At 36.4% G+C, this 57671-nt stretch carries 55 protein-coding genes, 1 pseudogene, 3 riboswitches and 1 other annotated feature (2 of these 60 cut by a window edge); of the genes and pseudogenes, 15 read left to right on the top strand and 41 right to left on the bottom strand.

The window, feature by feature from the left end; all coding sequences use genetic code 11:
- Positions 1 to 186, top strand: partial view of a DUF3924 family protein gene (locus tag LRP84_RS04430; protein WP_230573973.1) — the 3' portion only. The gene continues 6 nt to the left of window position 1, outside the view; the window shows 186 of its 192 coding nt (coding positions 7-192); its start codon lies beyond the left edge, outside the window; its stop codon occupies positions 184 to 186.
- A gap of 146 nt (positions 187 to 332) precedes the next feature.
- Here LRP84_RS04430 and LRP84_RS04425 read toward each other — a convergent pair whose 3' ends face one another.
- From LRP84_RS04425 to LRP84_RS04415, 3 genes are all read right to left on the bottom strand, one after another.
- Entirely contained in the window at positions 333 to 2291 is a 1959-nt protein-coding gene (locus LRP84_RS04425) for a beta-propeller fold lactonase family protein (protein ID WP_230573972.1), read from the bottom strand.
- Positions 2292 to 2432: 141 nt separating this feature from the next.
- Entirely contained in the window at positions 2433 to 4496 is a 2064-nt protein-coding gene (locus LRP84_RS04420; protein WP_230573971.1) for a hypothetical protein, read from the bottom strand.
- A gap of 531 nt (positions 4497 to 5027) precedes the next feature.
- Positions 5028 to 5873, bottom strand: coding sequence for a DUF72 domain-containing protein (locus LRP84_RS04415; protein WP_230573970.1), 846 nt, complete (start codon positions 5871 to 5873; stop codon positions 5028 to 5030).
- A gap of 368 nt (positions 5874 to 6241) precedes the next feature.
- Here LRP84_RS04415 and LRP84_RS04410 point away from each other — a divergent pair, with 368 nt between their 5' ends.
- Together LRP84_RS04410 and LRP84_RS04405 are read left to right on the top strand one after the other, a co-directional pair.
- Positions 6242 to 6697 (top strand): hypothetical protein, encoded by a 456-nt coding sequence (locus LRP84_RS04410; RefSeq protein ID WP_230573969.1) that lies wholly within the window; start codon positions 6242 to 6244, stop codon positions 6695 to 6697.
- A 141-nt stretch (positions 6698 to 6838) separates the two neighbouring features.
- Positions 6839 to 7468, top strand: coding sequence for a hypothetical protein (locus LRP84_RS04405; RefSeq protein ID WP_230573968.1), 630 nt, complete (start codon positions 6839 to 6841; stop codon positions 7466 to 7468).
- Positions 7469 to 7548: 80 nt separating this feature from the next.
- Here LRP84_RS04405 and LRP84_RS04400 read toward each other — a convergent pair whose 3' ends face one another.
- Complete coding sequence (locus LRP84_RS04400) at positions 7549 to 9588, bottom strand: transglycosylase domain-containing protein (RefSeq protein ID WP_230573967.1); 2040 nt, start codon at positions 9586 to 9588, stop codon at positions 7549 to 7551.
- Positions 9589 to 9894: 306 nt separating this feature from the next.
- Between LRP84_RS04400 and LRP84_RS04395 the strand changes: the two genes are divergently transcribed.
- The 3 genes from LRP84_RS04395 to LRP84_RS04385 all read left to right on the top strand — a co-directional run bounded on the left by LRP84_RS04395 (position 9895) and on the right by LRP84_RS04385 (position 12438).
- Entirely contained in the window at positions 9895 to 10515 is a 621-nt protein-coding gene (locus tag LRP84_RS04395; RefSeq protein ID WP_230573966.1) for a DUF47 domain-containing protein, read from the top strand.
- Positions 10516 to 10526: 11 nt separating this feature from the next.
- Complete coding sequence (locus LRP84_RS04390) at positions 10527 to 11525, top strand: inorganic phosphate transporter (protein ID WP_230573965.1); 999 nt, start codon at positions 10527 to 10529, stop codon at positions 11523 to 11525.
- A gap of 112 nt (positions 11526 to 11637) precedes the next feature.
- On the top strand, positions 11638 to 12438 hold the full coding sequence (locus LRP84_RS04385; RefSeq protein WP_230573964.1) for a sulfite exporter TauE/SafE family protein: 801 nt from the start codon (positions 11638 to 11640) through the stop codon (positions 12436 to 12438).
- A 499-nt stretch (positions 12439 to 12937) separates the two neighbouring features.
- Here LRP84_RS04385 and LRP84_RS04380 read toward each other — a convergent pair whose 3' ends face one another.
- Positions 12938 to 13162 carry a hypothetical protein gene (locus LRP84_RS04380; protein WP_230573963.1) on the bottom strand — a complete coding sequence of 75 codons (225 nt, stop codon included), beginning with the start codon at positions 13160 to 13162 and terminating at the stop codon, positions 12938 to 12940.
- Between the two features lie 434 nt (positions 13163 to 13596).
- On the opposite strand from LRP84_RS04380, the gene LRP84_RS04375 reads away from it, so the two are divergent.
- On the top strand, positions 13597 to 14109 hold the full coding sequence (locus tag LRP84_RS04375; protein WP_230573962.1) for a Crp/Fnr family transcriptional regulator: 513 nt from the start codon (positions 13597 to 13599) through the stop codon (positions 14107 to 14109).
- Between the two features lie 18 nt (positions 14110 to 14127).
- Here the strand turns inward: LRP84_RS04375 and hmpA are convergent, their stop codons facing one another.
- The 3 genes and pseudogenes from hmpA to LRP84_RS04360 form a co-directional block, all read right to left on the bottom strand.
- Positions 14128 to 15336 (bottom strand): NO-inducible flavohemoprotein, encoded by a 1209-nt coding sequence (gene hmpA, locus LRP84_RS04370; RefSeq protein WP_230573961.1) that lies wholly within the window; start codon positions 15334 to 15336, stop codon positions 14128 to 14130.
- Positions 15337 to 15577: 241 nt separating this feature from the next.
- Positions 15578 to 16096 carry a hypothetical protein gene (locus tag LRP84_RS04365; protein ID WP_230573960.1) on the bottom strand — a complete coding sequence of 173 codons (519 nt, stop codon included), beginning with the start codon at positions 16094 to 16096 and terminating at the stop codon, positions 15578 to 15580.
- Between the two features lie 228 nt (positions 16097 to 16324).
- Positions 16325 to 16447: pseudogene (locus LRP84_RS04360) on the bottom strand (site-2 protease family protein); the annotation flags it as partial.
- Between the two features lie 151 nt (positions 16448 to 16598).
- Between LRP84_RS04360 and LRP84_RS04355 the strand changes: the two are divergent.
- On the top strand, positions 16599 to 16796 hold the full coding sequence (locus LRP84_RS04355) for a hypothetical protein (RefSeq protein WP_230573959.1): 198 nt from the start codon (positions 16599 to 16601) through the stop codon (positions 16794 to 16796).
- A gap of 57 nt (positions 16797 to 16853) precedes the next feature.
- On the opposite strand, the gene LRP84_RS04350 is transcribed toward LRP84_RS04355, so the two are convergent.
- Positions 16854 to 17720 (bottom strand): YhfM domain-containing protein, encoded by an 867-nt coding sequence (locus LRP84_RS04350; RefSeq protein ID WP_230573958.1) that lies wholly within the window; start codon positions 17718 to 17720, stop codon positions 16854 to 16856.
- 111 nt (positions 17721 to 17831) lie between these two features.
- On the opposite strand from LRP84_RS04350, the gene LRP84_RS04345 reads away from it, so the two are divergent.
- On the top strand, positions 17832 to 18608 hold the full coding sequence (locus LRP84_RS04345) for a class I SAM-dependent methyltransferase (protein WP_230573957.1): 777 nt from the start codon (positions 17832 to 17834) through the stop codon (positions 18606 to 18608).
- A 33-nt stretch (positions 18609 to 18641) separates the two neighbouring features.
- Here LRP84_RS04345 and LRP84_RS04340 read toward each other — a convergent pair whose 3' ends face one another.
- Positions 18642 to 18851, bottom strand: a complete 210-nt coding sequence (locus LRP84_RS04340) for a hypothetical protein (protein ID WP_230573956.1) — start codon at positions 18849 to 18851, stop codon at positions 18642 to 18644.
- A 302-nt stretch (positions 18852 to 19153) separates the two neighbouring features.
- Here LRP84_RS04340 and LRP84_RS04335 point away from each other — a divergent pair, with 302 nt between their 5' ends.
- The gene (locus LRP84_RS04335) at positions 19154 to 20695 is read left to right on the top strand and encodes a bifunctional metallophosphatase/5'-nucleotidase (RefSeq protein WP_230573955.1); all 1542 of its coding nucleotides are present in this window, start codon (positions 19154 to 19156) and stop codon (positions 20693 to 20695) included.
- Between the two features lie 160 nt (positions 20696 to 20855).
- Here the strand turns inward: LRP84_RS04335 and LRP84_RS04330 are convergent, their stop codons facing one another.
- The 7 genes from LRP84_RS04330 to gltP all read right to left on the bottom strand — a co-directional run bounded on the left by LRP84_RS04330 (position 20856) and on the right by gltP (position 27765).
- Entirely contained in the window at positions 20856 to 21488 is a 633-nt protein-coding gene (locus LRP84_RS04330) for a response regulator (protein WP_230573954.1), read from the bottom strand.
- Entirely contained in the window at positions 21481 to 22542 is a 1062-nt protein-coding gene (locus LRP84_RS04325) for a sensor histidine kinase (protein WP_230573953.1), read from the bottom strand. Before LRP84_RS04325 ends, LRP84_RS04330 begins: the two co-directional genes overlap by 8 nt.
- Positions 22542 to 23282, bottom strand: coding sequence for a cell wall-active antibiotics response protein LiaF (gene liaF / locus LRP84_RS04320; protein WP_230573952.1), 741 nt, complete (start codon positions 23280 to 23282; stop codon positions 22542 to 22544). Before liaF ends, LRP84_RS04325 begins: the two co-directional genes overlap by 1 nt.
- Positions 23283 to 23540: 258 nt before the next feature.
- Positions 23541 to 24203 (bottom strand): PspA/IM30 family protein, encoded by a 663-nt coding sequence (locus tag LRP84_RS04315; RefSeq protein ID WP_230573951.1) that lies wholly within the window; start codon positions 24201 to 24203, stop codon positions 23541 to 23543.
- Positions 24204 to 24248: 45 nt separating this feature from the next.
- Entirely contained in the window at positions 24249 to 24605 is a 357-nt protein-coding gene (locus LRP84_RS04310; protein ID WP_230573950.1) for a lmo0954 family membrane protein, read from the bottom strand.
- A gap of 193 nt (positions 24606 to 24798) precedes the next feature.
- Complete coding sequence (locus LRP84_RS04305) at positions 24799 to 26109, bottom strand: Na+/H+ antiporter NhaC family protein (RefSeq protein WP_230573949.1); 1311 nt, start codon at positions 26107 to 26109, stop codon at positions 24799 to 24801.
- 97 nt (positions 26110 to 26206) lie between these two features.
- Positions 26207 to 26311: riboswitch (SAM riboswitch) on the bottom strand.
- A 182-nt stretch (positions 26312 to 26493) separates the two neighbouring features.
- Positions 26494 to 27765, bottom strand: a complete 1272-nt coding sequence (gltP, locus tag LRP84_RS04300) for a glutamate/aspartate:proton symporter GltP (protein WP_230573948.1) — start codon at positions 27763 to 27765, stop codon at positions 26494 to 26496.
- A 429-nt stretch (positions 27766 to 28194) separates the two neighbouring features.
- Between gltP and LRP84_RS04295 the strand changes: the two genes are divergently transcribed.
- Positions 28195 to 29520, top strand: a complete 1326-nt coding sequence (locus tag LRP84_RS04295; protein WP_230573947.1) for a murein hydrolase activator EnvC family protein — start codon at positions 28195 to 28197, stop codon at positions 29518 to 29520.
- A gap of 150 nt (positions 29521 to 29670) precedes the next feature.
- Complete coding sequence (locus LRP84_RS04290) at positions 29671 to 29838, top strand: hypothetical protein (protein WP_230573946.1); 168 nt, start codon at positions 29671 to 29673, stop codon at positions 29836 to 29838.
- A gap of 176 nt (positions 29839 to 30014) precedes the next feature.
- On the opposite strand, the gene LRP84_RS04285 is transcribed toward LRP84_RS04290, so the two are convergent.
- The 13 genes from LRP84_RS04285 to LRP84_RS04225 all read right to left on the bottom strand — a co-directional run bounded on the left by LRP84_RS04285 (position 30015) and on the right by LRP84_RS04225 (position 41818).
- Positions 30015 to 31358 carry a sodium-dependent transporter gene (locus LRP84_RS04285; protein ID WP_230573945.1) on the bottom strand — a complete coding sequence of 448 codons (1344 nt, stop codon included), beginning with the start codon at positions 31356 to 31358 and terminating at the stop codon, positions 30015 to 30017.
- 111 nt (positions 31359 to 31469) lie between these two features.
- Positions 31470 to 31715 (bottom strand) — a binding site (T-box leader).
- A 54-nt stretch (positions 31716 to 31769) separates the two neighbouring features.
- Positions 31770 to 32234, bottom strand: a complete 465-nt coding sequence (locus tag LRP84_RS04280) for an NUDIX domain-containing protein (protein WP_230573944.1) — start codon at positions 32232 to 32234, stop codon at positions 31770 to 31772.
- A 75-nt stretch (positions 32235 to 32309) separates the two neighbouring features.
- Positions 32310 to 32921, bottom strand: a complete 612-nt coding sequence (locus LRP84_RS04275) for an NAD(P)-binding protein (protein WP_230573943.1) — start codon at positions 32919 to 32921, stop codon at positions 32310 to 32312.
- Positions 32890 to 33648, bottom strand: a complete 759-nt coding sequence (locus tag LRP84_RS04270; RefSeq protein WP_230573942.1) for a sirohydrochlorin chelatase — start codon at positions 33646 to 33648, stop codon at positions 32890 to 32892. Before LRP84_RS04270 ends, LRP84_RS04275 begins: the two co-directional genes overlap by 32 nt.
- 1 nt (position 33649) lies before the next feature.
- A complete protein-coding gene (gene cobA, locus LRP84_RS04265) occupies positions 33650 to 34426 on the bottom strand; it encodes a uroporphyrinogen-III C-methyltransferase (RefSeq protein WP_230573941.1) in 777 nt (258 codons plus the stop codon).
- A gap of 192 nt (positions 34427 to 34618) precedes the next feature.
- A complete protein-coding gene (locus LRP84_RS04260; RefSeq protein ID WP_098309491.1) occupies positions 34619 to 34831 on the bottom strand; it encodes a DUF3906 family protein in 213 nt (70 codons plus the stop codon).
- Positions 34832 to 34843: 12 nt separating this feature from the next.
- Entirely contained in the window at positions 34844 to 36466 is a 1623-nt protein-coding gene (locus LRP84_RS04255; protein WP_230573940.1) for a nitrite/sulfite reductase, read from the bottom strand.
- A gap of 56 nt (positions 36467 to 36522) precedes the next feature.
- Positions 36523 to 37122, bottom strand: a complete 600-nt coding sequence (gene cysC / locus LRP84_RS04250; protein ID WP_230573939.1) for an adenylyl-sulfate kinase — start codon at positions 37120 to 37122, stop codon at positions 36523 to 36525.
- A gap of 12 nt (positions 37123 to 37134) precedes the next feature.
- Positions 37135 to 38271: a sulfate adenylyltransferase gene (gene sat, locus LRP84_RS04245; protein WP_230573938.1), complete on the bottom strand. Its 1137-nt coding sequence runs from the start codon at positions 38269 to 38271 to the stop codon at positions 37135 to 37137.
- 135 nt (positions 38272 to 38406) lie between these two features.
- Positions 38407 to 39111, bottom strand: coding sequence for a phosphoadenylyl-sulfate reductase (locus tag LRP84_RS04240; protein ID WP_230573937.1), 705 nt, complete (start codon positions 39109 to 39111; stop codon positions 38407 to 38409).
- 91 nt (positions 39112 to 39202) lie between these two features.
- Positions 39203 to 39346, bottom strand: a complete 144-nt coding sequence (locus tag LRP84_RS04235) for a YezD family protein (protein ID WP_098309583.1) — start codon at positions 39344 to 39346, stop codon at positions 39203 to 39205.
- Positions 39347 to 39415: 69 nt separating this feature from the next.
- Positions 39416 to 39524: riboswitch (SAM riboswitch) on the bottom strand.
- Positions 39525 to 39651: 127 nt separating this feature from the next.
- Positions 39652 to 40968, bottom strand: a complete 1317-nt coding sequence (lysA, locus tag LRP84_RS04230; RefSeq protein WP_230573936.1) for a diaminopimelate decarboxylase — start codon at positions 40966 to 40968, stop codon at positions 39652 to 39654.
- 181 nt (positions 40969 to 41149) lie between these two features.
- A riboswitch (Lysine riboswitch) is annotated at positions 41150 to 41332 on the bottom strand.
- A 90-nt stretch (positions 41333 to 41422) separates the two neighbouring features.
- On the bottom strand, positions 41423 to 41818 hold the full coding sequence (locus tag LRP84_RS04225; RefSeq protein ID WP_230573935.1) for a DUF3888 domain-containing protein: 396 nt from the start codon (positions 41816 to 41818) through the stop codon (positions 41423 to 41425).
- Between the two features lie 192 nt (positions 41819 to 42010).
- Here LRP84_RS04225 and LRP84_RS04220 point away from each other — a divergent pair, with 192 nt between their 5' ends.
- Both LRP84_RS04220 and pssA read left to right on the top strand, forming a co-directional pair.
- Entirely contained in the window at positions 42011 to 43897 is a 1887-nt protein-coding gene (locus LRP84_RS04220; protein ID WP_230573934.1) for an LTA synthase family protein, read from the top strand.
- Between the two features lie 474 nt (positions 43898 to 44371).
- On the top strand, positions 44372 to 45073 hold the full coding sequence (gene pssA, locus LRP84_RS04215) for a CDP-diacylglycerol--serine O-phosphatidyltransferase (RefSeq protein ID WP_230573933.1): 702 nt from the start codon (positions 44372 to 44374) through the stop codon (positions 45071 to 45073).
- 342 nt (positions 45074 to 45415) lie between these two features.
- Here the strand turns inward: pssA and LRP84_RS04210 are convergent, their stop codons facing one another.
- The 5 genes from LRP84_RS04210 to LRP84_RS04190 all read right to left on the bottom strand — a co-directional run bounded on the left by LRP84_RS04210 (position 45416) and on the right by LRP84_RS04190 (position 51963).
- Complete coding sequence (locus tag LRP84_RS04210) at positions 45416 to 45913, bottom strand: discoidin domain-containing protein (protein WP_230573932.1); 498 nt, start codon at positions 45911 to 45913, stop codon at positions 45416 to 45418.
- A gap of 209 nt (positions 45914 to 46122) precedes the next feature.
- Positions 46123 to 47220, bottom strand: coding sequence for a HupE/UreJ family protein (locus LRP84_RS04205; protein ID WP_230573931.1), 1098 nt, complete (start codon positions 47218 to 47220; stop codon positions 46123 to 46125).
- A gap of 97 nt (positions 47221 to 47317) precedes the next feature.
- Positions 47318 to 47692 carry an S-layer homology domain-containing protein gene (locus tag LRP84_RS04200; protein ID WP_230573930.1) on the bottom strand — a complete coding sequence of 125 codons (375 nt, stop codon included), beginning with the start codon at positions 47690 to 47692 and terminating at the stop codon, positions 47318 to 47320.
- Between the two features lie 502 nt (positions 47693 to 48194).
- Positions 48195 to 48704, bottom strand: coding sequence for an Ig-like domain-containing protein (locus LRP84_RS04195; RefSeq protein WP_230573929.1), 510 nt, complete (start codon positions 48702 to 48704; stop codon positions 48195 to 48197).
- 109 nt (positions 48705 to 48813) lie between these two features.
- Entirely contained in the window at positions 48814 to 51963 is a 3150-nt protein-coding gene (locus LRP84_RS04190) for a carbohydrate-binding protein (RefSeq protein WP_230573928.1), read from the bottom strand.
- A gap of 934 nt (positions 51964 to 52897) precedes the next feature.
- Between LRP84_RS04190 and LRP84_RS04185 the strand changes: the two genes are divergently transcribed.
- On the top strand, positions 52898 to 53407 hold the full coding sequence (locus LRP84_RS04185) for a GrpB family protein (protein ID WP_230573927.1): 510 nt from the start codon (positions 52898 to 52900) through the stop codon (positions 53405 to 53407).
- Between the two features lie 239 nt (positions 53408 to 53646).
- On the opposite strand, the gene LRP84_RS04180 is transcribed toward LRP84_RS04185, so the two are convergent.
- The 6 genes from LRP84_RS04180 to hisF all read right to left on the bottom strand — a co-directional run.
- Entirely contained in the window at positions 53647 to 54618 is a 972-nt protein-coding gene (locus LRP84_RS04180; protein WP_230573926.1) for a 2-hydroxyacid dehydrogenase family protein, read from the bottom strand.
- 341 nt (positions 54619 to 54959) lie between these two features.
- Positions 54960 to 55118: a DUF4025 domain-containing protein gene (locus LRP84_RS04175; protein WP_230573925.1), complete on the bottom strand. Its 159-nt coding sequence runs from the start codon at positions 55116 to 55118 to the stop codon at positions 54960 to 54962.
- A gap of 161 nt (positions 55119 to 55279) precedes the next feature.
- Positions 55280 to 56299 (bottom strand): histidinol phosphate phosphatase domain-containing protein, encoded by a 1020-nt coding sequence (locus LRP84_RS04170; protein WP_230573924.1) that lies wholly within the window; start codon positions 56297 to 56299, stop codon positions 55280 to 55282.
- Positions 56300 to 56311: 12 nt separating this feature from the next.
- Positions 56312 to 56635, bottom strand: coding sequence for a phosphoribosyl-ATP diphosphatase (gene hisE / locus LRP84_RS04165; RefSeq protein WP_230573923.1), 324 nt, complete (start codon positions 56633 to 56635; stop codon positions 56312 to 56314).
- A 12-nt stretch (positions 56636 to 56647) separates the two neighbouring features.
- The gene (hisI, locus tag LRP84_RS04160) at positions 56648 to 56953 is read right to left on the bottom strand and encodes a phosphoribosyl-AMP cyclohydrolase (protein WP_098309504.1); all 306 of its coding nucleotides are present in this window, start codon (positions 56951 to 56953) and stop codon (positions 56648 to 56650) included.
- Positions 56950 to 57671, bottom strand: the 3' portion of a protein-coding gene (hisF, locus tag LRP84_RS04155) for an imidazole glycerol phosphate synthase subunit HisF (RefSeq protein WP_230573922.1). Its footprint extends 37 nt past the window's final position; 722 of the gene's 759 nt are visible here — the last part of the coding sequence; its start codon lies beyond the right edge, outside the window; it ends in the stop codon at positions 56950 to 56952. Before hisF ends, hisI begins: the two co-directional genes overlap by 4 nt.

Genomic DNA, 57671 nt, shown 5'->3' with positions numbered 1-57671 from the left:
ACATTAACAATTGAATTACCTAAAGAAACATTGGAAAAACTGCAATTATTACAACAAGCTCACAAACAGAAAACAGGTGCTGTCGTTACCGAAAGCACACTCATTCAATCTCTTATATCAAGAGAATTTATTCAAGAAATTACACCGTTTGATTTACAGAAATATGTACAACAAAAAGAACAGTGATAAAGTTCAACTTTGATTAGTAAGCGTTTTCTCCACTGATTATTAGTTGAATCAAACTTGCCATTATAGGCAGTAAGACTCCCACCTCTCTTCTTGATGGTGGGAGTCTTACTGTTCGAAAATAGCGGGATAAACACCGCTATTTTCTATTGAATTGACTTTACATATTCCGCAATTGCATGAACTTCCTGCTTTGATAGCTGTGGCTTTTCTTCATATTGATGCTTTTCTACTGCCTCTTCAACGTTTTTCGCACTACCATCATGTAAGTACGGTGCTGTCGCCCATACACCGCGAAGTGTTGGAGGATCAAAGTATCCTTTTTGCCTTTTATTTTGGAAAGCACCACGTGCATCCCCATCATAACCTGTATCCGTTTCATTGGCAGTTCCGATGTTATAAAGAAAGTTTGTATTGTTCGTCGTTAATTTACCATTTTCATCAACAGCTTTTGTGCTATTTGTGAAATTATCACCGCCATGACACGTTAAACAATTTGCCTTTCCTTTAAATAATTTCTCTCCGTCTTTCGCAGTAGGTGTTAATTCCCCATTTCCTTGACGATACGGACTTTTTGGAATAGGGTACGAATTCGGATCATCTAAAAAGGCTTGCAAAGCATCATACATATGTTGCACATCTTTTGGAAGTTCTTTTCCAGGATCTAGTTCCATCATACCGCCCATTTCACCTTGTACGGTATGGATATAATCTGTAAAATCATCACGTGACCCATCCCACATAAATAAACCTGTTTTTGTTGTTAAAACGTTACTTGGTACATTTCGCTTCCCTTTTGGTGTCATTAATGATAAACCATTAATTTCTCCATCACTATGACACGTTGCACAGCTCATCCAGTTGTTTCCTGTAATCCCTGCTGCATATTTATCGCTATTTGCACTGTAGAAAATTTCTTTTCCTTCACGCACAAGTTTTGATAAGGAATCTTTTTCAATTAATTTAACTGTCTTCTTATCAGCTTTCACTTTTGCATATGAATCATCTCCCCCTGTTTCTAGGAAAGCAAGATCATGACTCATCGCATTATGAACCACTAATGTATTTTCTTTTGGAAGCAACGTAATACCGCGTGGGTTACTTCCTGGAATGCGCCTTACAATTTGCGTTGCATTTCCTCCACGTGTTAAATCAAACATCATAAGATCTTCACTACCAGACATAACTACAAATGCCTTTGTGCCTTTTTCATTAAAAACTACGTCATATGGATTTGATACAATCATCGTTTGATTTTTTGTATCTTTCACATTCATCGCTTCGAATAATTGTTTCCGCTGCTCTATAATTTCCTCATCTTTTTCTAAATCAATAATCGACACAGCTGGGAAAACTGTTTCTTCAAACTGAATAGGTGTATCTACATTTGTAAGCAAATGTGGAACCCAAGCTGTTTTTCCATCTGGTGCAATAACAAATTGCTCTAATGTATTTGGAATTCCTTGACTCTTTTTACGGTCTTCTTTATCCGGTGAAGATGCAAGTGTAATCACTTTCTTCACTTTATTACTCTCTGTATCTACAACACTAATTTTCCCCTCTAAATAGTGCGGTACATACAATTTCTTTCCGTCTTTTGTCATTGCAAGCGTACGTGGGCGATCACCAATTTCAATCTTTTGCACTGTTTTCTTCTTCTCAAGATCAATAACTGATACATTACCGGAGCGAAAATTCGATACATATAACTTCGTTCCATTTGGATTTGTAACAACACCAAATGGTTCAATTTCAGTTGGAATTCGATCAATGACTTTCTTCTTATCAAGTGAAACAACATCAACTTTATTATCGTACATACAAGAAACATATAATTTCGTTCCATCCGGACTGATTGTTAATTGTCTCGGTTCTTTACCAACTGGAATCTCTGACACTACTTTTCTACTTTTTGCATCCATAACTGTTACTGTATTAATATCAATATTTGCTGTATAAATCCATTTCCCATCAGCACTCGTTACAATGTTATTACTATGAACAGCAGTATTGCGCTTCTCTTCTTTTCCTAATGTTTTTACCCCACAACTAGCAAAAATCCCTATACATAGGAGTAATACAACCGCCATAAACAATCGCTTCATTATCTAACCCTTCTTTCTCACTCATCCGAGCATTCCATGTTATCTATATCTTCTACTGATGGAAAATTGACTTTGTTACACCCTTTTTTCACAAAAACCGAACAAGTTTATCAACTTGTTCGGTTTATTAATATCATAAACTTATTTTTCTTTCTTCACTTCAACATTTACGAGAACTGGCGCAATACCATACTTACCATGACCTGATTGAATTTGCGGTACATTATCCTTATCTGCATTTCCAAGCTTCCCTTTTATATAAACATCGCCTGTATCCCAGAACTCACTTGTTTGCATCCCTTCTTTTAATGAAGGCCCATTGATTACTTGATCATAAAAATCAACATAACGAGAAGTAATCGTTTTTTGTTCTAATGAATCATATTTCGTTTTATCCGCATCTGTATTACTTAAATTTTGCAATGCAACACGCAACACTGCTGATACACTTCCAGCTGTATAAGGCGTATATTTCATTTCACCTTTTTTCGTTTCATATGCATGTGCTTCTTTGTTCCACATTTTACGATCTACTAAATCATATAGTTTACGCGCTTCTTCGCGATACGTTTCATCTTTCGTTGCTAAAAAGGCCGCTGTTAATCCTCGGATTGCTCCAAGCTGTGCTTCTAATGTCACAGGTTCAGTATCTTGCCCTTTTCCAATTGTATAGCTATTTGCCATAAAACCATCTTTTGTTTTCATATTCTTTAATAAGAAATCTGCTTGCGTTTTAATCATATTAAGAGCACGTTTTCCTTCTTCTGTTTGTAAGCCTTGTGCCTCTGCCCCGCTTGCATATCCAACCGGCATACCATCAATGGCACGCTGGAATATACGAAGTGCTTCTACCATATAACCTGCATCAAACGTATCAATACGTTTGCCTTGTTCTGTTCCGCTATGCTCTGTAACAAATGCACCTGTTTCTTTATTATAATGCATTGCTTCAATATTTTTAAAGACTTGTAACATGACATCACGATTTAAAGAGTAAGGGTCGTCTGCTTTTACATCATTCGCTGCATCAGAGTCTGTATTTTCTGCTACTGCTTTTGCAAAAGGCGCACCGTCAAATGTTGCTTGGAACGCTGGATTCACATTTTTATTATCTGGACGCTGATCTGTCATTCCGAAAAATTCAGCAGTTGGCCATAACATCATCCATTGATCGCGAAGCATACTACGTGCATCTTTTACTTCTAATTGACCAGCTTTAGCAATGCCATTCTTTTCATCTTCATTTACTTTAATCTCATGAGGTAAGTAAACAAGACCACTCTCAGGACTATACTTGCTTCCTGCCCCATTCGTTAATTGTTTTGTATTTGCATCATAGAATAGACCATCGCGAATATATGAAAGTTTATTCCAAATTTCTTCTGTTAAAATAACACCTTGCATACCATCAGCACTACTTACTCCAAGGCGAATATTCGGATCTTGATCTTGCGTATTTGATGTAGCTTCTAATTCTTCGTCCTTATCTACTGTATGGAAACCACCTAAAAAATCTCCCGCCCATAATGCTTGCTTTAAGAATGCTGAACCATATGCGGCTGGTGTTAACGTTTTATTCATTTTCGAACGATCCCAGCGCAATGTTTTAAAATCCATTTGGAAGGCTGGTACATACGTCTTATCATCATTTTCTGCATATATAGACGTATCTACTTTTTGCGTATAATGAGGATCACCGCCGGCATATTCCATAAATGTCGGATACATATTTGCAAAAATTTCTTTATGTGGATATCCTACACTATCTGCTAGTGTATAAAATCGCTCTTCTAGCCAAGACGGCGCTTCTTTATTTGTTTCTTTTGTCATCTTCTGTACAATTGGTGCATGAAGTAAATGGAAGCCAAGTCCTGATTTTTCTACTACCTCATACATTCCTTCTTCTGAGTACTCATAAGACTCGATTCCAGCCATATAATCAAATTTCGTTGGTTTATTTTGTTTTTGTGCATCTAAAAGATCTAAATCTAATCCTAAGCTTTCTGCTAACGGTTCCCCAGCTAATTCAAATTCTGCATATGCAAACATGTTTGCAGCTGTATCAAATGTATAGTCCGTTACTGGTACAACATATGTACTTTTTTCTTTTGCCGTCGTCTCTTCCTTTTTACCTGTACACCCTACTGAAAGTAACAGTGAGGAAACAACAGCAACTGTTGTCATCACTTTCCATGGCTTTTTCATCTATTCCCGCCCCTTTTAACGATACTGATAATTATTATCATGTAAACGCTGTTATTATATTATTAAATCACTCTTTTGTAAACTTTAATTTTTTTAAAATAAAAAATACAAAAACTATTGACAATGATAATGATAACCATTATCATTTATTACGAAGCCAACAATTGATGAATCAACCAAACGCTCAGTAACATTGTTACCCCTCTTTTTTCATAAAGAAAAACACTGTACATTCCCCCCTGTTTGTACAGTGTTTTTCTTTTTATCCCAATTCATGAGGATTTCAATCAATTGAAGATGAAGCCCCCTGATGGAAATGTCACTTTATCTTATTATAAATCCATTTTGATTTTTCAACATATAAGTCGCTGCTATGCAGAAAAAAGGAACCTACACTCACTTTCTCTCTTTGTTTTAACTTCGCATGTAGCAGAAAAAGGCCCTGACCGCTTCTATGCCTGGCCAGCTGCTCTCTCTTACCTAAAAAATGGTTTTATGTCGGTTTTTCAATTTGTATTTATATATTTCACGTCATTCAAATAAATTTAGTTGTTCAGGCCTAGGTTCCCCATACGTAATACCAAGCATATCCATCATTTGTTTTGCATTATCTGCCGCATCTCCGCCAGAGTTATTGTTAAATAAAAGGTAAATTTCCTTTGTTTTTGATTTTAATTCTTGTAATCTCTCTATCCATTCTTCTAATTCCTGTTTGTTATAGCGATATAAACAGCGAACTGCCCTCCAATTCTCTCCCGTATTCAGCCACCCATGTACATTGCGCCCGTGAAATCGAACTAAGGTCATCTGTTCATGCGTTGCTTCTAGTACAATTGGAATAGAACCAATTCCTGCTTGTGGTTCATCACAAATAGTATGAATCCAACCTTCTTGTTTCATAAATTGCAATGTTTGATTACGAAATTGTGGATAAAACCAAGTTTGATTACGAAACTCTAATGAACATGGTATATCTCTCATCTTTTCTTTCGTATAGCGTAATAGATCCACATTTTTCTTTTGACAGTCGAACCAAGGTGGGTACTGGAATAAAACCATTTTTAACTTATTTGCTTTTTGGAGAGGAACTATCGACTCTTTAAATGCCTGAAACATATCTTCCATATTTGCAAAAGGTGTCTCTTCGCGCATATGCCCTGTCATTCCTTGATAAGCTTTCACAATAAATGAAAAATTTGGCGGTGTTTCTAAAACCCATTTCTCATAATTTCTTGCAGGCTGCATGGCATAAAAAGAACTATCTACTTCTACGATTGGAAAATACTCACTATATGTTTGTAGTTTATGCTTCATTTCATATGCATCCTTATATAAAGCGTTATGATCTCCCCATCCTGTTAACCCAATAGAAATCATCCGAACACCATCTCCTATCCACCTCTAAATCTCAAAAACATATTATGATATATGGAAAAAATCCAAATTACAGATTCATTTAATTGTCTCACATTAACGGGCAGTCCCACACACATACTGATGTAAGTTTCACTTTATAAATAATTCATCACACAGTTACAATCTTAACAATTTCTATTCCATTGTTATCCTATGGCTTCTTAATCTACTATAACAAACCGAAAAAAAGTTTTGCTATACAAAAAACTCTCTTTCTTTACTTTTCTTTACTTTTCTTTACTTTTCTTTACCTCAGCTTAACGTTAATTTAACGCTTATTTTGTATAATTCATAGTGAAAGAACTTATACGAAACGAGGGTGAATGCAGATGAAAGTATTATCATCTATCCGCTTTTGGATTATTTTCATGTCATGTATAACGTTATGTTTTGCACTCTTTGTAATTGGAGAATACAATAAACCAAAAGCAGCCTCAAACGAAGGTACCATACCCTATGACATCCTATATACAAAACAAAATCATATACCCCTGGTGCATGATGCGCAAAAAGAAAAGGTTGTTCTGAAGGGGATGGTGATAACCGACGCTACTTCGTATAAACAATTAGAAATAATTGCTAAACAAATCAAAGAAAAATATGCACATGCAAAACTCGATTCAATTGAACTTACAATCCATAATAAAAATAATGGCCAATATTATGATGATCTTGCTTATGAACCAACCGCTAAAGGAAACATTGTCATCTCCTATACACCGGTAACTAAAACCGCGCACAGTATGAATACAAATATAAATATTCAACTCAACAAGCACCCTTAATCTAAAAGGGTGCTTGTTTCTATGTATACGCACATTTTTTATAAATTAGTCAAGTATCCTAGGTCTTGTCCTGCAAAGATGAATATCATATATCGACAAATGATTTAAAAAGAGAGAACTTACATTAAGGAGGAATTATGTATGATGTATCCATACAATCAGTCGTATTATTCTGCTCAAAATGCTAGAAGAAATTTCAAAAATTTAATTGGCACAAACGTTCAGGTTAATTTAGGGGGCCCAGAAAAAGCAGAGGGAACATTATTAAAAGTTCAAAGTGATTTTTGTGTCGTACAATCTGACGATAGTGTTGTTTACTATCCGTTACATCATATTAATGGCTTTGCTGAGCAATATGAAGATGATTCCCAAGAATCAGATGATAATGAACAAAACAACAATCAAAACAACAATCAAAATAACCAAAATGAAGACCCTATCATTGTAAGCGGAACACGTTTTGCAAGTGTTATTAACCGTCTAAAAGGAGAAACTATTCAATTAAACCAAGGTCCGAAAAAAATAGAAGGAACTGTTGTAGGCCGTACTAGAGATCATATTCTACTTGAGGTTGATGGTCAGGTTACGTATGTACCAACGTACCATGTTCAAAGTATGCGTTGGAACTATAATAACGACAATAATAATGATAACAATGATAATGATAATAACAATAACGATAACAACAATAATAACAATGAAGATAACGAAACACGTAATAACGCTAACAGCGAAAAAAAGAAATGCAAACGTTGCAAAAAACGCCGTTAAGACGATAACGGCTCATGTACTAGAAAATAAAAACATAAGTAAATCCCAGATTACTCATTTCATAATCTGGGATTTACTTCTTAAAAGAATGGAATCCATTCTTTTATTTTATTCATCCAATTTTCTTGCTGTTCTTTTCTCTGCTTTTCTTCCTCTTGTCGTTTTTTCTCTTCTTCTTTTCGCTTTTTTTCCTCTTCAATGGTTTGTAAATGTTTTGTATACTCAGCTTCTGGTATAAGCGACAAATCAAAGTTTTTTTGACTTGGCTGCCCAACTGCTTTTTTCATAATATCTTGAAACATCGTTGTCGTTATTTGACTACCACCAGGAACAAAATGTTCGCTATCTGTTTTATCGTAGCCAACCCAAATGGATGCAACCAATTCTGGTGTATAGCCAACAAACCATGAATCTTTTGCACCGCTGCTCGGTCCATCTACAAGTTGTGTTGTACCTGTTTTCCCAGCAGTCTCTACAGATTTAAGTTTTGCTTTTTCTCCCGTTCCTTTCTCTACAACCCCTTGTAATAAATACGTCATCTTTTGTGCCGTTTTTTCATCCGTAACACGAGTTTCTTTTTTATACCATTTCCCTACTATATTCCCTTCACTATCTTGCAGTTCCCGAATCGCATGTGCTTCCATTTGTACACCATCATTCGCAAAGGTCGCATACGCTTGTGCCATGACAAGTGGAGACGTTCCTTCACTCATCCCTCCTAGCGCTAACGCATAAGATTGATCATTATCTTGAAGCGGAATACCAAAACGTTCTAAAGACTTCAAACCCTTTTCCAGACCAATTTGCTCCAGTAGCCAAACGGCTGATACATTATAGGAATTAGCAAGTGCTTCATACATCGTTACATCACCATGGTATACATTCCCGCTATTTTTCGGTGTATATCCATTAATGTCTAGTGGTTCATCTTTTAATACATCATATACCTCATATCCTTGTTCTAATGCTGGTGTATACACTGCTAATGGTTTTAATGTTGAACCTGGCTGGCGTTTTAATTGCGATGCATGATTAAACTGTAAAAATTGATACGGCCCTCTTCCTCCTACAAGAGCCGGAACACCACCCGTTTTGGGATTCATGAGTACAACACCTGTTTGCATAATTTGATCAGAAGTAGGCTTTGGAAAATAATGATCATTATTCACAACATCTTCTACCGCTTGTTGCATCTTTGGATCTAATTCTGTGTAAATATGATAACCACCTGATAAAATTTCATTTTGTGTCAAGTCGTATTTATTCATTGCCTCACGAACAACATAATCAACATAGTAAGGATATTTCCCCTCATATTGATTTTCGACACCATGGTGAAGTGAAAGCCCTTCATCTTTCGCTATTTGAAATTGTTTGTCTGTAATATAGCCTTGTTCCTTCATTAAAGAAAGAACAACATTTCTTCTTGTGATCGATTTATTAAAGTCTTTAAACGGTGAATACGTAGAAGGCGCTTTAATTAATCCAGCTAAAGTGGCAGCTTCAGGAATCGTCAGTTCTTTGACTTCTTTATCAAAATACGTCTTTGCAGCATTTTTAATTCCCCAAGCTCCTTCACCAAAATAAATTTGATTCAAATACATTTCTATAATTTCATCTTTTGTATATGTGCGTTCAATTTTCTTTGTAATAAAATACTCTTTGAATTTTCTTGTAAACGTACGATCTTGTGTTAAAAATACGTTTTTAGCAAGCTGTTGTGTAATTGTACTTCCCCCGGCAACAACTTCTCCTGCTGTTATATTTTTAATGATAGCATTAAAAATTCCACTATAAGATATGCCGCGATGCTCATAAAATTTTTGGTCTTCTACTGCAACAACAGCTTGAATCATAACGTCTGGAATATCTTTACGCTTAATTCCCTCTATTTTCGAAGAAGACAATTTTGCTACTACCTGCTTATTTGCATCGTAAATCACTGTTGGCTGAGGTACTGCATGTTTTAATGCCGATATATCTTGGATTGTAATCATAATGTTCACAAAGATAAACAAAGATAAGCCAAAACCTCCTAAAATTAACAAAAACATCCGCAATTTTTTTCTTGTTTTGAACCACTCTCTTATACTTTGTAATTGAGTGCTGTTCCACTTCATTCATTCACTTCCTCTACCTTACTTTCAAATGTATATATATGGGTAACATCTTTATCTTTACAAATTTTCTATGATATCGTTATAATTCGTCAAGTCTAAGCTACCTTTTTCATACTTTTTGTATGAAAAGGACATTCTATAAGTACGAGTATTACTAAAAAATTGTTAACATTACTAATTTTTCAACTTGTCTAATGTTAAGTTTTTGTAAACTTTTCGATAAAATGTTTTAAAAACCGACAGCTTTTTGGTAGAATGAACTAGCCAATATGCTTTACATAACTATTTTTTGGTGGGGGTAACAATATGGTTTTCAAATCGAAGAAAGATAAATTTTCAGAAATGCTAACGAATATTTCTGAAAATTTAAAAGAAGGCGCACAATTTTTTGTGGAGTATAAAATTAAAAACGCAAGTGATTTAAAAGAATTCTCCATGCGCATGAAAGAATATGAGTCAAAGGGTGATTCATTTATTCACGAAATCATTATGGAATTAAACAAAGCATTTATCACTCCAATTGAACGTGAAGACATTTTGCAACTTGCAATGAGTATGGATGATGTATTAGACGGATTAGATCATAGTGCTGGTCTATTTGAAATGTATTCTATTACAGAAGCAGACGAATACATGATTAAATTCGTTGATGCAATTAATCAGTGTGCGATTGAAATTGCGTCGTCTATTGAATTGATGTCCAATAAAAAGCTACTCGATATTCGTACAAATGCAATCAAAATTAAAGACTACGAATCAAAATGTGATGATATTCGTAGACATGCTATTAAGCATCTATTCTCTCGTGAGAAAGATCCTATTAAGATTATTCAATACAAAGAAATTTACGAAGAATTAGAAGAAGTTGCTGACAGCTGTCAAAGCGTAGCAAATGTTTTAGAAACAATTATTATGAAGAACGCATAAGGAGTTTGATCATGGATACACTCTTGATTTTAACCGTTTTAGTTGTCATTTGTGCTTTAGCTTTCGACTTTATTAACGGATTCCATGATACAGCAAATGCTATCGCAACAGCTGTTTCAACAAAGGCTTTAAAGCCAAGACAAGCCATTCTTTTGGCATCTATTATGAACTTTTTAGGTGCAATGACATTTACGGGTGTGGCACAAACTATTACAAAAGATATTGTCGATCCATTTACATTACCAAATGGTAGTGTCGTTATTTTAGCAGCGCTGCTTGCTGCTATCGCATGGAACTTAATTACTTGGTACTATGCAATTCCAAGTAGTTCATCTCATGCAATTATCGGTGCTATTGCTGGGGCAGCTATCGCTGCTGCTGGGGTACATTCATTAAATTATAAAGGCTTCATTAAAATTCTTGAAGCTTTAGTTATTTCACCGATTATCGCTTTCGTCATTGGTTTTATCGTATATAGTATTTTTAAAATTGCCTTTAAAAATTTTAATCTGACGAAAACAAATAAAAATTTCCGTTTATTCCAAGTGTTCACAGCTGCATTGCAATCTTATACACATGGCACAAACGATGCTCAAAAAGCGATGGGTATTATCACAATGGCCCTTATCGCAAATAATTATCATACTTCAACAGATATCCCTTTTTGGGTACAATTGGCGTGTGCAACCGCAATGGGTCTTGGTACTTCTATCGGTGGATGGAAAATTATCAAAACCGTCGGTGGACAAATTATGAAAATCCGTCCTGTAAATGGTGTAGCTGCTGATTTATCATCATCAATTGTTATTTTCGGTGCAACTTTCATTCATTTACCAGTAAGTACAACACACGTTATTTCATCTTCTATTTTAGGTGTTGGTGCTTCACATCGCGTAAAAGGAGTAAAGTGGGGAACAGCAAAACGCATGTTAATTACATGGGTTATCACACTCCCTATTTCAGCTTCATTAGCTGCTTTATGCTATTACGTATTAGATCTTATTCTCTAAAGAAAAGTCGTCTTCTTATGTAGAAGACGACTTTTTTGTGAACACACATCATTCTGATTCAAAACATTGTATAATAAATGATGTATTTGTTACAAAAGAGGAGATGTTACAGTTGGAATATATTATGCTATTACTTGTTGGATTATTAGCAGGTACAATTGGAAGTCTAGTTGGTCTTGGCGGGGGAATCATTATCGTTCCGTTACTGATTAACTTACATAGCCTTTCTCCCCAATTGGCTGTTGGTACTTCAATTGTTACTGTCGTATTTACAGGTTTAGCTTCTACCCTCACATACATGAAGCATAAGCGGATTGATTACAAAAGTGGCCTTATTTTATTTATTGGGAGTGGTCCTGGAGGAATTATCGGATCGTGGGCAAATAAATTTTTAAATCAAGATTCTTTCTCTTTATATTTCGGGGTTTTTCTCATTTTGGTATCCATTTTACTCATGATACGAAATAAAATGAAACCTCTATCGCTTTCGACCGGTTCTATTATTAAACGTTCCTTTACAACTTCTGAAGGAGAAATAATAACCTATCAGTTCTCACCTTTTCTTGCTATCATTATTTCATTTGGTGTAGGTTTTATTTCTGGTTTATTCGGAATTGGCGGGGGTGTCTTATTAGTTCCAGCAATGATGATTCTTTTCGCTTTTCCAGCACAAATCGCTGTCGCTACATCAATGTTTATCGTTTTTTTATCCGCAATTGTAAATTCAGCAACTCATATTTCACTTGGTAATGTAAGCTGGCTCTATGCCCTTGTTTTAATCCCCGGAGCATGGATTGGCGGGAAAATTGGAGCTTATATTAATACAAAACTAAGTAGTAACGCTATGATCAATGTATTACGCATTACTTTAATTATTCTCGGTACACGTATGATTATTAGTTCTATTTTGTAACGCATTCTTTTAGAATGCGTTACTTTATATACACGTGTAAAAAAATACTCCTAAAATAATACATAATAATGAGCAGATACATAATAAGAGAAGGTTTGAAATATGGAAATTCCTCAAGATAATCACTCCTATGTTTATTACATTTTTGGTATTTCATTCTACTCTTACTTGTAGTAAGGCTTTCCTAAATTCAATAGGTAAACATAAGACTTCCATAAGAGCTTACTTGGTTCAACTAATCATCTGTAGAAGATGAAGAATTCCCATTGACTTTATCATACCGAAAAAAAGCAACATATACATTTACAATGCCCTAACAATATAAAATTGAGTGTTACAAATCATATGTAATTATTACATTATATATACAATCTTTATCCCGCATTAACAGGCAGTAAGCCCACACTGATGGAAGTTTCACTTTATAAACAAAAAACAAGCCGAGAAATACTTCTCTTTATTTAAGAGAGGAGCATTTCTCGGCTTGTTAAGCTTTCCATTAGTGTACAAGCGACCATCCCATAAAATCTTCATGGACTTGTCTTGCCCGTTTATCGTTTCTATCATATAATTCTGCATAACTATCTGTTTCTTCATCATAAGCCATCGTATAAATGATTTTTCCATCTATTTCGACCGATAGAACAACTCCGCCCTTCATTTCTTCCACATGTATCACTGCATCTGCTGAAATCTTCACATCAGTCATTTTTTCATCTAACATGGTATGCCTCCTAAAAAATATTCCTTTCTAGCACCGTCCTTACACATACACACTAAACAGTATACTACTGTAATATGATATATTTCGTCAATAAAATTGATGAACTTTATGTAAAGTGTACACCTTTTATATAAAGTGAAACTTCCCTCAGTGGGGGTTCTTCATCCCCCACCTATCTTCTTGGCTTCTCTCAATCTTGAGGTGGGGGTCTTACTGCCCGCTAATGCGGGATAAAGTGAAACTTACATTAACATGATTTTCGTCCTCATCTATCTTCTTTATTTCCTCTGAATCTTGAGATAGCAATCTTTAGCAGGAGATTACTAAATTGCAGAATACATCCATAAGGTTTCTTCTGCATTTCACAAGTATAGTCTTATGCAAACAATTCCTCTATAATAAAATGAGAAGCAATATATAAAGAGGTGCTTACATTGATTTTACATAAAGGAGAAATACTATTTCGTCAAGGAGAGGAAGGCCCTCTATATTTTGTAAAAAGCGGTCTATTAAAAGTAGTTCGCCTCCAAGAGGACGGCACGTCTTTTTTATTTAATATTATTGTTCCAGGTGAAACGATTCCTCACCACTCTTTAATCTCTCCAAAAGAATATCATGGAACTGCAATCGCTTTAATTAAGACAGAAGTAGAGCCAATTTTATGCAACGCATGGTATGAACAATTACATGCAAATCCCGAATCTTATGCCGATATCGCCCTTCAGCTGCAAACAAAATTACGAATGATGCAAGAGCGTATTGATCAGCTTACAACCGTTTCTCCAAAAGAGAGGCTACTTCGTTTACAAAAATGGTTTACAACATATTTAGGAGACATTCCGATCTATGAAATTTTAAACCAAACAGAAATTGGTCAACTCATTGGTATCCGCCGTGAAACTGTAAATCGTCTACTTCGAGAACAAACAAAAAACGAGGTGAGTTAACACCTCGTTTTTTTTTAATTATTGTAAGCTAGCTGCTGGCCCAAAGAATTCAAAATGAATATTCTCTGGTGTCACGCCCCATTCTGTCAAAGATGCATGAATATGCTTCATAAATGGTATCGGTCCACAGAAGTAGAAATCCGCTTCACTGGAAGGAATAATAGTCTGTAACCACGCTAAATCAATGAAGCCTTCTTTATCATAATTTTTTACTTTCATATCTTGCTCAGTTGGATTAGAGTAGCAAGTATATACTTCTACTTGTTCATGCTCTTTTGCTACATTTGTAACATAGTCTTTCATTGCGTGTACATCACTGTTTAACGCGCCGTGAATAAAGTATACATTACGGTTTGGCGATAGCTCAATTAATGTATTTAACATACTCATCATTGGTGTAATTCCTACACCACCACTAATCAATACAACCGGTAACTGTGAATCCATATTCAGCACAAAATCTCCTGCTGGTGCGCTTAACGGTAAAATATCTCCTTCATTTACATGATCATGTAAATAATTCGATACCATTCCATCTAGACCTTCTGCATTTTTCTCGCGTTTTACACTAATGCGATAGTAATCCTTTCCAGGTGCATCTGATAAACTATACTGACGATTATGTGTATATGTTTCTCCTTCAATATTTAACTGTACACTTACATATTGTCCTGGTAAGAATGAAGATAGCGCTCCCCCATCTTCTGGTTTTAAATAAAAGGATGTAATCACATCACTCTCTTTTTCTTTTTTCACAACGATAAAATTACGGAAATCTTTCCAGCCACCCGTTTTTACTGCAGCTTCTTCATACATCTCTGCTTCTATACTAATAAATGCATCAGCTATCACACCATAAGCTTCTCCCCAAGCATCTAATACTTCTTGCGGAGCATGAGCTACTTCTTTAATAGCTTGCAACAAGCATTTACCAACAATCGGGTAATGTTCTGCTTTAATACCTAAGCTACGATGTTTGTGTCCAATTTGTTTCACAACTGGAATGATCACCGCTAAGTTATCAATATAATTAGCAGCTGCGTATACTGCATTTGCTAATGCTTGTTGCTGTCTTCCTTGTTTTTGATTTGTATGGTTAAAAATATTTAATAGTTCCGGATGCTCAGAAAACATAATTTGATAAAAACGTGTTGTAATCTCCACACCTTTTTCTTGTAATAACGGTACAGTTGATTTTACAATTTCAATTGTTTTTGGACTTAACATACTATCCACTCCTCTATTTCCTTAGCTATTTCCTTAACTATTTTCATTGTATACGATATCAAAGATATAAGTTGTGATTTTAATCACTATAAACATGATGGTTTTGTGAAAAACGTCATTAAGTGAAACTTTAATCAGTGTCCCCCTATCTTCGTTAAGAAATTTCTCGTGAGATCGAGAAGAATGTTACTGTATATTAAAGTAACATCAATAATAAAAAGACATACTAAGTATGCCTTTTTTACTGTGCTTGTAATGCCTGTTCTATTACTTTTACATCTTTCCCATTTCCAAACTCTGTATACCCCCAAATATTCGTTTCACCTGTATATTTGTTTATAAGAATATCAAGGTCATGATATACACGATGTGCATAAATGATATATTCAATATTACGATCTGCTATCCCTTTTTTCAAAATTTCATAACTTCGTTTCACATCTCGTTTTATTTGCTTGTTTTTTACTTTTGTCTCAAAATCTTTTAAAGATTGCTCCTGCTCTTGAGACCATTTAATTAAATGATTCCAATCTCCATCTGTATATTTTTCTGCTTTTCCATAATTTAAAAAGCCGTTATAGCTTTCGTGTGTCGTACGAATAAATTGTAACACTTCTTTCGTCTCATCGACCTCTTCTACTTTCGGCATTGTTGCTACACCAACTGGCTTACTCGCATAGTGTACAAAAAACTTGGTTAAGCCGTAACTCATGATTCCCATCACAAAAAGAATTCCAAGTATACTCCACATCTTTTTCATACACCCTACTCCTTTTCCTTATGTAAATATTACATTCATTTCTATAAAGTGTAATATTTGTAATTTTCTATAAAGAAGTAAGGATTCCTGTATAAATTGTTCTTACCATTTCGACAACATTTTTCTACAAATTACGTGTCGGAGGTTGCTCTTGCAAGATAGTATTGCCTTGATATGTAGCATATCCGAGTACTGCAAGTAATAACACATACAAAATTAACATATCTATATCACTGCATAAGTACCGAGAGATAGCAACATACTAAATACAGTAGAAAATTTTGCTAGTTTCACAATAGCAAATACCCACTTTAATTTAGACAGCAGAAAAACACCAACTGCTGCAAGTATTCTCCATAATCATTTTGTATTTTGTTTCATATTCCTCTCATTACCAATAATCTTTTTCTTTTTATTATGCCATATATTTTAAGTTTATTGGAAATCACTGTTTAATTGATCCATTTTTGGCCAATACTATACATGCAAGGAGGTGAAAACGGTGACATTACAATCTGTTATGATCGGTGCCTTATCTTTTCTAGCTTCTATGCTTATTTTTTATACTGTTGGATACGTATTACTATTAGATTGGCTGCCAAACAATATTTTCATTAGCTCCATTATCCTTTCTGCACTTATTATCGCTTATTTTATTACGCGAAAATCTATGAGTGAACCGTCAACAAAAACAAAATAAAAGAGTGATGATATCTTATCCATCACTCTTTTTCTCATTTCCTAGAAGAAAGCCTCTTCATCTTTCTAACTCCATCTTTTCTCCATATTCTTTCACTATTTGAATAATATTTTGAAACGCACCAATCTCTTCTTTTTTATGATTAAACATTTTTAAATCATATTGATCATAATACGCTTCTAACATTTTTAGTTGAGACGATGATAAATTGTTAGCCGGAACAAAAAAGTTCACTTCATATTGTTTATATCCTTCTTTCACTATTTCACCTTGAATTGGATCACTTTTTTCTTTATTTATTATCTTTTGTACTTTCGGAGGAAAATGTAATTGAAAATAATAATTTTTTTCTTTTTCTAACTTTTTATATAATGCATCTGAAATCGTGTAATACACCGTATAATGAACTGTATTTTCCTTTGTTTTAATGTGAAAACGCGTAATTTGTAAATCCTTTTTCGTAATTTCAGTTATAGTTGATTGTTGTTCATCCTCATTTTGTGTTGAGGGTGCTGTTGGAAACAAAGAAAGCAGCTTTTCTGTATCCGCCTTTGATATAAGGTAGAAATTTTTTGTATCGGTTTCTTTTTGTAACCAACCTGTTCTCGCTTCTGTACGAAGCCAAGCTTTATACTTTTCTTCTTGTCCATTTTTCTTAATTTTAATTACATATTCCGGTTCACCTAATTCACCTATTACGTTTTGTTTCTCCGCTTTATTTATAATATTTGCAACAATTTTTGCTTTCTCGTCCTTCAATATTTTTTCCTCTTGTCCTGTTTGGGATACAATTATTTGTATGCTCTCTTCCATAACACTCCCCGCTTCTTTTGCTGATTTCTCACCTTGTTCTATTTTCTTATCCATTTGGTTACATGCAACTAATAAGAAAAGAACAAACATGAATAACCATTTTTTTCGCATAGCTCCCATCCTCATTTCTCAAAATAAGAAAAGCTTATTGTTCTCAAAAGAAAACAAAATCAACCTAACAAACAAAATCGGATATTATATACATGAAAGGGGGTTTACAGCATGCCAATAGATTTTCACAGTCCAAACAATAAATATACGTATACAAATCGTCAAGCAACAGATTCATGGACATTTATGATTCAAAATATTATAAACGTCAAAGAAAAGAGAGTGATTGATATTGGATGTGGTGGTGGTATTTATACAAAACAACTCGCTATGATGGGGGCAGCTGAAGCAGTTGGTTTTGATTTTTCAAATGAGATGCTCGAAGCTGCCAAGGAAAATTGCGCTCACATACAACACGTTTCATTTGTACAAGGTGACGCTCATAATCTTCCTTTTGCAGATGCAACCTTTGATATCGTTATATCACGAGCTGTTATTCATCATCTAGAACATATTCCACAATTTTCACAAGAAGCATATCGCATTTTAAAGCGAAACGGTATACTTATTCTCCAAGATCGAACAATTGAAGATTGCACGATTCCAGGAAGTTCAGAACATATTCGCGGCTATTTCTTTTCTTGCTATCCAAAATTACTCCATACAGAAGCTAAACGAAGACCTAAAACAAATCAAATACTACATTGGTTACACAACAGCGGCTTCCATACAAATCCTATTGAAACTCTTTGGGAAGTTCGTAAAGTCCATCCTTCAATTGAAAATTTACTTCAAGATTTATCACCTCGGACAGGTCGTTCTATTTTACATGAATTATCGGACGATGAGCTCTCTCAATTATTAGAGCATATTCACTCTAAACTTCATAACAAATCTCCTATTATAGAACAGGATCGTTGGACTATTTGGACAGCCGTGAAAGAGTAGCAAGCCTCACAATGTGTGAGGCTTGCTACTCTTTCATAACCTTGTTCGGCAACACTCTTGATATCCACCGCTTCTTGCTTGTGCTCTACCACACTTCGAACATACTAAAAATCTGGATTGATTTCCAAACAAACTACCTTTATCAAAAAGTAACACTCCTGCTTGTTTAAACGAACGAGAATAATATAACCATATAAAACCACAAATTGCAGTAATACATATCAATACACCCATTACAAGCATCTTCGTCACCTCTACTTTGTTGTTCTTTCCAGCAAGTGGATGATTACATTATTCTCTACACTACACAATAAATCCTTCTTTTTCTCATGAAAACTCCCGACACTTACCTCCCTCTAATCTTACAGTGAAAGATTTTCTCCTATTTTGATAAAGTGAAACTTCCCTCAGTGGGGGTCTTACTGCCCATTAATGCGGGATAAAAAATCTTACAATTCCCACAAAAAATTTACGATTTTTTAATAAAATAAAAAGTTGTCCTTCTATTACAATAAAAATACCAGTATATGTAAAGGAGTGACAACATGATTAACTTTATTTTATGTATCCCTTTTCTCATTTCTATAACTCTTTCTTCATTTTTTCCTACTTCAGAACCTTCCGAACTACAGGTGCAAATAATCGGATTAAATGATTTGCACGGACAAATCAATACAACTACAATGCTACACGGCCAACCTGCTGGCCGCGCTGACTATATAGCCACCTATATCAAATCATATAGAGAAAAATTTCCCCATACCTTACTTGTTCATGCCGGTGATATGATTGGTGGAAGTCCTCCCATTTCTGCTCTCTTTCAAGATGAGCCAACAATAGAATTTTTAAATATGCTGAAATTTGATGTCGGAACAGTTGGTAATCATGAATTTGACGAAGGTATAGACGAACTAAAGCGACTAATTGATGGTGGTTTTCATCCAAAAACAGGTATGTTTCCAGGTAGCTCTTTTCCTTATGTTTGTGCAAATGTAGTAGCTACTAACACAAATGAACCTCTATTTCCACCATATGCGATTAAGTGGATCAATGGTATTCCGATTGCTTTTATTGGCATCGTTACAAAAGATACACCTTTTCTTACTATGCACAATGATGTTTCAGCGGTCACTTTTTTAGATGAAGCTACTGCTGTTCAAACATACGTACGAGAATTACAGCAAAAAGGCATCCATGCAATTATCGTTCTTGCTCATCTAGCTGGTAAGACAACAGGCGGAATTACCTACGGGCCACTTGCTGATTTAGCAAGCAAACTTGACGATGATGTAGATGTATTATTTGGTGGGCATAATCATTCTTATATGAATGGGTATGTCAATGGAAAACTACTCGTTGAAGCGTATTCTTACGGAAGGGCTCTTGCAAATGTGCAGCTCACAATCGATCGCAAAACGAAAGATATTACAAAAAAAACAGCAAAGATTATTCCTACTTATCATAATCAAATACAACCTAATCCAATCATCCAAGCATGGCTACAAAGATATCAAACAAAGATAGCTCCATTAACTGAGCAAATACTTGGAAAAAGTGTACACGAGCTGACACGAGATCAAAATAGAAATGGGGAAAGCGACCTTGGTGCTCTTCTTGCTGCATCTCAACGTCAAGCTATGCAGGCTGACATTGCATTCGTCAATCCAGGTAGTATCCGCCATGATTTACCAGCTGGTTCCATTACATGGGAAAATACCTTTCTCATCCAACCTTTTGAAAATAAACTCATTAAAATGGATCTAACGGGTAGAGAAATTCGAAGTGCACTGTATGAACAATGGACTGATGAAATACGTATGTTACAAGTATCTGGAATTCGTTACACATGGAAAGAAAATAAGTTAATATCAATTACACTAGAAAATGGTGAACTACTCGAAGATGATGCAACATACTCTGTCGTAGTAAATTCTTTTCTGGCAAACGGAGGAGATAAATTTACAATTTTCCAAAAGGGACGAAATCGCGTTGAAGGCCCGACAGATCAAGAAGCATTCGCAAATTTCATTCGTTCTACTCCATCTTTAGAAAGCATCCAAGCCAATCATATTCAAAAATTGGATTAACATCATGAAAAACATGTTAAAAATATTTACCTTTATATACAGAAAGAATCGAATGACCTTTACCATATATCGGATATTCTTTTTACAGAACTACAACCTTTTAAACAAGTAAACATAACACAAAACAATGCAAAATAAAAAGGCGTTTTTACGGCCTTTTTTATTTTGTAAGCTGGTGGCGAAACGCATAAATAACCGCTTGCGTACGATCACTTACATTTAACTTATTTAAAATATTACTTACATGCGTCTTTACTGTTTTTAAAGCAATGAATAGCTCATCTGCAATTTCTTGATTACTCTTTCCTTGTGCAATTAATAATAAGATTTCAAACTCTCTCTCTGTTAATTCTTCGTGTAGCGGCTGTTCTTTCTTTTGACGCATACGTGACATCATTTTCCCAGTAACTTTCGGTTCAAGCACTGTTTCTCCATCGTACGTTGCCCGCACTGCATCTGCTATATCACTTGCTCTTGATGTTTTTAATAAATAACTAGTTGCACCGGCTTCAATGACTGGATACAGTTTTTCATCGTCTAAAAAACTTGTTACAACAACAATTTTCGCTTCCGGCCATTCTTGAATAATCGCACGCGTTGCCTCGACACCATCCATTTCATCCATAACAAGATCCATTAAAATAATATCTGGTTTTAATGATAATGCTAATTCCGAACCTTTTCTTCCGTTTTCTGCTTCTCCTACAACTTCAATGTCCGGCTGAGTTGATAAATAAGCAGATACACCCATACGAACCATTTCATGATCATCAACGAGCAATACTTTAATCATGCTGTTCCTCCTCTCTATCTATAAGAATCGGCACTTTCACCTCAATTTGCGTTCCTTTATTCGGGAAGCTTAATACCTTTAAAGTTCCGCCAATTTCATGGACACGTTCTTGCATGGAACGAAGACCGTATGATCCAGCTTTATTGACGCCTACTTCAAAACCTACGCCGTCATCAATAATTTTTAAAATTGCATATTCATCAATTTGACGCAGCCTTACTTCTGTTTTCTTTGCTTGTGCATGTCGCAATGTATTTGACAACGCTTCTTGTACAATACGGAATAAGTGATCTTCTACACCTTTTTTCAATTGAATTGGCTCAATCCACCATTCAATCTTCATATGTTGTTTTCTTGAAAGCTCCGTTAATAATTCTTCAATACCTTCTGTTAATTTTTTACCTTCTAATTGAACAGGACGTAAATGAAGAAGCAATGCTCTCATTTCTGATTGTGCATTTACAACCATATTTTCAACAAGTTGTAATTGTTTTTGAGTAGCTTCTGATATATTAGCGGTTTGCTCGTTAATTGCCGCTATCATCATCGACATAGCAAAGAGTTGTTGACTTACAGAATCATGAAGCTCCCTAGCTAAACGATGCCTCTCTTCTGAAATAACTTTTTGTCTCATTTCTTCATTCCAATGCGCCCGTTCATTCGTTACTTTTTGAAATAATCCCGCTTGCTCCTCTAATCTCCTAGCAAGTGCAATTACTTTTCGCTCTACTTCATGAAATTCATCTTCTGCAGTAAACGAAGCATCCTTTGGAAAATTTCCTCGTTCTACTTCAAATAAAAAAGTCGTTAAACCTTGAATACGCTGCTGCATATAATAACCAATTGCATACCCAACAACTCCACCAATGAGAAGACTCGTACAGATAAGAAACAATCCAATTGGAACAGAAGCAATGGATTCTTTCCATAATAAATCATATACAGATTGCCCACTTTTCCATACATATACAATGGTACAAATGAATGCAATACTACTAGAAGATAACATAGAGTAGCGAATATACATCCATGAAATATTCTTTTGCCTTTTCATTATATTTTCCTCACTTCCGTATCGCCTACGATAAGCGAAGAAATAATTTTAATACGCCTAGGAGCTTCTTTATAGTGTTCTGTTTTGAATGTTACATTGCGATTAAAACCTGTTTCTTCATGATTAGGAAGCAAAACTTTTCCAATAACAACAGAATGATTTAAAGATAGTTCAATATCGTATGGAACATACAAACGGATATTACCAATAACACCACGAATAACAATGACGGTTTCTCCTTCTGGAATCATAGCTGTTGTTAAATCAATTTCAATATCACCGATTCCATACTGGACATTAATATCTTCTAACTCATAAATATGATCCATTATTCGTACGTTACCAACCATTATATTCTTAAGATACGGTTCTGTTCGATAGATTTGTTTTTCTTCATTTATATATCCTTTTTCCTTAATTTCGACCTGTACCATTTTTGACTTCTGCTGACCTTGTATAAGCTGATAACCAACGAAAGCTAAACAAGCAAATAGAACGAGCACGAAGGCTGCTGATGAAAACAGGAATAATACAAAAATGAGCCCTCCGACAAATAAAAACAAATTCCCTCTCACATACCGATTCTTTTTTCGATAATGCCTTCCAAACATAATCATAATAAAAGCAAAAATAAGGGCACCCGGTTCAAAATGTCCGAGAATCATATCAAGAACAAGACCAAATCCAAATATAATGAGGAGCATTCCTACAAATTGTGTTTTCGAAAATTGTTTCTTCATCTCAGCTCCCCTTTCTTTGTCGTATATAAAGTGAAACTTCTATCAGTGGGGGTTTTTTTCATCCCCCACTGATAGTTAGTTGAACCAATCGGGCTTTTACGGGCAGTTATCCCCCACCTATCTTCCTCGTCTCTCTTTGAATCTTGGAGTGGGGGTTTACTGCCCGTTAATACGGGATAAACAGAAGAAAAAGGTATTGCATTCCAACACCTTTTCTTCTATCACTATATCATAAGCTTGTTTTATAATGTACTACAATTATTTTGCTGATTCTTTTGTTAAAGATACTTCATCCTTTTCCTTCATTTCACGCTCAAGTTTAGCGATTTTCAGATCAAATGTATCCCGAGCATATTCATCATTGATGTGCAGCTCTAAATTACGAATATGATCTTCAATTTCTTCAAATCGTAAAAACGGATTATTTTCCTCCATCTTATGAAGCGCGGAATTCATACGACGGTTTGCATGTGCCATATTTTCACGCGCCATTAATTCCATACGCTTTGCATGCATTTCTTTTAATTTATTTTTCATTTGAGATAGACGCTGTTCTAATTCATCAATTTGTTCTACAACTCCCGCATACATTTCTTCTAAGCGAGCAACTTGCCCCTCATAATATGCTACTTCTTCTAAAGCACGTTCGTGCAACTCTAGGACGCCTGCTTCTTTTGCAATTTCCGCTTGTTTTGCTCTTTTATTTACGAGATAACGAGCCCCTTCAAGTTCACGAGAAAAATTAGATTTTAATGTTTTATGACGCTCAATTAACTTTTCAATTTTTGTTACTTCACGCTCACTATCACGTAAATATTGATTTAACATCGCAATTGGATTTTTTCTTTCCTTTTCGTCTAAAACATTATGAAAATCTGCAAGTATTGCCTCGCGTACACGTCCGAATAATGATTGTTTCATTTTAAATCTTCCTCTCTTCTACTTTATTACTTTAATTGTTTAATATTAGTTATTTTTCATTAACTTGTTCCATTCATCTTCAAAATTGCTATATGGTTTAGAACCTTCTGAAGCAGACTCTACTACAGCTTTTTCTTTTTTCCATTCGCGGTATCCATAATATAGAACAACTAATGCTACGATACCGATTAATGCTGGTGAATTAGAAAGGCCAATTGACAAGCCGACTAAACCGACAATACCCCAAGCTAGCTTTCCAAAAAATGATCGTGCTCGCACAAATGATTTATAGCTCCAACACACAATCCCTGCTCCAATTGCTAATCCTACAATACCAGCAAGACTTCCAAGAGCAATTAAAGCCAAAATACCAGCTGCGATAAACGCTAAAAACTGTTTCATCTTGTGCTTGCCTCCCTTCGATTTGATACTCTTATCTTAACTATTTTTTCATTTTTCTATAACGAGCTTAAGAACCGTTTTCTTCTCAGACTTAAGTCCTATTCATCATCAGACCTATATTTAAAGTGATCTGAAATTAGTCGTTATACCCAAAACAAAAGAGGATGCCTTCTACAAGACATCCTCTTTTTCATTATGCTGTTTTTTCATATTTCTTTTTCTTAGGCGAAAGACGCGGAAAATTAATTACAATTGAAACAATACCGCAAACCGCAACTAACATTGGATAAAATGAATACGGTAATAACTCAACTGGTGAAAGTGAAGCAAATCCTGCTGCTGTTAACATTTGCGCACCGTATGGGATTAGTCCTTGTACGCTACAAGAAAATAAATCTAACAAGCTCGCAGATTTTTTCGGATCAATATTGTATTGATCTGCAATATTCTTTGCGAGTGGACCTGTGAAAATAATAGAAATCGTATTATTTGCTGTGCACATATTTGTCATACTTACAAGACCAGCAATTCCAAATTCAGCACCTTTTTTCGAGCGAATATTACGCGTTAGTACATTCATTAAATAATGAATGCCGCCGTTATATTGAATAATTTCAACCATTCCACCGATTAAAATCGCTAATAATACCATCTCCATCATACCATTAATTCCTACTGTGACACTTTTAAAGAAACTTGCTAATGTGTAGCTTCCATCTAACATGCCAATGATACCAGATAACACTGTTCCTCCAGTTAATACAACTAGTACGTTACATCCGAGCAGCGCTGTAATTAACACCCCTGCATACGGTAAAATTTTCACCCAGTTAAACGCATGTGCTGTCATATTTGTATGAGTTCCTAACGTAAGAACGATTAAAAGTATACTCGTAATAATAGCAGCTGGTAATACAATCAAGAAGTTTGTTTTAAATTTATCTTTCATTTCCGTTCCTTGTGTACGCACCGCAGCAATCGTCGTATCTGAAATAAAAGATAAATTGTCACCAAACATCGCTCCACCAACAACTGTCGCCATAGCAAGTGCCATAGAAATATCCGTTTGTCCACTAATTCCTACTGCAATTGGCGCCAATGCTGCAATTGTACCCATTGACGTTCCCATCGCTAATGAAATAAATGCACCTATAATAAACAGTCCAGCAATTAAGAAACCTGGTGGCAAAATAGAAAGGGCTAAGTTTACCGTTGCTTCAACAGCGCCCATACCTTTTGCTGTTTCAGAAAATGCACCTGCTAATACAAAGATTAATACCATAATCATGATATCTGGATTGCCAGCCCCTTTAGCAAAACGTTCAACCTTTGTCGTAAAGTTTTCTTTTCTGTTCATTACTAATGCAACAGCAACTGCAATTAAAATAGCAACTACGATTGGTAACTTATAAAAATCTCCTGTAATCACACCAGAACCAATAAATAGTGCTAAAAATATACCAAGTGGCAATAATGCCCATCCATTTCCTTTTGTTTGTTCCAAAGTAATATCCTCTCCTATTTCTAAACCTTTCCTTCACAAGAGCGAAAAAGACCTCTTCTAAAGAGAAGAGGTCTTATATATCATATAAGAAACACTCTTCTCATCTACCAAGCATGTCGCTTGCTGGATTTGGCACAGCACTCTAAATGAGTCCGCTGCCGAGGCATCGTAGGGCCAGTCCCTCCGCCTCTCTTGATAAGAAGGTTTCATATTATATTTTGCTTGAATCAATCTCTTCTTACTTTACTCACTGCAGAAGAAAATGTCAAACATTATTTCTATCAAAATAGTTGGTATTTTTTTGATATTTATACAAAATTACGAATGAATTACTCCTTTCATACAGAAAAACCCTCACGTATAACGTGAGGGTTTTGTTAGAATTTAAGCTGCTTGCTTCTCTGAAATCTCTTTCAAATAAGCTTGTCCTTTTTCTGCGTCGTACTGTCCTTCCCATTTAGACATAACAACTGCAGCTAATGAGTTACCTACTACGTTTACTGCTGTACGTGCCATATCTAAAATACGGTCAATACCAGCGATAAACGCTAAACCTTCAGCCGGAATACCTACTGTATGAAGCGTTGCTAATAATACAACGAATGATACGCCTGGTACACCTGCAATACCTTTTGAAGTAACCATTAATACGAGAAGCAATGTAATTTGCTCTGAAATTGATAAATGAATACCATACATTTGCGCTAAGAAAAGAGCGGCAATTGCTTGATATAATGTTGAACCATCTAAGTTAAATGAATAACCTGTCGGAATAACAAAAGATGTAATGGCTTTCGGGCAACCAAAACGCTCCATCTTTTCCATAATCTTTGGTAGAACCGTCTCTGAGCTCGCTGTAGAATAAGCTAAAATAAGCTCGTCTTTTAAAATCTTAAAGAACTGAAAAATATTAATTCCAAATATTTTTGCCGTAAGACCTAATACAACAACAACGAAGAAAATCATTGCTCCATAAACAACAATAACTAACTTACCTAGCGGAATTAATGATGCTACACCAAACTTAGAAACCGTTACGCCAATTAACGCAAATACACCAAACGGCGCAAATTTCATTACTTGATTTGTCACCCAAAACATTGCATCTGCTACACCTTGGAAGAAATTCAGAACTGGCTTCCCTCTTTCTCCAATTGCAGCTACTCCTAAACCAAATAATACAGAGAAGAAAATAATTGGAAGCATATCACCTTTTGCTAACGAGTCCATAATATTCGTTGGAACGATATTTACAAATGTGTCTGCAAATGAGTGGTGCTGTACTTGCTCTGTTGTAGCTGTATACTTAGAAATATCTGTTTTTTGTAATTCTGACATATCCACGCCTTTTCCTGGCTGGAATATATTTGCTACTAATAAACCAACAATAATCGCAATTGTTGTAATGATTTCAAAATAAAGGATTGTTTTCCCGCCTAATCGGCCAAGCTTTTTGATATCACCAACGCCTGCCACCCCAATAATAAGACTGGCAACAACGATCGGTACGACGATCATTTTAATTAAGCGGATAAAAATATCACCAATCGGTTGTAAAATCTTACCAACCATCGGATCACCATAAAAAATTGCTCCTACGGCAATACCGAGAGCAAGACCTATTAAAATTTGCCATGCAAGTCCAATTCTTTTCATACTTGCTGCAACCCCCTTCTTAGATGTTCCTAATTTTTTATATTCTATTTTTCTACTAAAATATAAAAATCGCAGTATTAAATATTATGAGACTATTCAATACTTTCGCCCCTATTAAAATGATAAGGCAAAAATAGAAATCTGACAACTAAATAAATTTTCCTCTGTGCAAATATTTTTCTTGACAAAAATAAACCTGATGTCAGAAGACCTCACATGAGAACGATTCCTTCTTCTCTTATTTCTCGATATATGTTAGTTCGTAACATCAATAAATTTTCATAGTAGAGACGAACAATTTATACATGATTTTCTTGTAATTTCCGACATTTAATAACAATTACTTAAATATTTTTTTACATTATCATTACAACATAGACATTTTTCTCCTTTCTGTGATTATATAGAATAGGGAAAGGGGATAGACAGATGAACAAAAAAATAACAGCGTTTAGTTTACTGACAGCCGGCTCTATTTTCGTTTCTCCATTGCTTTCACCAGTATATGCGGAGACGAGTCAAGATAAATTATCTAATATCCAATCACAATTAGAAGGTAAACAACAAGAAATACATACGAAATCAGCTGAAAAACAACAAATCGAAAAAGAAATACAAGATTTACAGAAAAAAATCGATGAATTAACTGCTTCTATTAATAAAAATGAAGCAGATTTAAACGCAACAAAAGCTGAAATCGAAAAAACACAAAACAGTATTGATGAGAAAAAGAAACATATTGAAGAACTACAGAAAAAAATTGATACACGTCAAGAAGTAATTAAGCAGAGATTACAGTCCATGCAAGAGCAGCCACGTACAAATTTAATTACAGAAGTATTAATTAACACGAACAATATCGCTGAACTAATAGAAAATATGTATTCTGTAAGTGTAATTTTAAATAATGATACAGATATCGTAAAACAGCAAACACAAGATCAAGAAACTGTTAAAAAAGAAAAAGAAGCGATTGAGAAAAAGGAATCACAACTTAAGGAATCTGAACAAACATTACAGAAACAACAGCAAGAACTACAAGCAAATCAGCAACAACAGCAAGCATTAATTACCGATTTACACAAAAAAGCTTCAAAGATAGATTCTGAGATGGAAAGTTTAGATGAATCAAAGACTATTTTAGAAAACCAACGTCAAGCTGTTCAAAATGCAGTTGAAGAGGAAAAACGTGCAGCAGAAGCAAAAAAAGCTGAAGAAGCAAAAAGAGCTCAGGAACAAAAACAATCTCAAGAACAAAAACAATCTCAAGAACAAAAACAATCTCAAGAACAAAAACAATCTCAGCAAGCCGCTCCTTCAGCGCAAGCGCAAGCCCAACCTACATCTCAAGTGAAAAATACTGGCGGTTTTATTAAACCAGCAGCTGGTAGATTTTCTTCTGGATTTAATGATCCATCACGTGATCGTCATAAAGGACTTGATATTGCAGCTCCTGGAACCGTACCAATTGTCGCTGCAGCCGATGGAGTTGTTATTCGCTCCGATTTCTCTAGTAGCTACGGAAATGTTGTATACTTATCGCACCGTATGAACGGTCAAACATATACAACTGTTTATGCTCATATGAGTAGCCGCTCTGTTTCAGTTGGACAAAAAGTAACACAAGGCCAACAACTCGGTTTTATGGGAAATACAGGTGATTCAGAAGGACAACACTTGCACTTCGAACTGCACATCGGCGAGTGGAATCAAGCAAAATCAAATGCTGTAGATCCAGCTCCTTATATTAAATAAAAAAACTCGGCAATTGCCGAGTTTTTTTATTTATGGAAAACAAGTGAATCCCATCTTTCACATGTACTTCTTATATATATTTTATGATTTTTAACACCTTCTAGGCATTACACATATAATAACATAAAAGCTTTTTGAGGAGGTCTACACATGAATCAAGAATCACAAGCAATTGCAGAATTACAAGAAGCCAAAGAGACATTTATAGGCCGATTATTTTCATTAGTTGGATCCGGTATCTTTTTTATTGGTGCCTTCATCGCAGCCGTTGTAGGTTTTAAAACATATACTCGTCTATTACAAACTTCTACATCATAATAAAGTGAAACTTCCATCAGTGACGCTTTTCTCACTGATGGTTAGTTGAGCCAATCGGGCTTTTACGGGCAGTTATCCCCCACCTATCTTCTTTGTTTTTTCTGAATCTTGAGGTGGGGTCTTACTGCCCGTTAATGCGGGATAAAAAACGGAGAATATTCTCCGTTTTTTATTAACTAAAGTACACCAATAACGTTTAAAAAGACAAGAAGAACCGTAATCGGAATAACGTAACGAAGCAAGAAAAACCATACGTTAAATAATATCTTCCCTCTTGTGTCTTTGACTTCTAATTCTTGTATTAACAACTCTTTCTTCATTTTATTTGGTACAAAAAGCGAAATTGCTAGTACACCAAGTGGAAGTAATACGTTACTCACCGAAAAATCCAATAAATCAAAAACTGTCTTTCCGAATAATTTCACATCGCTCATGATTCCAAATGATAATGCTGCTGGAATTCCAACTACGAAAATAAGTAATCCAATTAAGAGCGATGCTGATGGACGCTTCTTTTCATCCTCTTTCGCTACGGAAGCAACAACAATTTCGAGCATAGAAATTGCCGATGTAAGCGTTGCAAAGAAAAATAGAATTAAGAATAAAATAAAGAAAAAATGCCCGAAAGGAATTGTTCCAAACACAGCGGGAAGAACGACAAATAGTAACCCTGGCCCTTCTGTTGGACTAACACCTAACGCAAAAATCGCTGGAAAAATCGCTAGCCCTGCAAGTACAGTAATAAAAACCGTTAAGCTTGTAATCGATATTGCTGATTTTGCTAAATGTTCTTCTTTTTTCAAATAAGAACTATATGTGACCATAACAGACGCTCCAACTGTTAATGAAAAGAACGATTGCCCCATCGCATATAAAATTGTTTTTGCTGTCAATTTCGAGAAATCCGGTTTTAAGAAAAATTTAACGCCTTCCCACGCTCCGTCTAATGTAAGAGAACGAACAATAATTGCAAGAAACAGAACAAATAATAGCGGCATCATATACTTACTTGCTTTTTCAATTCCTTTTTCTACACCTTTACTTACTATAAAAATTGTGCAAAGCATGAAAAGGAATTGTGCGCCAATTGCACTTACTGGATTTGAGATTGTTTCTCCAAACAACTTTGCGTAATCAACAGCATCCCCCCATAATCCACCCGTTACACTATAAAACAAATAAAGTAAAATCCAGCCTCCAACAACACTATAAAATGCTAAAACACAAAAACATGTTACAACTCCCATGCGGCCAATCCATGGATATAATTTATTATTTGGTACTAATACTTTATATGCTGTCACTGCTTCTTTTTGCGTACTACGACCGATAACAAATTCCGCCACTAAAAGCGGCAGACCGATAAATACTGTCATGAATAAAAAGACAAGGAAAAAGGCTCCTCCTCCACTATTTCCGGCAACATACGGAAACTTCCAAATTGCCCCAAGTCCAACTGCTGCCCCGGCTGCTGCGAGTACAAAACCAATTTTCGACGTCCATTGCTGTGTTTCTTTCATTTTCACTTCTCCTGATCTGAATATTTCCATTTTTTTCATTCATATACTTTCAGTTCATACTCGCCCACCTCCTTTAGAAAATAAAAAAGTCCCCTACACGCTATGATGCATGTAGAGGACGATATATGTAATATAATACCGTGGTACCACCTCAATTGGATATAATTATCCCACTTTTCAGGTACAGGAATGCTTCCGATACCTTATCCTTGTAACGGCGGAACCCGGGTTGCCTACTATTAGTTCAACATACCTCTCGCAAGCCCATTCTGTATATTTTATCGTACCGGGCTCGCACCTTCTCCCAGCTCTCTGAACGCTTCAAATATACGTACTCTTCTTGCTCATTGATTTCATGTATTGAAGTTCATTGTGATTATAGAGGAGATTATTGCATTTGTAAAGAACAAATTAATTTACATCTCCTAAATATACTTCTGTCTTTTCATGATGAATAAAATGTCGTTGCAAGTAGACACGTAGTGTTTGCGGATATAAGCGATACTGCTCAATGTTACGTAACGGCAACCACTCTACTCCAATTTGATCTGTATCTAGCTCTGTTGCGCGTTCTATATTCGGTTCACTAAGAAGTGTACATGAGAACATATATTCAATTTGATGAACATCAAAATCAAACGCAGCATGTTCATGATTTTTACCAATATATTCTCTAATAAATAATAGCTCATTCGGTTTCACTGCTGCACCAATTTCTTCTAAACACTCTCGTTTTACCGTCTCTATAAATGTTTCTCCTGGTTCTTGACCACCGCCAGCCAGTGTATAGTACTCCCCATCTTGGTCACGCTTTTTAATTGCTAAAAAATGATCATCCCGTACAATTAATGCTTTTACTGAATTTCTGATTTTCATATCTCTTCTCCCCCTTTTCAGCAATGCATTCTTTATTTTATTAAAAGGAGGAGAATATTACAAACTATCAAAATACTAAGTTTTGTTTTCATTTAATGAATACAAAAATTTTTCTCGTTGCTGTGCATTTTGTACATAAACAGACTTAAGCACTTCCTGTAACACAACATTCTGCGTCTTCTTATCTACTTGTAACTGCTTCACTTTCATACGTACATCATATAAGAAATTTACATATTCCTCATAACTATCATCATATTTACCTGCAATTTCATCACGAATTTTTTTCGCAAGCTTTGGGCTTGCCCCGCCAGTAGATACAGCAATATTCAATTTCCCGCGATGAATAGCTGCCGGAAAATGAACATTACCGCTCTCAGGATTTGTAATTACATTTACAAGTTGATTCGGTGCTGCGTCATTTGCAATTCTCTCATTTAACAGTGCATCACTCGTTGCAGCTACGACTAAAAACGCACCTTCAAGATCACTTGTTTCATATTCTTTTTGAAACCAGCGAATTTTCTCTTCTTCTACAAGCTGAACTAAACTTTTATCAAGTTTTCTACTAATCACAATAATACTAGCTTCTTTTTGCAATAAAGGTGCAATCTTAAATGCCGCGACTCGTCCGCCGCCAATGAAAACAACACGTTTATTCTTTATTCGCACTGTTAATGGGTACATATACATCCTCCCTTATCATTTCTTCTGTACATTTTATTAGCATGTCTTGAAAAGCCTGGTTTTTGCTTAAATACGGACATAATACAATGTGAGAATGGTTGTTTTTCCGAACTGCTTTTTCAATTCTCTTCATTAACAATCCTGTGAACAAAAGATACGGAAGGATAACAATAGGGGCGTTCGTTGTTTGGACAAGTTCATGTAACTTCTCTTCAAATTGTGGCTTGGCCGCTGCTAAATAACATACTTCTACCTCTGCTACTTCATCCGCTGTTTCAAACAATGTCGCAATGTCCCTGACATCTCTTAACGTTTCTTCATCACTACTCCCCCTTGCTACAAGTAAAAGGGTAACTCGTTTGCCAATCGTTTTAATTCCGCTACCATCTAGAACTGCAGTAACAAGTTCGCGAGAAACACCAAATGGATTTCCATATAAAAATGACACATGAGGATACTGACTTTGTAACCGCTCTAACTCCTCAGGAATATCCTTTTTGACATGAACTGCCGCTAATAAAAAGACAGGGACAATCACAATTTCAGTTGCTCCCTTTTGGATACAAGTTGTAACCCCCTCGGCAATCGAGGGGGACGCTAATTCTAAAAAGGATACTTCTTGAATAGGAGCTGAGATACGCTCCATACAAGATGTAACAAAAGCAGCTGCTTCTTCACATGCTTTCTGTAAACGACTGCCATGACAAATATATAATACTGCTTTCATATTAAAGTGCTCCGCTAAGTGGATGCGAATGTTCAAACGTTTGTTCAAACCAATGAATTTTCTCACGGAAGCGTACGACTTCACCAATTACAATCATACTTGGATTTTGAATTTGTTCATTTTCTGCCACAGATACAATTGTTCCTAATGTTCCTGTAATTGTACGTTGAGATACTGTTGTTCCCCACTCTATCATTGCCACCGGCGTATGTTCACTTTTTCCATGTTTTAAAAGCTGTTCACATATATAAGAAAGGTTACTTACACCCATATAAACAGCAAGCGTATCCACACCTTTCGCTAAGTTTTCCCACTTCACCTCTTCTTCTGCACCTTCTTTCCGGTGCCCTGTTACAACCGCAAAACTTGTACTAGCTTCTCGGTGTGTAACAGGAATTCCCGCATACGCAGAAGCTGCAATACCAGCTGTAATGCCTGGAACAACTTCAAACGGAATACCATGTTTCACCAATGCTTCCGCTTCTTCTCCGCCTCTTCCAAACACAAAAGGATCTCCGCCTTTTAGACGCGTCACAATCTTGCCTTTCTTTGCATATTTCACTAGAAAAGCATGAATCGTTTCTTGCTTCATTGTGTGGTAGTTTGGAAGTTTCCCGCAGTAAATTAAATCCGCTTCTGGCTTTGCATAAGAAAGTAATTCTTTATTCACAAGACGATCATATAAAATGACATCTGCTCGTTGAATACATTTTACTCCTTTAACAGAAATTAAATCTGGGTCGCCAGGTCCCGCACCAACAATGTACACTTTCCCCATACTTTCTCCCCATTTCTTTTATAAAGTGAAACTCCCATCTTTCATTAACCGGACCAATCAGGCTCTTGTGAGCATTTTTTCTTTATGACACACTTAACATCAACCAAGTAATAAAGTGAAACTTCCATTTGTAGAATTTTTTCTACAAATGGAAGTTCACAAATCCTTATCTTACTGCCTGTTAGCATCGTATTAAGTCGTTTCCTGTTCATGCAGAACAAAAGCTGCACCCTTTCGAATTTTCTTTTTCTCATATAAAGAAATCTCTTTCACTTCCGGTAAAGGCAAAAAATATTTTTCAAGTTCTATTTCAACGAGACGAAATGCCTGCTCTTCACTTTGTGCAACAACGACTACAGGAACAACACCATTTGCTAAAACAGCTTCAAAACGATATAAGTCCATATTATTCCCCTCCTAAGATGCAATCACTTCTTCTAAAATCGTATTTAATGCTGCTTGTAAATCCGTTATTCCAACACGACCAACAAACTCATAAAATGTTTCACTAGGAAGTTTATTTTCTTTAAAATATGTTAAAAACGCAACGAGAACATGCGGCAAATCTTCACCATCAATTTTCCCTTTTAGCTTTTCATTATAAGCACCGCCGTCTAGTAACGTCCCACCTACATAAATTTCAAAAGCTTCAACAATCCCTTTTTCTTTCGTTTTCATTTTGACACCTTGTAAACCGATATCCGCAATTTGTCTTTGTCCGCAAGAATTTGGACAACCGACCATATGAATACGAACTGGCACATCTAATACAAGCTGTGTATCCAAATAATGCGCAATATTGCGTAATCTTTCTTTTGTCTCCACTAATGCCAAGTTACAATATTCAATACCTGTGCAAGAAACTGCATAGCCGATAAATGACTTTGGTTTTGCAGAGATTGCTTCCAATAGTGGTTCTTGCAATAGGACATCAATATTTTCTTGTGGTACATTCGGAATAATAAAGTTTTGTGAATTACATGTACGAATTTCACCGTTTCCATACTGTTTTGTAATTCTAGCAATCTCATACATTTCTTCTGCATGCAGGCGACCAACTGGTACATTAAAACCAACATAGTATAAATCATCTTGCTTTTGCTTATGAACACCGTAAAAATAACCAGCATTCCAACCCTTTAGAGCACTTTCTCCTCTATCATGTAAAGCTCCTGTGTATTGTAATAACTGTTCTTTAAATTTTTCTGGTCCCCAATCTGCAACAAGAAATTTTAGACGAGCAAGATGACGCTTTTCACGATATCCAAAATCACGGAAAGTGGTTGCGACGGCAATTGCTACATCTTTCACTTGCTCTGGTAAAATAAATACATCTAGTTCTTCTGCTAAATATGGACGCGCTGATAAACCGCCACCTACTTTTAGATGAAAACCAATGACTGCTTCTCCGTTAATTTCTTTCGTTGCAGGTGTAAATGCCACGCAGTTAATCTCAGCATTTGCTGAATTGTACACATTCGAACTAATCGACATTTTAAATTTGCGAGGTAAATTTGAAAACTCTTCATTATGCTGAAAATATTCATATACTTCCTGCACAATTACTTGTGTATCAAACAATTCATTTTCATCAATTCCAGCAAGCGGATTCCCTGTAATATTACGTGTAATATCACCGCATGCACCGGCTGTGGATAACCCTACTTTCTCTAGCCGCTGCAGAATATCTGGAATTTGCTCAATTTGCAGCCAATGAAACTGAATCGCTTGACGCGTTGTAATATCAAGCACATCACGGCCGTAATCTTCAGCGATAGAAGCAAGAGTTTCCACCTGTTCGTTTGTTATAATTCCAGATGGTATATTTACACGCATCATGAAATATCCCGCCTCTTTTGGGCGCTGCAAATATAAACCTGCCCACTTAAAAGAATCCCATTCTTCTTTCGGAATAGACGCAAATCCATGCTCAGCATAATACGGAATATCTTTAAAAATTTCTAAACCGTCTTTTTCTAATTTCTTTTTTTCTGTTGCATTTAACTTTTCATTGTTTGCCCATACTTTTTCATAACTCATCATGTATCTCCTCCTAGATAAAGTGAAACTTCCATCAGTGGTGGTCTTACTGTCCGTTAATGCGGGATAAAGCTTCTTTCTTGCAAATAAGCAATAATTTGCTCCGCACACTGTTCAATAGAATAGCGATGCGTTTCCACAATAACTTCAGCTTGAATTGGCTCTTCATAAGGAGAATCAATTCCCGTAAATTGCTTAATCTCCCCGCTTCTTGCTTTTTTATAAAGTCCTTTCGGATCACGTTTTTCACATTCTTCAATTGGACACTTTACAAATACTTCAATAAACTCCCCTTGTTCTAATATGTCACGTACTTGCTGACGATCTTCACGAAACGGTGAAATAAACGCTGTTAATACAATTGTTCCGTTATCAACAAATAATTTCGCTACTTCACCAATGCGACGAATATTTTCTGTACGATCCTCTTCTGAAAATCCTAAATCTTTATTTAAACTGTGACGAATATTATCTCCGTCTAACACATAATTACCAATATTCTTATCAAATAACTTGCGAGCTACTGCGTTTGCCACCGTTGATTTACCAGAAGCTGACAACCCTGTAAACCAAAGAACAAAGCTATAATTTTTGTTTTGCTTTCGGCGTTCTTCCTTTGAAACAGATGCTGTATGCCAAGTAATATTTGTCCCCATCTTTTTCTCTCCTTACTTTGTCACAACTTCTTTTTGCAAGCCGCGAATTAAAACTTCTACGACTTCTTTACGGCTAAATGTACTTGGTGGCAGTTCTCCATTTCGTAAGAGCTCTCTTACCTTTGTACCTGATAAAATGACATGATCTTCTTTTCCGTGCGGACATGTTTTCGTTGATGCCATTCCCTCACATTTCGCACAATAAAAACTATGTTCAAAAAAGAGGGGTGTAATTCCTAATTCTTCTATTGTAAAGTTCGTAAAAATTTCCTGCGCTTCATACGTACCATAATAATTTCCAACACCAGCGTGATCACGGCCAACAATAAAATGCGTACACCCAAAGTTTCTTCTTACAAGTGCATGGAAAATCGCTTCACGCGGCCCAGCATATCGCATCGCTGCTGGAAATACTGCTAAAAAGACACGATCTTTTGGATAGTAGTTTTCTAGAAGTACTTCGTAACTTTCCATTCGAACATCAGCTGGAATATCATCTGACTTCGTTTCTCCAACAAGCGGGTTTAAAAACAGGCCGTCAACAATTTCAAGCGCTGCTTTTTGAATATATTCATGTGCGCGATGAACTGGATTTCTTGTTTGAAAACCAACGATTGTTTTCCAATCACGCCGTGCAAACTCTGCTCGCGTTTCATTTGGATCTAAATGATAAGCGGCAAATTTTTCTTTTCCAATCCGTTTCACAAGCGTAATTGGTCCTCCCACATATATATCCGGACGATCGTATAATTTCTTAACACCCGGATGTGCTTCTTCTACCGTTTTATAGACAAGTAACGCCTCCTTTTCTTTATCAGGCGCATAAATCTCTTGAACTTGAATCACACCGTAAGTTACACCTTCTTTTACAAGCCGAACTTCTTCTCCTACTTCTAATTCCTTCGCTTTTTCTTCTGATATAGGTAATGTAATTGGAATGCTCCATACATCTCCATCTGCTAATCGCATTGTTTCTACTACTGACACATAATCATTCTTTCCTAAAAAGCCAGTAAGTGGGCTATATCCACCGATCGCAATGAGTTCTAAATCACTTAATGCGATTCCATCTAACTCAATTTCTTTTACAATATGTGCTGTTTCATATGTTTCATCAATTCGATTGACTAATATTTTTGTATCACTCATTTTCTTTTTCTCCTTCTTTATCAAGTATTAACGAATAATAGTCTTCACCCCGTACTAACGTGCAGTAAGAGCCCGATTGGTGAGAGATTCCATCAGTGGACGATAATGAAAAACCACACTGATGGAAGTTTCACTTTATTGATAATGAAGACCACACTCTGTTTTCAGCTTTCCGACCCAGCGTCCCTCTCTCGAATCTCCACCCTCTTGCACCTGCACGGTACATGTTTCACATCCGATGCTCGGATACCCAATATCATGGAGTGGGTTGTATGGCAAATTATACTTGTATACGTAGCGCCACACTTCTTTCCAAGTCCAATGAATAAGCGGACAGATTTTAACAGATTGAAAGCGCTGATCTCGATTGACAAACTGCGTATGCTTTCGCGTTTCAGACTGTTCTCTTCTTAAACCTGATATCCATGCTTTCCTACCTGTTAGCGCTTCTTCTAACGGCTTAATTTTCCTTAATTGACAACAAAGATTTGGATTATGTTCCCATAATTGATCACCATGCTCTTTGGCTTGTTCCTCAAGTGTAAGTGCCGGCTGCTTTTCAATAATATTCAACTTAGGAAATCGTTCTCGAACTTTTTTGATCAAATCATATGTTTCTTGAAAATGAACATTTGTATCTAAAAATACAACCTTTGCAGATGGATTTACTTGGTTAATTACGTGCAATAAAACCATTCCTTCTACCCCAAAGCTGCATGCATAAACAATATCGTCCTCATAATGTTCATACGCCCAGCGTACTGCTGCCAAAGCGCCTTTCGTTTCGTCGTCTTCCTGAAATGAAACAAAATTATCTTGCCAAGTTTCATACGTTAACATCGTTTTCTCCCTTCACGACGCCCATACAAAAAGGCGGCCTTAACCTATAGAAATAGATTTAGGCCGCCTCTAGTTTTTCTAGTCAGCGTGCTTATTTTAAGCGTACTTTTTCACTTTTTTCAAGTTGAATCACTTTACCATCTTGCACAACAATTGTAATAGAACCATATTTCATATCAGCAAGCATAGATTGAATCTTACTTGCTACTTCTTCAAATTGTCCGCGTACTCCCACGAACAGCCCCCCTTTTTTTCATAAAAAAAATCTTTCCCATTTCGAAAAGACTGTTCCGGTAACGTATCTACCTTATCTTCCAAAATGGATACCATTTTGCTGGAAGTAGCACCTTACTCCTATAAAGTAGGTTGCCGGGCTTCTTCGGGCCAGTTCCCTCCGCCACTCTTGATAAGAATTATATTTGTATTTTATCACAATTCTGATTTTTTTCAATCCTAGTTTTCCGATAAATTTTATGTTTTTTTGACAAAGAAGGAGTTGTTCACCTAAACAACTCCCACTTCAGCTAAGTAAGAACGTAGTCATACAAGTTCCTTTACACGTATGCGATCGTTCTCAATAATATTTTCATACGATTCTCTCTCTACAACAACTTGTGATTTTCCGTTTTTTGCAAACACAACTGCTGGACGACGAATACGGTTATAATTATTTGCCATCGAATAACCATATGCCCCTGTACAAGAAATAGCTAAGAGATCACAAGAAACAACTTTTGGAAGCTCTACATCCCAAATGAGCATATCCCCACTTTCACAACATTTGCCTGCAATTGACACAATCTCTTCAGCAGATTCATTTGCTCGATTTGCTAGCAATGCTTCATAACGAGCTCCATAAAGTGCTGGGCGAAGATTATCTGTCATACCTCCATCAACCGATACATATTTACGGATACCTGGAATATCTTTAATCGCTCCAACTGTATACAGCGTTGTTCCTGCATCCCCAACAATGCTACGGCCTGGTTCTACCCAAATTTCTGGAAGGGGGTATTCGCATACTGTAAACTGCTCACGCACCGCATCTGTCACAGCTTTCACATATTCACCAAGGGCAAGAGGTGTATCCCCTTCCGTATAGCGAATTCCAAAACCGCCTCCTACATTTAATACTGGAGTTACATAGTTCATTTCTTTTCTCACTGTTTCCAAGAAGTTGCGAAGCACTTCAATTGCACGAACAAATCCTGCCGTCTCAAAAATTTGCGATCCGATATGAGAATGAATTCCTAATACACGATAGTTTGATTTTTCTAATGCACTTTTTATCGCTTGTGATGCATGCCCTGTTGAAATACCAAAACCAAACTTAGAATCATCTTGACCTGTTGTAATATATTCATGTGTATGCGCTTCTACTCCCGGCGTCACACGCAGCAAGATATTCACAACTTGCCCGTATTCTTTCGCTAAATCATGCAATACCTCTAGTTCAAAAAAATTATCTACAACAAAGCAGCCAATGTTAGCTTCTAATGCCATTCTTATTTCTTCTTCTGTTTTATTATTACCATGAAAATGGATGCGCTCTGCTGGAAATCCCGCTTGCAACGCCGTATATAGTTCTCCGCTAGACACAACATCTAGCGACATATTTTCTTCGGCAGCTAACCTGCACATTTCCATGCACAAGAACGCTTTGCTTGCATATGCTACTTGATAAGAGAACCCACTTTCCCTAAAAGCACGATGAAATGCACGACATTTCTCACGAATTGCTGCTTCATCGTAAACATAAAGTGGTGTCCCATATGTTCTTGTAAGTTCAGTAGCATCGCATCCTCCAATTTCTAAGTGTCCTTGCTCATTAATGCGGCTTGTGCCGTGTAAATACATGTGAATTCCTCCCTTGTTTTCGCAAAACCCTCTATTACATTTCTTATTTATTACTATTATTCCTAATTTAGATATACAAAAAACGCGCGGAACAATGTTCACACGCGTTTCTTATTGGAAGAATATATGCCGAAAAAATAAACGTATTGTTATTTTCTCAAATAAGAAACCGCATCAAACATCTCCTAATAGCTCTCCATAAGCAAAATACTTATGACAGTACTACATTTATTCAATGCAGTCCCAATATATGAATGAAGTGGTCATTCATATATTTCGGCGATAACCCCTTTCAACCTATGATCACGAATACCACTTTTTTTCCCATAGTTTACTTTTGATTACCGCAGCCTCTACCTTCGAGTGTAGATGAGGTAAGTCTATTTAATTTTCAAGCATCTTTTTGTTGCTATTAACAATAGCAAATGACTGATTTATTTGTCAAACACTTTTTTCAAATCGGTTTACGACAATTAATTTTCGTATCATCTGGTAAGCGCTTTACATCTATATTTTTCACAGTCCATTCACCACTATCATTTTCAAATGTAATCGTTACTTTTTCAAATGGCGGAAGCTTTTTCCCACCTGTTCCTGGCTCATATTTAATCATTTCGATAGATGACCGAAACAAATATGTACCGCTGTACATTTTTTTCATACTAACAATTTTAGGGCACTCATACGGCTTTTGTTTTCCATAATGTTTTTGAATTGCTTCATTTATTCTCGGAAACAGCACGGAATAAAGTGCATCTTCTAGTAATAATGGCTCATGCTCAGCAGAGAAAGAAGCTGGATTTCCAAGTAAAATGAAACAACTTAATATAAAACAACATATTTTCTTCATAGTACTCCTCCATCTTTCAATCAATGCCTTTATTTTATCCTTCTCTTCTTTTTCTATCCAATTGTTAGAAAATCATCCACAATTTCACTATGTTTTTATATAATAGTACACATAGTAAAAAATCATATAGATCTGTAGCCGGTCATATACATAAAAAAGGCGGTTACTTGTAGGTACTAGGAGGAGCCCGTTATGATACAACGTTTGTTTCCAAAAGTACGATTTGCTCTCGTAGCTGTCGTCTTATTATGGATCAAAACATATATTGTATACAAATTAGCTTTTGATATGAAAATTGATAACGCTTTCGAACAAATTATGTTGTTCTTTAATCCATTAGCTTCATTATTATTATTTTTCGGTTTCGCTTTATTAGCAACAAAACATCGAAACCGAATCATTATCAGTATTAGTATCGTGCTATCCTTTATTTTATTTGGCAATGCTATGTTTTACGGATTTTATGATGATTTTGTAACATTCCCTGTATTATTTCAAACAAATAACATGGCTGATTTAGGGACAAGTATTAAAGAACTATTTACATATAAAACACTTCTTTTATTTGCTGATGTAATTATTTTAGCCATTTTATCTCGTAAATTCCCTAATTTTTGTGATACTACTCCTCTATCTCGGCAAGAGAAACGAACGTTTTTTAGCGGTGTAACAGCAGCATTAGCTTTGCAAATGGTTGTTTCAGTTATTTATAAACCACAACTTTTTTCACATTCATTTGATCGCCAAACGGTTGTGAAAAATCTTGGTTTGTATACTTATCATGTTTATGATATTGCACTGCAATCGAAATCTTCTGCTCAACGTGTTTTTGCAAGCGGAGATAGCTTTTCTGAAATTGATAACTACGTGAAAACAAAAGATAGACAAGAAAACAAAGAATTGTTCGGCGTGGCAAAAGGTAAAAATGTTATTTTAATTTCAATGGAGTCCACACAAAGTTTTGTCATCAATCAAAAAATAAATGGAAAAGAAATTACACCATTTTTAAATGACTTCATTAAAGACAGCTATTATTTCGATAACTTTTATCATCAAACTGGACAAGGGAAAACATCGGATGCCGAGTTTATTATTGAAAACTCCTTATACCCGCTTGATCGTGGCTCTGTTTTCTTTACACATGCTAATAATGAATATACAGCCACACCAGAGCAACTCAAAAAATATGGATATTACTCTGCTGTATTTCATTCAAATGATAAAACATTTTGGAATCGTGATTTGATGTATCCTGCACTCGGATATGATCGTTATTTTAATTTACAAGACTATACAGGTACAGAACAAATGTCTGTTGGTTGGGGATTAAAAGATAAAGAATTCTTTGAACAATCTATTTCAAAATTAAAATCTTTACCACAGCCGTTCTATACGAAATTCATTACATTAACAAATCATTTTCCTTTTTTGCTACAACCGGAGGATCAATCCATTGATGAATACAATTCAGAAAGCGGCGTTGTAAATCGTTATTTTCCAACTGTACGTTATACAGATGAAGCACTGAAACATTTTATTGAACAATTAAAAAAAGAAGGCTTATACGACAGTTCTATTATCATTATCTACGGAGATCATTATGGTATTTCTGAAAATCATAATGCTGCTATGGCACAATTTGTTGGAAAAGAAACACTTACTCCTTTTGATACGATGCAGCTGCAAAGGGTACCGCTCATCATACATATTCCTGGTCAGAAAGGAAAAATCATTTCAAAAGTTTCTGGACAAATTGATGTAAAACCGACGCTTCTTCATTTACTTGGTATAAAAACAAACAATTCTATTGAATTTGGCACAGATTTATTTGAAACAAACGATGAGCCACTTGTGGTTATGCGTGACGGTAGTTTCGTAACAAATGATTATATGTATACAAAAAATGTATGCTATAACAAAAAAACTGGTGAGCCAACTGATATTAACATTTGTCAACCATATATCGAAAAGGCAAAAACAGAATTGAATTACTCTGATAAACTCATTTACGGTGATTTATTACGATTTGATCCGCATAATAAATATAAAACTGGTACGATGATAACGAAGTTTGAATAAGGTGAAATTTTAATCAGATAGGGGTTTTCCATCCTCCACCTAGTTTCTTTGTTTTCTCTAAATATTGATGTGGTTGTAGGTCTTACTTCCTATTGATACAGAATAACGAACTAACCTCGAATTGTGACGATTCGGGGTTTATTTTTAACGTAATATGTCCTTTATTTCTCCAAAAAGCAGGTTGTATTATATACTTTATTCATTCCAACAACATAATGGATTTCCTTCATTACAACATACGAAATCTTTTACATTTTTAGGAGAAGGCGCTTGATATAACGCTTACTTAGCAGAAATAAATTGAAGACCGATTACAGTTACCGCTTTCAAATTTACAACAAATGAAAATCCGATGAAATCTTTCCCAAAACGAAGAATTTTTTCATACTAGCACAGGAAATTTATGTTATGATAAAAAGGATAAACTTCCATAAACTAATCAAGAATCTATAAAAGAAAGCAAGGGATCAGATTTTGTACAGAGCAGCCATTCCAAACTTATTTACGCTCGGAAATTTATATAGTGGATTTCTATCCATCGGCTACGCTTCATTAGGATACTACAAATCAGCGGCAATTTTAGTTTTAATCGGAATGATGCTAGATAGCCTTGATGGAAGAATCGCACGCTTACTTCGTGTCGATTCACAACTCGGAAAAGAACTTGATTCATTAGCAGACGTAGTTACATTTGGTGCTGCACCCGCTGTATTGATGTATTACACATCCTTCTCTAATTACGGTATTATCGGATTATACATAGCAGGACTTTTCCCTCTATTTGGAGCATACAGATTAGCTCGCTTCAATGTCACACCATCATCAACATCAATGAAATACTTTACTGGTGTACCAATTACAGCTGCAGGTGGTATCGTTGCTTTCTTAACGTTATTTTCACATGTGATTCCAAAAATCGTACTTATTACAGTATTCGTGGCATTTGCATTTCTTATGGTTAGTCGTATTCGTATTCCAAGCATGAAAGATGTACCAATTCCAAAATATAGTATTATCGTAACACTCTTTTTAATTGGGATTATTTATACGATGTATAAAACGAGCTTTGGTAATATTTCAATTTTTCTATTCATTGCTATTCCACTCTATATTTTGTTTATGCTGTCACAATTTCTTAGACAACGACCGGCACAAAAGAAGCGGTCAAACAAATAGTAAAAAAGAATCCTTCCTGTATGATAGGAAGGATTCTTTTTTATCCCGTATTAGCAGCTGTAAGAGCTCGATTTGATTGGGCGGGCTGTACACAAATAATAAAGTTGTTATAAAAATTATCAAGACCTAAATCGGAAAAAGTCATAAAAAATAAGGGGCAATACATATTATACATGACTAATATGTATCATCCCTTTTACTTTTTGTTTCATAATCGCGCCCTTTAATTGAATAACTAATAAGTTTTTTATAAGCTAAAATCGGAAAATTTTGTTTATTAATCCTCATCAATCACATCTTCAAATTCAGAATTCAATACAATAAATTCTTTTAAGTTAGAAGCTACTTCTTTACAGTTTCTGTTTCAAGGACGCTAATTTCCGCAACCGATGCCCAGCCGTTAACACCCGCCGTTGCTTCGAGCTTGACATATGATGCATCTGTCGGATCAAAAGTTGCTACTTTCTCCGCATTGTCGTTTGCCCAAGTTCCGCTTGCAACTTTAGTAAAGGTCACTCCATCTGTACTTACATAAACGTTATATCCTGTAATATTTCCGTTGCTGCCTGATGGCCTTGGTAAATACGCGGCCTTATCGATTGGATAAGTTCCTCCAAGATTTAATGTAATCGATTGAGGAAGTACATCAGATTTATCCCACTTTGTATGCCAAAAAGTTTGTGAATTTCCGTCAATCGCCATAGATGCTGAATTATTTTCACCAACCGTTTCCTGACTTGTCGCCGTTGCCGTCATTTGAGACTGAGGAATCTTATTAATCGTTACTTTAATGCTTGTTGTCAAAGGGACGTTATTGGGATTTTCCACCCCATTTGGCAAAGTTACAGTTCCATTTACAGTAAAGGTCTGTACAGTCTTTACCGTAGGATCATAGTCTTCACGAGCTGCTTGTCAGCTACGAGGCGACTAGGCTCTTACCTCGACCGGACTATACCAGCTAGTTGTGCCTGACTTGGTTAGACACGCAATAATAAAAAAGAGCTAGCAAAAATACCGCTAACTCTCGTATTGATCAATAAATAGCCTAATTACAATCTTTGAATCAACCAATAAAATGCCAGCACAAAAATAAGGCAAGACGTTGAGATCATCATTTTACGATACCATGGGAACCTTCGCAGCCATATCAAGAGGGGCAGTACTAGGCATAAAATCAATAGTTGGCCTGTTTCCACACCTAAATTAAACATCAGGAGTGAGCCAATCAGATTTTCTTTTGGAAGTCCTGTTTCAGCTAAAGCCCCGGCGAAGCCCATACCGTGAATCAGGCCAAATATGGCTGTCAATATCCACCTCCATTTCGCCTTTTGAACAAACATATTTTCCACTGCCACATAACAGATCGTCAGGGCAATCAAGGCTTCGACCCAATGCGAACTGACCTGAATACGGTCGGTGGCCACCAAGAATAGTGTTATGCTGTGGGCGATTGTAAAAGCAGTAACAATTTTCAACGCATCCTTGAAGCGAGATGCGATTAATACTAAGGATAACAAAAACAACAAATGATCATAACCTGTCAAAATGTGTTCGATTCCAAGCTTAAAGTATTTCCACAAAACAGCGCCAATCTTAGGCTGGGGAACGTCGCTCAGATTATCACTTTTAGTGCTATCAATATGGGGAAGGTTAATCAGAATATCTCTATTAGTGCTATCAATCATATCCTGCTGAAAATATTCCCCTGCATGGACCATAAGTACACTCGTATGAGCAGGCGCATCGTCAAACACCAGATCGTAATGAAGATTAAATTGTTTGATTTCTTCATCGGCGATAAACTTTAGTTGAAATTCCACGCCTCTTGCGGCACCCTTTTGCGCCATGTTCATCGAAACCAATTCCATCGTTAAGGGCTTCGAATCTGCATCTATGCGAAGACCTTTCTGTAGATAGGATTCGATTTTTTGCGAGGCCAGTTCATCGTTCACCAGATTATCCAAGTCAGTACCGAATTGTGGAAACAAGTCTCTTTGTTCAATAAAAAGATCGTAGAGAATCTCGTTCCCTTCAATGTTTAAATCCGAGTAATTCATATTTATGGAATGCGCAAGTGAAGTTGTGGCAGTCCCAAAAAATAATAAGATCATGATGATGAACATGGACAGAAATGAACGCTGCTTCATAGCGGAACCCCTTTTCATGAAATGTTAGTAATACAACCTGCAATATAGTTTATCCGGTTACGAACGTTCAATCTGCAACTTGAACATGTTGCTCGACTTATTTCAAGCTGTCCAAGAGTGTTTTTACTTGTGGGTTAAGGGTCAATGCGTTCAGAACGATCGTAAGCGCCTCTGCGCGTGTGGAGTTGCCCTTCGGATCAAATAAGCCATTGCCCTTGACGCTGATGATTCCCGCTTTTTCCGCATCCTTGATTTGATTTGCTGTATAAGAGCTTGCGCTTGCTATATCCGCAAAGTTGCCTTTGGAAGCATCTTTGTCCACTTTACTTAAGTCCACAATACGGGATAGAATAATAACCATGTTTTCACGGTTAATCGTTTTGTTCGGCTTGAACGTCCCGTCATCATATCCGGTAATCACTCCTGCGCTAGCAAGCTTCTCAATGGCGTCTTTACCCCCAGTGTCTGTCAATATCTTTCACAACAACCGACTGGACAACAATTAGGTCAATTTCTACACCGACGGCGCCAGCGACTGTCACATTACATATGAAATATGAGCCGGTATCCCGTTGCAGAGCGAGGAAATGCAGCTTTAGTACACCTTTGGTACCATTAATCGTCCAAATAATGAGGGGGAGAAAATTGATCTCCCCCCCCGTTTCATTACCGATCCATCCTAAATGTCGCTAATGTGATGACACCTGCGTGTATACTTTTGGTTTCAAACACTTGAATTGCTCTACTTTTGTGTCAATACATATTGAGCGTCTCGCAGCAAATATTCAGCCGCTTCGTTTGAGATGTGCTTCCCGCTTTGAGCCTTCACTTCATTCACAAAGCTGTTCAGATTGTTGTCTGCCAATTTTTACAGCAAACTCGTGGTAATCCCGGCATTATCAATCCATTGACAAAGCGTGTCACCTTGGTAAGCATGCGAATCTATCGCCTGTCAACGCCTGACCATACCGCAGTCAACGCGATGTCGTGAACGCATTGGCGGTTACGTTGATATCTGTTGCCAAGGCTACATTGTTCGGATTGGACACACCTTCCGGCAAGGTTACGGTTCCTGTTACCGTGAACGTTTGCGCAGTTTTGGCGGACGAATCATAGCTTGCGCGATTGACATCCCAGGTCACGTTCGCATTCAAGCTTCCCGTATCGGTAACCAGTTCGATCGTAGCCAGCAACCCAAGAGCCGCGGCCGTCTTCGCTATTCCGTTGGCCAATTCGGTGATTACTGCAGGTGGTTGGATGTTTAAGAGCGTCTTACCTTGATCAACGAATTTTACTCGATAAGTCGCTTTCGCTTTTAACCTTGTTCCTTCCACTGTTCCGTTCACGGCAAATGTGCCCGCCTTCGCAACCATGTCTGCTGTGATTTCCTCCCATACAACATTCACTGCCCCTGTTGTTCCGTCATTGTATACGGCCTCAACTTGTGCAGGAAGTGCGGGTATTTCGCCTATGTTCGTATCCACGGCAACCGGCTTGAAGTCTACGATGTCTTCGGTATTACAGTTTCTGTTACGCTGGTCAATCCCATCGTCAGATTGAATGCTTGATCAGGGACCACCTGTTATAAGCCTGTCAATTAGACTGGGGATTAGGATTTGTTGGATACAATATTTTGACCCAGTTGATATTAAATCCGTCTGAAGCTGCCTGAAGCCTTATTGTATGCTTCCCGGCCGCCAGTGTAACCTTATCGGACACTGTTGACCAATTCGCCCACCCTCCTGTATTCGGCAATGTCGTTGTCTTCTGCGGAACTCCGTCTACGATAAATGTGATGCCGGATCCTGCCGACTTATTGACAGCCACCCTGTATTGCAGGGTATAAGTTCCTGATGACGGAATATCGATGTCACTGTATTCCATCCAAGAATCCGGACCAATATATCCAAGATGCTGTCCGCCGCCAATGTCATTGGTGTCCTCTTTCTTTACATTGTTCATAGAGGTATAGTTTGCTGCTTTAATAAAAGCTGCTGCATCAACAGTTACACTGATGCTTGTTGTCAAAGGCACGTTATTGGGATTTCTCACCCCAGTTGGCAAAGTTACAGTTCCATTGACAGCGAAGGTTTGTGCAGCCTTTACAGTGGGATCATATTTTGAAGCATCTACATTCCATGTCACATTGGCTTCTCCCCTGCCTGTATCAGTATCCAAGGATACTGTCTTTGGCAATCCAAGGGCGTCCGCTGTCTTCGCCGTTCCGATTGTCAACCCTGTTATGTCAGCAGGCGCAGTGATGCTGTTTAAATTAACACTTTGAGCCTCAATGTCAATGTCCTGCGACGAACGGTTATACATGGAATCGTCGGCGAATACCCTGAGTATATATGGAGTAGTCGGCGACAAATCTGTAAACTTATAATGTCTGTATTCATCGAATGGTTTGTCTAGCGGCAGCGAAAGGCTGTTAAACGATTTGTCCACTTTCCCCGTGAGCTTGTTGATAAGCTGAATATTATATTCCAAAACGCGCACATTGTCATTTGCTTGCTTAATTGTAAAAGCAAGTTCGTTGTTTTTGTAGGAATCGACCGTAATACCCTCTTCAAACTGCGGAGCTATGAGATCTCTTATATCGCTCCTGCTATAGGTAAAGGCCTCTTTCCCTTCACCAACGATTTTTACAGAAGGTGTGCCTACATATTCATCTGTACTTAAATTATACTGTTTGATGATAATTTTTGAACCGTAAACCTCTATGAAATTCGCGATGCGAGGTGTGGTTTTGTAATTAATATACGAGCCTTCTATATATCCGCCGTACGGACCGTTATCAATATAGCTGGAATATGAACTCGCACCGCTGTCGAGATACGTAGCCGCACCTTGATAGTGAGAACGTTCGTCGGTCGGGTCGTATTGCGTATGACCTGACATATATACCACCTGCGAAAAATTATTGTCGGCAATATATTTACCAACATTATTACTTGCCGCGCTGCTCCATGCCGATCCCCATACAGTTCCGCTTATAGGGTAGTGAGAAGATACAAATATGGGTTTGGTTGAATCGTAATCCGCTTCTTTTTTAATTTGGTCGAGAAAATTTTTGGTTTTTCCCACCGTATTGTCGTTGTTATAATTTCCGTCAAAACCCACAAAATTATATCCTTTTACCTTTACCCTATAAGCACTATTAAAGAAATTGTTATCGTATGAATTCGTTGAGGCGTTCCACGCGCCCGCCGAACCGACAGGTATAAATTGTTCGGCGCCGCCCATATCATGGTTGCCTCTTACCATATAAAGCTTCGTATTGTCAAACAGACCCTCACCTTTAAGTTTATTGTATATGTCTGTCAGATTTTTCATCCACACATATTCATTGGCGTTGTTACCGCCGGTAACGTCGCCAGGAATAAAGAGTACGTCGGCCTGTGGGAATAGTCTCAGTTCTGTTCTGTAATCTTTTTCAATGCGCGCGATTGTTGCGGGATTAGCACTTACTTCCGGGTCGCTGTCCACAATCATATTTAAACCGGCGGGAGTTAATGTTTTATTGCTTTTTTGATAGATGAATATGGCGTTGTTTAGTTCACGTTCGTAATAATTGATGGTTTCCTGTGTATATAATTTTTCTTTTTGCGTTGTTGCAACCGTAGATGTCGTATTCAAGACCTTTTTCAAATGATCAAAATCGGTTTCGCTGAAGCCGTTGCCGAGACCGTCTGCTATTATTTTATTTGCTTCTGATATTTTGTCGTTAAGTGCGTTCATATCTACTTTATTTACAGCGTAACTATTATAATTAGCTTGAACTACATCACTGCTAAATGCACCTTTCCAAACATTCAGATCAGCTATATCGAATGAATTACCGCCATGTTTGCCCAATCCGTCGCTACCTATATTTAATGGGTTCGATGTATCTAAAGTTCCGATCCCCAGCGAAGTTTCAGTCATTTTGTAACCATCAATATACAACGATCCGAGCATTTTATCTCTGTCTACAACAAATGTCACGTAACGCCACTTGGAAGCATTAAACGTGTCGCGCCCAAATTTCACTGATGCGGTCGGGAATCCTAAATTCATATTGACCGAATTAGCTGATGTATAAATCGCCCATCCTTCGTTAGAGCTCTTAGTAAAATCCTTGTTTGATAATATTACCTGATTATTGTTAGTGTCACCCTTATACCAGAAGGATGTGGTAAAACTGTCATTACCAAAATTCAAGCTATGCTTCGTACCGACATAATTGCCGTCTCCGCTTTCTAAGTGCAGAGCTTTGGTCCCTGGTAACACACCGTCTACATAACTATAATTTCCATTTTTTGTTAAATTCTCTTGATTTACATCGTCCTTTAAATTATTATCGAATTTAATCGATGCAATAAGGGGGTTAGCATTTAATACTGCGTTCGTGGGTAATGAAGTTTTTTTGTCACCATTTGATGGTAAACCAACTACAACGCGTAATTTTTTACCAATATCATTTAACGTTACGGTGTAACTTTTGGATGTACCACCCGATTTGACATTAATATATTTATCGCTTATACGTGATTCCTGTACTTGCCATTGAAATGTGAGATTTTTGCCATTTGACCCATGACCCATGATTGCACTGGCGGTGATCGTTTGACCGTAAACTGGCTGCATATTGTCGATTTTGACGAGTTTGTCGTCCGATTCGTTTGCAAGTGCGTCTGCGGTGGTCGATAACATAACGAATATCATCGTGAATACGAGGGAAATGGATAATATTCTTTTCATTACAGAAAACCTCCATATTTTAAGTATTTTAAGAGTCTGTTCAAAAAGCTTGTAAAATTGAGTGAAAAACAAAGCCGTAGTGAAACTTTGATGCGGAACTCATTGATTATATCGATCATGTCGACGACTCCGTTGTGCTGGAGAAGGTCGCTCCGCTTTACAAGGATGGCAGGCATCCTCCCATCGATCGAGATGAGAGGAGATTTTTCGTCACGGAAATCCCCCTTTCGGTTCCAATATTGGAACCTTGATTTTCTCCTTCTGTTGCTCTCATTAAACTGAAATGGTGCTTTTTGAATAGGCCCTTTTTGAATTGTAATGTAAAAATATTATATTTATATTTTCTTAGAGTAAATTTACTGTAAAATATGAAAATTTAGATTTATGTAAAATAATGGGATTGTAGATAAAAGTATCTAGTATATTCAAGGGAAACTTAATAGTTTATCAACCAAATATTTAAGAGGTACCGCCAACAAAACGAAGAAACCTAGCAGCTACATAAAAAAGTAGAGATTTGTGCACCTGTTTATTCAATTATCTGGCCCGATTGTTGAACATGTAGGAACCGGAGTGCCATTAGATTTTTTTATAAACCTCTGCGTATTGCCACTCTTTCCTGTTGCATCTAAATGTTTCAAATACTTCATACAGGTATTCCTCTTTCATCTAGAAGCATATACCTTTTCTTACTACCATCAAGTAATGCTTCCTGTACTATCACAATATCCACCACCTTAAAATAAGATCATAAAATAAACATATTAAACTAGAATCTATAAGTATAGTTTATAAATTCTAATATGCATAAAAAAAGATGGCCTGAATTGGAATTCTACACCATCTTTTTATTTGTATGCTATATAATAAAAGAGAAAATATTTCGATATTTGGTTCGTTAAGAAACGGGCTGTATGCAGGAGGAATTAATCAAATGTTAGGATTACCCCGTGGTGAAGTTTTTTTAGTTCCTTGGACTGAGGAATGGGAATTCGAATTTTTAAAAGAGAAACAATTAATTGAAAAACAAATTGGAGAATACATTTTGGCAATACACCATATTGGAAGTACTTCTATTCCACACTTGAGTGCAAAACCTATTATTGATATTGCGATTGAATTAAAGAATTTTGAAAATGGTGTGAAATGTATTGCTAAGTTAGAACAGTTAAATTATAGGTATAGAAAAGATGTCTTACCTGAAAGATATTATTTTAATAAGGGAGAACCGAGAACACATCAAATTCATATGTATGAAAAGGGTAATAAATATTTAATTGAACAATTGTGTTTTAGAGATTACTTAAAAAATAATAAAACTGCTCGGACTGAGTATGAACAGTTAAAGATTCAACTTTCACAGGCTAATCCCAATAATAAACATAAATATGCAGATGATAAAACAAACTTTGTTAAATCTATATTGACTACAATAAATAATTAAAAAAAGGAGGCTATGTGTAACTATTCACCTTCCAAAATTAAACAAATTTATTGTTCGTGAAATATCGTTTTATGAAAGCAGTAAAGCAATTTTTAAACAACTTTAATAATCGCCTATCAAATTTATCGGTAGGCGATTATTGTATTTCTCAGAATAAAATTTGACAACTTTATTCTCTCTACACACGGGCTTTCCATCAGTAGGGGATGAAGAAAATCCCCACTGATGGAAGTTTCACTTTATTTCATTATAAGTTCTTTTTTATATACTGGAGTTAATGGCTCATTTCCTTCTAGCACCGCTAAAATATTACGCACTGCCATTTCTGCCATTGCATCACGTGTCTCAATCGTTGCATTTCCAATATGTGGTGTTAACACAACGTTTTTTAATTCCTTTAATTTTTCTGTAATTCTCGGTTCAAACTCAAACACATCAAGTGCTGCTCCTTCAATTTCCTTTGTTTCTAAAGCATGAGCAAGCGCTTCTTCATTCATAATTGGACCACGTGCCGCATTAATAATATAAGCAGTTTTTTTCATCATTCTAAACTGTTCTTCATCAATCATATGATGCAACTTCGGATTATACGCACAGTTAATCGTAATAAAATCCGCTGTTTGTAATAGTTCTTCTAGCGTTACATATGTTGCCTCTAATTCTTGCTCCGCCTCATACTTACGACTTGGCCCTGTATACACGATATTCATACCAAATGCTTTTGCTCGTTTTGCTACTGCCTTTCCAATTTCTCCAAGACCAATAATACCAATTGTTTTACCATACACTTCACGTCCTAAGAAAAAGAGCGGTGCCCAGCCATTAAAACCAACTGTACGACATAGTGTATCGCCTTCTGGAATACGGCGCGCTGCTGCTAATAAGATAGCAAACGTTAGCTCTGCTGTTGCCTCTGTTGAAACTTTTGGTGTGTTCGTTACCGCTATGTCTTTTTCCACCGCATATTTATAATCAATATTGTCATATCCAGCACCGTAGTTTGCAATAATTTTCAAATGTGGTGCTGCATCGATAACTTCTTCCGTAACTTTTGTTGAAAGTAAGCTTAATAATGCATCCTTATCTTGTACACGTTTCACTAGTTCTTCTGTGCCAATTAACTCTTCCTTATCATACATTTCTACTTCATGACCTCGTAACAACTGTAGTCCGATTTCTGGAATTTGTCCTGCTACTAAAATTTTCGCCATAATTAAGCATCCTTTCCTTTTAACATAAAATGAAGCTTCTATTTGTGAAAGCTTTTATCATCTTCGTCTTCTCTGAATCTTAAAGTAAGAGGTCTTATTGCCCGCGAATAGTAAGATAAACACTTTCAATATTATTGTAAGAAATTCCATCGAAAAAAGACAAGGAATTTGATTACACTGTCCTTGTTCTTGTAACCTTTCTTTACAAAATCATGAAAAAGAGGCTGAACACATTCAGCCTCTTTTCACTATAGTTTAATTCCGCACTAATAGGCAGTAAAAACTCGATTGATGTGACTAAACATAAGTGAGGGTTATCCCCCAGTTATGGAAGTTTCACTTTATTTATCGCTTCCTTGCTCTAACTTTACATCAATCGTTCCTTCGGCTACTGTATCACTAATTTGTTCTTGTATAACTGATTGCTCTGATTGGTCTTTTTTTGCAACATCGCTCTGATTCGTTAACTTCCCAGTATCTTTATATTGTTGTTTCACCATAAGAACAGCCTCCTTTTTTGTTCAACGTTAGTGTAAACAAAAAAAGAAGTTTTCATCCCGATATTCGTGGGCAGTAAGCCCCCCACCTCAAGATGCAGAGAAAAGCGATGAAGATAAGTGGGGGATAAAGAAAAACCCCCACTTATGGAAGTTTCACTTTATCACAAAACATTTTCTTCTACATATTCAATCGGCTTCATGTTCCGGATTCGTTTTTCAAATGTTGCAATGTGCGTCACACCATGATTACGAAGTGTCTCTATATTTTCTTTTACGTAGCTACCTAAATCATTCGGGAAATGCGCATCTGAAGAAATTGTAATTGGAACACCATAATGCACTAAGCGTTGTAAAAACAAAGGGCTCGGACACATTTCTCTTACAGGATATCGATAATACAAGCCAGCATTCACTTCCGTAGCTGTATTTGTTTCAATTAAAGCCTTAGCGATTTTCTCATAATATGGTAATTGCTGATTTTCATCTATGCGATAGTTAAACACTTTAATATTATCTAAATGTGCAACAATATCAAATAGGCCAGAACGTATCGATTTTTCTAAAGTACGGAAAAATTCAGGATATAACACATGTAAATCATGCTGTCTAAAATAAGCGTCTGTATCTGGATTATCAAATCCCCATCCATTAATAAAATGAACAGAACCAATGACATAATCCCAATTTCCTAACGTTAATAACTTCGCTAGTTCCTCTTCCCCACCAATAAAATAATCGGCTTCTATTCCAAGCCGTAATATCACGCCTCGTTTTCTCCATCTTTCTTTCGCATCTTCAATCGCTCTTGTAAAATTTGTAATCGATTCTACCCTCACCTGATCCAGCCATTCTTTTTGCAGATGTCCAAGTTCTGTATCACTAATATCGACATAGCGCTCATAGTATTCCTTTGCTTCGTAAAAACGATATAAGTGGTCAACGATTCCAACTTCCCGTATTCCTTTACGCACTGCTTCCTCTAAATATAAATCAATCCAATCCGGTGAAAATGCGCCTTCCTTTACACGCTTTTGCAAACGTTCCCCAGCTTTTAAGATCCATCCCATTGAATGTTTCTCTTCCTCAATCGGTGCAAAATACTCGAGCGCTTCATTTGTGCGAGATAACCACCGCATTGAATACGGCCCTTCTTCTAAGTGAAGGTGATAATCTACTCTCATCTTTCTCCCCTCCTATAATGTATCAATTTCTTTTCGTTCGCCGACTCTGGATAATTGACCTTGACGTTTATTTAATTCTTCTATTATCTCTTGTAATGATACATTTTTTTCTACTAGTAACACTAAGCAATGATACGTAAAATCAACAACTTCTTTTATAAGCTCGTCTTTGTCATTATTTTTCGCCGCAATCACAACTTCAGTACATTCTTCTCCTAATTTCTTTAATATTTTGTCTTCCCCTTTTGTAAATAAGTAATTCGTATACGACTCAGAGATAGGATTCTCTTTTCGCTGTTGAATTGTTTCATATAACTGTTGCAACACATCGCTCATTTCCTTATCCCCCTATAACACCTTATTATGAAAACATGACTTTTCTCCGGTATGGCAAGCTACACCTACTTGCTGGACAACTACCATAATAGAATCTTGATCGCAATCTAAATATAATGATTTCACATGTTGGACATGTCCTGATGTTTCTCCCTTATTCCACAAACCTCGTCGTGAACGAGAATAAAACCAGGTCGTTTTTGTGTCTAATGTTTTTTCATATGCTTCTTCATTCATATAAGCTAGCATCAAAACATCTTTTGTACCCTCTTCTATCACAACAGCTGGCAATAATCCTTTTGAAAAATCCGGTTTCACAATCTCACCTCAATTTGCGCTTCTTGTAACTTTTGTTTCGTTTCTTGAATGGTTGCCGTGCCGTAATGAAAAATAGAAGCCGCTAACGCTGCATTTGCTGATGTTCGCTGAAAAACTTCTGCAATATGTTTAATTGACCCACATCCACCCGAAGCAATTACCGGAATACCAACTGCTTTTGAAACTGTTTCTGTCAAAAGTAAATCATAGCCATTTTTTGTCCCATCTGCATCCATGCTCGTTAAAAGTAATTCCCCAGCGCCTAAACTTTCCACACGTTTTGCCCATTCGATTACATCTATTCCTGTATCAATACGACCTCCACTTACATATACATTCCATTTGTTTTCTCCGACCTTTCTTGCATCGATCGCAACGACTATACATTGAGAACCAAATTGCTCCGCTCCTTCTTGTATTAACTCCGGTCTTTGCACTGCAGCTGAATTTAATGAGACTTTATCTGCACCAGCTCGAAGTAATGCATACATATCTTGGACAGATGAGATTCCACCTCCAACTGTTAGTGGAATAAATACCTGAGATGCTGTACGCTCTACGACATCAATCATTGTTTTTCGTTCTTCATACGTTGCGGTGATATCTAAAAACACAAGTTCATCCGCACCCGCCTCATTGTATGCAGCCGCAATTGCAACAGGATCACCCACATCTTGTAATCCAATAAAATTTACTCCTTTTACAACACGACCATTTT

Origin of the sequence: Bacillus rhizoplanae, from assembly GCF_917563915.1 — a bacterium.
GTDB classification, from domain to species: Bacteria; Bacillota; Bacilli; order Bacillales; family Bacillaceae_G; genus Bacillus_A; species Bacillus_A rhizoplanae.
This window is presented reverse-complemented; position numbering and strand designations above follow the sequence as displayed.

Bases quoted from the DNA above. Each gene is read 5' to 3' on its own strand.
- LRP84_RS04190 (WP_230573928.1), bottom strand. From the start codon at position 51,963: ATGAAAAGAATATTATCCATTTCCCTCGTATTCACGATGATATTCGTT.
- LRP84_RS04175 (WP_230573925.1), bottom strand. From the start codon at position 55,118: ATGGTGAAACAACAATATAAAGATACTGGGAAGTTAACGAATCAGAGC.
- LRP84_RS04410 (WP_230573969.1), top strand. From the start codon at position 6,242: ATGAAAGTATTATCATCTATCCGCTTTTGGATTATTTTCATGTCATGT.
- LRP84_RS04170 (WP_230573924.1), bottom strand. From the start codon at position 56,299: ATGAGAGTAGATTATCACCTTCACTTAGAAGAAGGGCCGTATTCAATG.
- LRP84_RS04205 (WP_230573931.1), bottom strand. From the start codon at position 47,220: ATGAAGCAGCGTTCATTTCTGTCCATGTTCATCATCATGATCTTATTA.
- liaF (WP_230573952.1), bottom strand. From the start codon at position 23,282: ATGAAGAAACAATTTTCGAAAACACAATTTGTAGGAATGCTCCTCATT.
- LRP84_RS04415 (WP_230573970.1), bottom strand. From the start codon at position 5,873: ATGATTTCTATTGGGTTAACAGGATGGGGAGATCATAACGCTTTATAT.
- LRP84_RS04335 (WP_230573955.1), top strand. From the start codon at position 19,154: ATGATTAACTTTATTTTATGTATCCCTTTTCTCATTTCTATAACTCTT.
- LRP84_RS04315 (WP_230573951.1), bottom strand. From the start codon at position 24,203: ATGAAACAATCATTATTCGGACGTGTACGCGAGGCAATACTTGCAGAT.
- LRP84_RS04400 (WP_230573967.1), bottom strand. From the start codon at position 9,588: ATGAAGTGGAACAGCACTCAATTACAAAGTATAAGAGAGTGGTTCAAA.
- LRP84_RS04260 (WP_098309491.1), bottom strand. From the start codon at position 34,831: ATGGACTTATATCGTTTTGAAGCTGTTTTAGCAAATGGTGTTGTTCCT.
- LRP84_RS04395 (WP_230573966.1), top strand. From the start codon at position 9,895: ATGGTTTTCAAATCGAAGAAAGATAAATTTTCAGAAATGCTAACGAAT.
- cysC (WP_230573939.1), bottom strand. From the start codon at position 37,122: ATGGGGACAAATATTACTTGGCATACAGCATCTGTTTCAAAGGAAGAA.
- sat (WP_230573938.1), bottom strand. From the start codon at position 38,271: ATGAGTGATACAAAAATATTAGTCAATCGAATTGATGAAACATATGAA.
- LRP84_RS04290 (WP_230573946.1), top strand. From the start codon at position 29,671: ATGAATCAAGAATCACAAGCAATTGCAGAATTACAAGAAGCCAAAGAG.
- LRP84_RS04345 (WP_230573957.1), top strand. From the start codon at position 17,832: ATGCCAATAGATTTTCACAGTCCAAACAATAAATATACGTATACAAAT.
- LRP84_RS04270 (WP_230573942.1), bottom strand. From the start codon at position 33,648: ATGAAAGCAGTATTATATATTTGTCATGGCAGTCGTTTACAGAAAGCA.
- cobA (WP_230573941.1), bottom strand. From the start codon at position 34,426: ATGGGGAAAGTGTACATTGTTGGTGCGGGACCTGGCGACCCAGATTTA.
- LRP84_RS04420 (WP_230573971.1), bottom strand. From the start codon at position 4,496: ATGAAAAAGCCATGGAAAGTGATGACAACAGTTGCTGTTGTTTCCTCA.
- LRP84_RS04310 (WP_230573950.1), bottom strand. From the start codon at position 24,605: ATGAAACAGTTTTTAGCGTTTATCGCAGCTGGTATTTTGGCTTTAATT.
- gltP (WP_230573948.1), bottom strand. From the start codon at position 27,765: ATGAAAAGAATTGGACTTGCATGGCAAATTTTAATAGGTCTTGCTCTC.
- LRP84_RS04185 (WP_230573927.1), top strand. From the start codon at position 52,898: ATGTTAGGATTACCCCGTGGTGAAGTTTTTTTAGTTCCTTGGACTGAG.
- LRP84_RS04295 (WP_230573947.1), top strand. From the start codon at position 28,195: ATGAACAAAAAAATAACAGCGTTTAGTTTACTGACAGCCGGCTCTATT.
- lysA (WP_230573936.1), bottom strand. From the start codon at position 40,968: ATGTATTTACACGGCACAAGCCGCATTAATGAGCAAGGACACTTAGAA.
- LRP84_RS04225 (WP_230573935.1), bottom strand. From the start codon at position 41,818: ATGAAGAAAATATGTTGTTTTATATTAAGTTGTTTCATTTTACTTGGA.
- LRP84_RS04390 (WP_230573965.1), top strand. From the start codon at position 10,527: ATGGATACACTCTTGATTTTAACCGTTTTAGTTGTCATTTGTGCTTTA.
- LRP84_RS04340 (WP_230573956.1), bottom strand. From the start codon at position 18,851: ATGCTTGTAATGGGTGTATTGATATGTATTACTGCAATTTGTGGTTTT.
- LRP84_RS04365 (WP_230573960.1), bottom strand. From the start codon at position 16,096: ATGAAAAAGATGTGGAGTATACTTGGAATTCTTTTTGTGATGGGAATC.
- LRP84_RS04285 (WP_230573945.1), bottom strand. From the start codon at position 31,358: ATGAAAGAAACACAGCAATGGACGTCGAAAATTGGTTTTGTACTCGCA.
- LRP84_RS04255 (WP_230573940.1), bottom strand. From the start codon at position 36,466: ATGAGTTATGAAAAAGTATGGGCAAACAATGAAAAGTTAAATGCAACA.
- hmpA (WP_230573961.1), bottom strand. From the start codon at position 15,336: ATGTTAAGTCCAAAAACAATTGAAATTGTAAAATCAACTGTACCGTTA.
- LRP84_RS04350 (WP_230573958.1), bottom strand. From the start codon at position 17,720: ATGCGAAAAAAATGGTTATTCATGTTTGTTCTTTTCTTATTAGTTGCA.
- LRP84_RS04330 (WP_230573954.1), bottom strand. From the start codon at position 21,488: ATGATTAAAGTATTGCTCGTTGATGATCATGAAATGGTTCGTATGGGT.
- LRP84_RS04280 (WP_230573944.1), bottom strand. From the start codon at position 32,234: ATGAAAATCAGAAATTCAGTAAAAGCATTAATTGTACGGGATGATCAT.
- LRP84_RS04405 (WP_230573968.1), top strand. From the start codon at position 6,839: ATGATGTATCCATACAATCAGTCGTATTATTCTGCTCAAAATGCTAGA.
- LRP84_RS04425 (WP_230573972.1), bottom strand. From the start codon at position 2,291: ATGAAGCGATTGTTTATGGCGGTTGTATTACTCCTATGTATAGGGATT.
- LRP84_RS04220 (WP_230573934.1), top strand. From the start codon at position 42,011: ATGATACAACGTTTGTTTCCAAAAGTACGATTTGCTCTCGTAGCTGTC.
- hisE (WP_230573923.1), bottom strand. From the start codon at position 56,635: ATGAGCGATGTGTTGCAACAGTTATATGAAACAATTCAACAGCGAAAA.
- LRP84_RS04380 (WP_230573963.1), bottom strand. From the start codon at position 13,162: ATGTTAGATGAAAAAATGACTGATGTGAAGATTTCAGCAGATGCAGTG.
- LRP84_RS04275 (WP_230573943.1), bottom strand. From the start codon at position 32,921: ATGTACCCATTAACAGTGCGAATAAAGAATAAACGTGTTGTTTTCATT.
- LRP84_RS04180 (WP_230573926.1), bottom strand. From the start codon at position 54,618: ATGGCGAAAATTTTAGTAGCAGGACAAATTCCAGAAATCGGACTACAG.
- LRP84_RS04240 (WP_230573937.1), bottom strand. From the start codon at position 39,111: ATGTTAACGTATGAAACTTGGCAAGATAATTTTGTTTCATTTCAGGAA.
- LRP84_RS04325 (WP_230573953.1), bottom strand. From the start codon at position 22,542: ATGAAAAGGCAAAAGAATATTTCATGGATGTATATTCGCTACTCTATG.